The organism is Paenibacillus sp. Soil750 (assembly GCF_001428045.1).
Classification (GTDB): domain Bacteria; phylum Bacillota; class Bacilli; order Paenibacillales; family NBRC-103111; genus Paenibacillus_E; species Paenibacillus_E allorhizoplanae.
In genome coordinates this window covers 115343-173013 of record NZ_LMSD01000003.1, presented here as the reverse complement: position 1 = coordinate 173013, position 57671 = coordinate 115343, and the positions used below count along the sequence as shown (strand labels likewise).

Below are 57671 nucleotides of genomic sequence, written 5' to 3'. Positions count from 1 at the left end.
TTGGGAAGGCTCCAGATGTCCTTGAAAAATTCCGGATTGGACTTTAGAGACTCATAGAACACCCACACCAGCGGAAACAGGATTGATAAAGCCCACACATACAGTACCAAACGCCACACAACGTCCATAAACGTCATTTTTTCCTTCAATTTCATCTTCTCCCCTCTTTAAAAAATATGTTCCTAATACTCTACGCCCCGGTTCGGCAGAAACTTATCCATCAGCAGTTTGGCCGTGATCAAGATGACAAACAGAATCATACCGACAGCGGATGCGTAACCGTAGTTGATGTACTCTTTACCGAAAGCAAGGTTGAACATATAGAGACCGATTACATCCGTGGAGCCGGATGGGCCGCCATTAGTCATAATCAGAATAAGCTCGAAAGTCTTGAGCGTGCTGATCACGAGGAACAGCGCGCTGACCCGGACGACGGGCAGAATGAGCGGCAGCGTAATCTTGAATAACCTCGTCATATGTCCTGCGCCTTCGATAATAGCCGATTCATACAGCGACTTGGGAATGCCCGACATAGCATTTACAAAAATGATGACATAGAGCCCGACGCCTCCCCAAACCCATGGTGGGATCAGCGCCCACAGTGCCGTACTATCGTTGCCCAGCCAATAAAAATGGTTCATATCGATCCCGAGCAGCTTCAGGCCGCTGTTAAGCAGGCCGTATGTGCCGTCATATATGAACGCCCATAATAAAGCAACGACGACAATCGATAAAACGTTCGGAAAAAAGAACAGGATTTTCAGGAACTCATTTTCCACATAACTCTTGTATGTGACCAGATAAGCAAGCAGTAAGGAAATGAGCACGACCAGCGCCGGTACCGTCGCCATAAAAATAAGATTGTGCTTAAGCGCCCGCCATACATACTCGTCCTGAATCGCGGTAACAAAGTTGCTGAGCCCTACAAACTTGGAATCCGTAAGCCCGTCCCAATCCAATAACGCATAGTAAACGGATAAAACATTCGGAAACAGCGTGAACAGCAGATAGCCCCCGAACGGCGGCACGACAGCCAGGATGAGAAAAATCCACTTCTGAGTCCGCGCTTTATCCAGTCCCATGCGGCCGGAATAAGAGGGTTTAACTTTCACTACAGTAGGTTCGGACAAAGGAAGTCAACTCCTATCAAGGGAAATGGAAAAGCGGAGAGGATCCCCTCCCCGCATATAAACTTATTTTTTCTGAGCTTCTACGGCTTTCTTGAGCAAAGCGTCTGCTTCTTCGAGAATCGGCTTCGGATCCTGCTTGCCTAATACGATCTTCACCGTGGCTTCCTCCATCATCTTATTGGCTTTGGCCAGGTTCGGATCGGAGATGCTAACGGTTCTGTGCGGCTTATACGACCGGGCATCGTTATCCTTAATATACTTCAGAATCGCCTGCGCAGAGGTGGAAAGCTTAACGACTTTACTCGAATCGTCAATCAAGTCTTTTCTCATCGGGAGGGCGCCCGCTTTTTCTGCGGCAAACTGCTGGTTATCCAACGTCATCAGCCACAGAATGAACTCCTTGGACCACTTCTTGTTCAGATCAGGCTTGCCGGCCCACATGTATTGGAAGTTGGTGATTCCACTTCGGATCCAAAGCTTTTGTTCCACCTTATCCCTGAACGGCACCGCCATAAAGCCCCATTTGAAGTCTTCTGGAGTGGTCTTCTTCATTTCGTTCTCCACATGGCTTCCTGTGGAAACCATCGCGGCCTGTCCTTGAATCACCTGCATCTGGGACTGGGTATGGTTTAACGCCGGCAATCCTTCCGGGAAGTATCCCTTCTTGCCAAGCTCATACAGGCGGTTCCAGTGTTCCAAGCTTTCCTCGCTGGTAAATTGAGGGACATTGTACGTTTTATAGTTCTCGATTACCTTATCTGCGTTTCCTTTGATATCGGCCAGCTCAAACAGCTTTGCAGGTCCAAAGGCCCAGTCATAGTAATTAGGGTAAACTCCCGGGAAAGTAATCGGAGCAAGGCCGTCCGCCTTAATTTTGGCAAGCAGGTCGTTAAACTCGGCCCATGTCTTCGGATTCTGGTTCCAGCCCTTCTGCTCGAACAGCGTCTTATTGAAGAACAATCCTCCGTAAGAGCTCGAGGTGGCAAACTCGTATACCTTTCCGTTCACCTTGGTGAACGATTCGGCGAGGCCCGGCATCATGAGTTCCTTCATTGCTTTGCCCGGTACGTCCGGAAGCTTTTTGTCGAACATGTCATCGAAAGGCTCGAGCTTACCGGCTTCTGCCAGGGAAATGATGCCTTGTGCTCCGGACGGCGGCGTGGTGTTGAAAATGTCGAACATGTCGTTATCGTTGCCTGCGGAAACTTTCGTTTGAATCATGCTCTTCATGTCCGCAGATGCTGTAACGTCGAAGGAAACGTTCGGGTATTTGGCCTGGAAGGATTTTACGGCATAATCGAACCATTCCCTTCCATAGCCTCCCATGAAGAAGCCGATCTTCAGCGTCACTTTTTCCGTCTTCGACAGCCCGTTTTCGTAGACATCTTCTTTAGTCTGATTCTGAGGCTGACTCGCGGAAGGCTTTTCCGTTTTTCCTGTACACCCTGCAAGCAGAGAACCTGACATAGCAACTGCCAAGCTTAAAGCCGTAAGCTTTCCAAATTTGTTTCTCATACTTAAACCCCCCTCGAATTAATAAATAAAATTGATTTATTAAATCCAATAATACAGTGTAATTGTTTGGCGATGATTATCGTTTTGTAAGGGATCTGTTAAAAATCGCTGATTAATAAGGTTTGAACGCGCTTACAATTTACACTCTATTAATAAATCAATTTTATTTATTATTATCCTACCTCTTTTTTCTTGTTGATACAATAGAAATCTTTCGACAAAATCCCTGACTTTACCCAGTAATGTCCTGCGTGGTAAACTAATTTCTACTAAGAGAATAAACGTGTTCAGTTCAAGGAAGAGGTCGACTTATGTCCACATTGAAACATGCAAGCCACACGCTGCTTAAATCCATAAATCAGCAGAAGGTGCTGCATCTGATCTATTCGGAATGTCCGATCTCCCGTGTAGAGCTAGCTGGAAAAACCGGACTTAGTCAGCAAACCGTCACCAACATCGTCAACCGTCTTCTCGAGGATCAAGTGATCGTCGAAGGCGCACCGCAATCCCTTGAGAGCGGCAGCGGCCGTAAGCGCGTCCCCCTGCTGCTTAACGGTTCCCGATTCAGTGCGATCGGAATTGAATTGTCAGGCACATCGGCACGGGGGGCGGTATATAATTTTCAGCACGTCCGCTTGGCGGAAGCTGAAGTGAAGGCAGACCGTTACGAGACCGAAGAGGACTTGCTCCGGGTGATCCGCAGTGTAATTGACAAACTCATGGGCCAGATCCCTGACCCTACCTTCCTGAAAGGAATCGGCTTCAGCGTCCATGGACTCGTTGACTCCTCCGAAGGCATTCTGCTTCGCTCGCCGGGGCTCGGCTGGAAGCGGATACCGCTTGCGAAGCTGCTCGAGGAAGAGTATGGGCTGCCCGTCTTTCTGGAGAATGACACCAATCTGCTTGCGCTCAACGAAAATATGGGCGGAAGTCTGATTTCCTCCAAAAACAATGTGACACTTAAATTAGCCAGAGGCATCGGGGGCGCCATCGTCGTAGAAAAGCTACTGGTCACCGGCTCCTCCTTCGTAGCAGGCGAGGTTGGCCACTATAAGGCGTTTATGCCGCCCTACGATTATGAGTGCTACTGTGGTGGCAGAGGGTGCCTAACCACATTGGCTTCCTCCAGGGGCTTGCTGCGGACGCTCGGTCGGAGTTGGGAGCAGTTCAATGAAGCTGTCCGCGCCGTAGACCCCGAAACCGTTAAGCTGAGCGAGGTGGTGAGGACGGCGATCGTTTACGCCGTTGCCAATATCGTCACCCTGCTCAATCCGGACAGTATTCTGCTCACCGGGTTTATGCTCCCGGTATGGGGGGAGTCGTTCGTCGACGAACTCAAAGCGCGGGTGATGGCCCAAGTACCGGAAACGTGCCGGAACGTAGAGTTTCTACACCTTACCGACGTGGAGGACGAGACTGCACTGGCCGTCGGGCTTGTCGTGCAGAGCGTGTTCAAGATCCCGCTCGATAGCCTGTCGCTGTGACTGGTAGTCACCGCTCGGTTGTACATCAGTAAACTGGAAATACAGGGTTATAGACGATATTTTCACAACGAAAAACCCCTGGAAGAGATGAGCAATCTTCCAGGGGCTTTTGTTTATTTGCGTCTTCCAAGCAGGTTATCGGTTCCAGACTCGAAGCAGGGCCGCAGCTTTATCATTCATCCACTGCCTGGCGTCGGCTGACGCTAGTTCTTCAAGTGCTTTATTGTTGAGATGCTTAATAAAGTCCTCGATCTTCTTGGCTGCCTGATCCTGCTGTCCCTTCTGCACATGGCTCTCCGCCTGGCTCAGCGCATTCTCCAGCTGTTTGGCCAGCGGATGGGTAACCTTACCGGGGGCAATAAAGCGCTGCAGGCCGTTCTGCAGAGCAGGCAGGTCGATCGATGTCTTAAAACTTACCGGCTCGCTGAGCACAGATTCTGCTCCCGACGAGTGTACGGACTTGACCTGGAACGTATACACCGTATCTGGCTCCAGTCCCGTCAAATTGTACACCGTGCCGGTCACCGTGGAGACGGTCCCATGACTGCTGTACACCTGGTAGGTCACGCTGCTTCCGTCGGATGCCATTACCGGTGACCAGCTCAACTGCGCCGAACCCGCGATCACGTTTGCAACCTTCACGTCTTGTGGCGCTTCAACGGTAAGGCGGGTACGGAAGGACCAAATATCCGAGTACATCCGTCCTCCGAAGTTGTCCTCCGCCAGTGCGTACCATTCATAATTCGTGCTTCCTTTCAGGCCGTTCCAGTTGACCATGGCTGTGGAACCGCTGGCCGCCTGCGCCGATCCAATCGCATCGTTAGCGTATACTTTTACCGTCATCGCGTCGGTCGCCACTCTTTTCACCATCGGTTTCAGGTCCACCGAAAGTTTAAACTCGTCCTTGCTAGGATCGTAATAATTGTAATCGTCCAAATACGGGGAATACGTATTAACATAGACGGTATCCGTCTCCGTATCAAAATGCAGAAGCTTCAAATATCCATTTCCGCCGTTCGGAATGCCCTGATAATCATTAAGAATCTGGTACACTTTGCGATCCGGCTGTCCGTCCTTGTTATCATCAAGCTGGTCGGTACGCAGTGCACTTCCGGTGAAATGACCGCTCATGACCATCCATACGTTAGGATTCGGAACTACTACTTTCTGGTAAATCTCGTTGCCAGTTGCGGATCTCGTTGCGTTATTTTGCAAATAATTATGAACCACAATGGCCGCTTTACGATCCGGATACTGCTTCAGAACGCTGTTCATCCAGTCCATATCCTCATCATTCATACCCCAGCCCATGTAGACGAAAATAAAATCGTTACCGCCTGCTGATATCAGGTCATAGTGACCTTTGTTATCTTTGTACGACTCTCCGTAGTAAGGCTGTTCCTTAAAGCGGTTCTCTCCGAAATACTTCGAGAATTCCGAGTAATCCGGCACTGATGTCGCTCCTCCGTCGAACACGTCATGGTTGCCCGCGACTAAACCCCAAGGAATTTGGGCGTCTTCCACCACCTTCATAAACTTATCCGCACGTTCCCACTGTCCTTTGATGCCTGCGGAGTTTACAATGTCCCCCACTTGCATCACATATTGAATATTCATCGATTCTTTGGCATCGCGCAGGAAATTGACTTGGGACTCAAAATACTCCGGCTGAATTTCCGCGTAGATCTGTGTGTCCGGGATAGAGGCAATGGTAAAATCGTACTGCTCACGGCGCGGAATCTCGTCCTGAATCAGGACTTGGACTTTGCCGTTTCTTGCATAATTGCCGCCGTCCACCGCCGCTGAGAGGTTAAAGTCTTCCTCGGAAATGGCCACTGTGGACGCTAGGGAATCCCACTTTGCCGCAGGATAATTCCATGCGTACAAACCTACTTTACGACCCTTGAGCGAATGCCCTTCCCAACTTAGCTCGAGACGATCGCCGGCGCCGGTTTCCGCCCTCACTTCCACTTCAAAGCGCTGATAAGGAAACTGTTCAGTAGAGTCATTAGTGACGTAACGGTCATCGGAGGCTCCGGCGGCTGTTTGTTCTTCGGCGGTCAGCTGCATTTCTCCCGGACTCGTCAAGGTCAGAGGAGGCTCTACATCAGCCGCATGCTTGTAAGCGGTCACTCCCGCGTCCGCGGCGGTGATCTTTTGCCCTTTAAAGAACTTCACGTTCAGCGGGTCGCCGGTCGGATCGGAAACCGATACCTGCAGGCTCACATTCGTGTCCGTATCCTGTGCACCGTCCGCCGGCGCCGCTAGGAGCGGCATACCCGGAAGCTCTACAGGCGTTGTGAACTTGGTCGTTTTCTCCGTCGATTTGCCCCCGGCGTCTACAGCCTTAAGCACAAGATTATGCTCCCCCGGAGTGAGAGCCGCAGAGGAGGTGGAATACGGAACCTCAATGAGCTTGCCATCCAGTCTCACCTCGAAGGATTTGACGGAGGAAGCCGCATCCGATGCGGAAGCTTGTATCTCAAAAGCCCCTTTGTAAGTACTGCCTTCCGTAATATTCGCAGTTACAACCGGACCTTGATTGTCTACCATCACGCTCGCTGTGTCCTTGCTGCCGTCAGGCAGCGACACCTCGACCCGATGAGGTCCCTCAACGGCTGCTGCGGTGTTCCATCGGTAGGAGATCCCGTCCCAATAGCGCTCGGGAATCGTGAAGTTGAAGTACACAACCGGAAGGAAGCGTCCGTTATCTCCCATGTCCAATATGGTGGCCGGATTCGCATATTTCGGGTCGCGTATGACCGTACCGTCCGCCAAAACAAGCCGGACATTGCGGATATTGAAATCATCCAGGCCGGGCTCCGGCTGGTTCTCATAATAAGGTCGGGTTGATGAACCCGCTCGCAGTGCAATCGGATTCGCCTGACCGTACTTGAACAAATCGGGCCGTACCGGCACCACCATGGTTTTGTAATCATTGGTTTGGAACGGAATCAAGTACAGCGTCTCGCTGCCCATGGTGGTCACGTTCTGCCCTACATTTATGTCGTCCGCTTCAAATACAAAATAAGCCGTTTTCTCCATGGCTCGTTCCGTTGGACTGACCGGCTGGCCGTCGATCGACAGCGACATGGACCCTGCGGTGGTAGACGAACCGATCAGAACCCGCTCACCAGACAGAACATCGCCATCAAGAACGTTCAGCGCAGGGCTTTTCTCATTCCCAGCCAAGCTGATCGTTTTCGGAGCCGTTGACGTTGTGTTGAAGGTATCGGATGCTTGGAAATAGTAGTCGAGTGTCGGGCTCCCGAACCATTCCATCATCTCCAACGAGTAGCGGAAGCGTCCGTCGGCGCCGCGAGGCGAGGTTACCATTTTATAATTCGTCGTCTTGTTGGATTTATAGTATAGATTAACGGACGCAAGAAGACGATCATCTGCCGCTTCGGCCATCAGCTCAATTGGCTTGATCAGGTCAATGCCGGAGTGATCTGAAAGATCCTTTACCGACGGCGGGACAGGGTCGTTCACAGTGAGGACAGGCTCCGCGGGTACGTTAGCCGGGTTGAAGGTTCCCGGGGAGGCCGGCAACGTCTTGGAGCTGAGCTTCTTCATATCGAGACTGCCGGCGTCTGGAACGCCGTACTCGATACTCAGATCCGCAGCTGTATCGATCACGCCTGGATTAAAGCTCGCACGTACAATGTCGGTTCCTGTATTAGTAGCTACTACGAGGGTTCTTTCCCTCAGGTTGTTAAGACCGCCGGGAATCCGGACAATGTCTTTATTTTCAACGAGCGAGGTTTGAAAATGCTGATTAAAGTCAGCCACCGTCTTGGGCTCCCCTGACGCCGTAACCGCCCAGAAAACCATGGCCTGCTTAGGCTGGATGATAATCTGTTTATCGGTGTAAGGCCGCCAGAATAAATCCTGGCCGGGCTCCCCAGGGTACCTGTATAAAATAGAATAGTCCTTGAAGTCGATCGGCTGGTCGCTGTTGTTATAAACCTCTAGGTACTCGTAGGGATCCTCTCCCAGTGCATCGTCTCCACCGGAGTCAGGGACCATTTCAGTAATGAGCATGCGGGGGATTCCAGTGCCCGCTTCGATGGCGGCTGCACTTTCTGCAGCTGCAGAGCTGCTAAGCGTCAGCAGAGAGCTGGCGGCAAGGTGCGCGGCCATCAGGCAGGTGAAGCAGCGGGTTAACAGTTTCTTGTTCACTTGTTAGTCATCTCCTTGTTTTCAATTTTCACAATGATTTCGAAGTACAGGAAATAGCTTCATTCGTTTATTCGTTTATTCAATTAATAAATCATTTAGATTTATTAATTATCGATAAATATCATTCGCCATCAATGCTACGTTTCCTCTTTTGTTTTTGTAAACATTTTTTTGAGATATGGAAATGAGATTGGGTTATTAGTGAGGGTATAAGCAGAGCCGCGGCATATTTTGATAGCGGAGATTCCAGTTATAGCTGCAAAAAAAGAAGCAGACAACAACTGAGACTCATCAGATGTCTGCTTCTTTTTGTATCTTTATTCATTAAATTATATAAAAATGTTTTTTAAGTATTTCCGAAACAAAACGTCTAATAAGCTATTCTAAAAAAAATAATAAAAAAAATATAATAATAAGAAGGAAGGATGATAAAGACAAGCATCTGAAATAGTCATTTACCTCGTTTAATTTTATCAGAAAATCACCGTTGACAATGATTCTCAATAGAAGTATACTAGTTTTATTGATAATGATTTTCATTATCGAACTTACAATAACAGCTTGTTTAATACTCACTTATTCCGTAGTCCATTTCATGGTTTACGTATGGGCCACAACCTTTTCTAACTCCTCAACCCTCGTGCAAAACCCTTTGGACCATGATCCCGCAAGTCATGGCTCAAGGGGTTTTGTGCGTCTTTTGCTTGTTTCCAGATCAATTTGTCTAGGTTGTTTGTTTATGAACGAAGTGGATGAACACATGCTGGATGATGACTTTCATTACGGCGAAGAAGGGTACCGCCAAGATCAATCCCACAACGCCAGCTACTTCTCCACCAACAAGCAAGGCGAAGATGATAAATAGCGGATGCATGTGCAGCGTTTTACCTACGATTTGTGGCGAAATCACATTCCCCTCGAGAATTTGCACCGTCAAATTGACAAGTGCGACGAACAGCACCATTTTCAACGAGACGGTTGAAGCCATAATAATAGCCGGTGCCGCACCCAAAAAAGGCCCCATATACGGGATAATATTGAAGATCGCGACAACGCTGGCGAGCAATAACGGGTACGGCATTCCTATTAGCCAGTAGCCCACATACGCTAGCACACCAATAATCAAGCACACGAGGAGCTGCCCGCGTATATAGTTGCCAAGCGCCGTATCAATGTCCATGAGCAGGGAGACGGTTTTTTTGCGATGCTTCGTCGGTACAATGGCTAGCGCGGTTTTCTCGATAATCTGAAAATCCTTCAAGATGTAGAAAGACAGGAACGGCACAATGAAAGCTATAAACAGCATATTGATCGTCGTCCCAATTTGATTCATGTAATTCGCAACCGCCATGGAAATCTTCGTCTCCAGTTTCCCTATGGAATGATTAAAGCCATTTCGAACACTGTCAGGCAGCAGTTGATTTTGATTAAAGCCATCAACAAGGGACTGTGCTTTCATCGCCATTTGTGGCATATGTTCATTTAATTCAGCCGCTTGCTCCACAAACATTGGTGTCATATTCATAATAATGACCGTCACTGATGTGATAAACACACTATAAATCAACAATACGGCAATTGTTCTCGGCATTTTGCGTTTGTTCAGAATCGTGACAACAGGATTTAAAATATACGAGATGATTATCGCTATAAAAAACGGCATCACGATGGCTTTAATGAATGTGAAAAAGTGAAACAAGATAGGTTTAATCAGCAAAAGCAAATATAACCCGACTAAGATTAATAAGGCATATATCAACCCCACAAACCATTTATTACTCCAAAATCGTTCCATGCTGCCTCCACCTCTGTCATTTGAATTCAATGTAACGTTCATACAGTATGTGTACTAGCTGTCCAATTTAATCCTGACTTGGCACCTTATGACAAAAAAAGCGTTATTGTTCAAGCGATTCCTCGCCTGACCAATAACGCTTCAACTGTTAACTTTAGTTCACGTGCTCGTGGATATGAGAAACTTCTTCCTCAAAAAACAAATCATCCAGAGAACTTAACGTTCCATCTTCCTCAACTTGATAAACGGACATCTTATCTCCGTTTACGCTGAGTTCAATGAAACAACCCCAACAGTAAAATTGATGGGAACCGATCTTTCCAATATCTTTGGAATTACAGTTTGGACAACGCATCATGCTCACCCTATTCTTCTTTGGATACGAAGAGTTCTTCTACTTCCTGAGCGCAATGTCCAGGCACGATGATTGCATCTTCCCCCATGGTTGCCGATTCTGGCATGGGAAGCCACTTTCGCCCTTCTTTTAAATCAGAAATAAACCCTTCGGACAATTCATAACCTACTATTTGTTTACCCCAATTCTGGTTTAAATAAACATCTTCTACCACGCCTAATTCGTGCCCTCCCACTGTGATGACCGGGAGTCCCTTAATCTTGTCGCTTCCCTCAAGAAAAGCATGGCACTCATTCTTCTGTCCAAATTCACAAATGACACTATCGTTCGGTATGGTTATAGCATCCTCTCCGGCAGCAACGATTCCCTCCCATGAAATGTATCGTAAGGACGAGAACCACGTCTTCGCTTCGAGTATAATGCCGCTTATGTTCCACGTTGGGTCAATCAATAAATCCTTTACTTCACCAACTTGCTTACCCGACTCAACGGTTAACACGGGAAGTCCTATTAATTCATGCGCTCTGCGCAAAGCGTAACGCCTCCTAGAACCACCCAGTACTACTTATTACGCAACCGCTCTATAATGGTTGCAACTTTCTGGGCAGCCGTTTCGATTTGTTCTTTAGAATTCCCCATTCCAAAGCTAAATCGCACAGCGGAGTGTGTCACATTTTCTGGAAGTTTCATGGCTTGTAAGACATGCGAAACTTCAAGTGAGCCAGACGTGCATGCGGAGCCGCTTGCAGCAGCTACCTGTTCTAAATCAAGATTCATTAAAAGTGTTTCTGTAGAAACACCTGGAAAAGAAATGTTTAGAATGTGCGGGACATGCCAAGCCTTATGCCCGTTAATCACAAACCCCTCACAGCCCAATTGCTGTTCTAAGATGGAAATCATGTGTTCGCGTAGCCTACTTGCTTGTGTGTAGTTGCGTTCTTGGAGCGGAAGAATGGTTTCAACTGCTTTGGCGAAGCCGGCAATGGCGGGGATATTTTCAGTTCCAGCCCTTCGCTTGCGTTCTTGTGAACCACCGAATACGTGAGGAAGCAGCTTCGTATGCTTGGAAACGTAGAGGGCACCTGCGCCTTTGGGGCCATAAATTTTGTGGGCAGACAGGCTCACGAGATCGACCGGCAGTTCGGCAAGATTCAGGGAAATCTTCCCTAAAGCTTGCACCGCATCGACATGAAAGGTAATGCCAAGTTTTTGTGCTAGCCGACCAATTTGCTCAATGGGTTGGATAGTCCCTACTTCATTGTTCACATACATCATAGAAATTAAAGCTGTATCGGGACGAATAGCTGCTTCCACATCTTCTATTTGAATAAGTCCATCTGAACCTACCGGGACGTATGTAACTTCAAATCCAAGGCTTTCCAACCGTTCACAGGGATGAAGCACGGCGTGATGCTCGATCGCACTCGTTACGATATGCTTTCTGCCAGCTTGATCCCCATGCATGATCCCAAAGATCGCCATATTATTGCTTTCTGTTCCGCCGCTTGTAAAGATAAGCTCACCAGGCAAACAGCCTAAGGATTTCGCCATACCATCACGGAAGCGATTCAACGCAGTTCTTGCCGCACGGCCGAAGCTATGCGTACTGGAAGGATTACCGTAATTTGTTGTATAGAAAGGCAACATAGCCTCCCATACTTCAGCATGTACGGGCGTTGTTGCAGCATGATCAAGATAAATAGGTTCCATATGTCACCTTAAATGTAAAACATGTAATTATCGTTTTTACCTTTATCCTCAAAAGAAATCAGATTCGCCAATGTTGTGGAGTCCAGCACATCTGCAATGCTATCACGAATACGAATCCACAAGTCCCTTTTGGCGGGATCATCTTCTTCCGTAAAATCTACGGGGCTGATCGGTCCTTCAAGTACGCGAATTACTTCACCTGCAGTTACCTGTTCGGCAGATTTAGAAAGAATATAACCGCCGTAAGCTCCGCGGATACTTTTGACTAAACCCGCATTCCGTAAAGGAGCTACAAGCTGCTCAAGATAATGTTCAGAAAGCTGATGTCTCTCAGCAATGCTCTTCAGTGAAGTCGGTCCTTCACCCACTCGGTTGGCCAATTCCATCATGATCGTTAGTCCATAACGACCTTTTGTGGAAATCTTCAAAATTAACACCTCATTCAACATGATATGCCATCAAGGAGTCTGTATATATCGCTAAAACTTGAGATGCTTACCAAATCTGCTACCCACGCTTTAACACCAGGGTCGTCCCTATCTAGGTAAACAGCGTTTCCATTTTTCGCAAAAACATTCCAAAACATCCGTATATCGTATCTATGTTATCACAAAACCCTTGTAATGTGGGGGAAAAACAATGACATTCTCATGAAATATTTTAAATTTGAGCAATTGGCATGTATAATAGTAGTGTTCAAAATGAACAGCTCTACCAAAGTCAAGCAAGATGGAAAAGAGGTTTACGCTATGGAAACAAAAAAACGTGTCATCTTAGGAATGTCTGGAGGTGTCGATTCTTCGGTCGCCGCGCTGCTGCTCAAAGAGCAAGGTTATGAAGTCATTGGCATTTTCATGAAAAACTGGGATGATACTGACGAATTTGGTCATTGTACGGCAGAAGAAGATGCAGAGGATGTCAGACGGGTCTGTGACCAGCTCGACATTCCTTTCTATACAGTAAATTTTGAGAAGCAGTATTACGACAAAGTTTTCGCCTACTTTTTGGACGAGTACACCAAGGGCCGCACGCCAAACCCAGATGTCATGTGTAACCGTGAAATTAAATTCGGGGAATTGCTGCAAAAGGTACTCGATTTAGGCGGCGACTACATCGCGACTGGACATTACGCACAAGTGAAGGAACAAGACGGCGAATTCGTGTTGATGCGTGGAAATGATTCGAATAAGGATCAGACTTATTTCCTTAACGTCCTTAATCAAAGTCAGCTCGCCAAAGCGATGTTCCCAATCGGTCACTTGCCCAAGTCCAAGGTACGTGAAATTGCTGAAGCAGCTGGCCTTGCAACGGCGAAGAAGAAAGATAGTACTGGGATTTGTTTCATTGGCGAGCGCGACTTCAAGACGTTCCTCAGCCAATACCTCCCTGCTCGCCCAGGCAATATGGTCGATATTCGGGGTGGTGAAATCAAAGGGCGTCATGACGGGTTAATGTATTACACATTAGGCCAAAGACAAGGCCTTGGGATTGGTGGATCCGGCTCTGGTGAGCCATGGTTCGTTGTGGACAAAAATTTGGAGACAAACGAATTGCTCGTCGTGCAAGGGGAACAACATCCTGGACTTTACTCTAAGGGTCTGACGGCAACTGATGTAAACTGGATCTCTTCGAAAAAGCCAGAAGGTACCTACACCTGCACAGCCAAATTCCGCTATCGCCAAGCGGATCAAGGTGTCGTAATTACCTTGCAACCCGACGGCAGCTGCGAAGTTGTTTTCGATAAGCCGCAAAAAGCAGTTACGCCAGGCCAATCTGTTGTCTTTTATGATGGTGAGATATGTCTTGGCGGCGCTGTGATTGATAAGGTTCATAAGTAAGAGCACGGCAAGCATAAGGGCAAGAAATTCATGCAAAGATTAGTGTGGAGGAGAATGTGTATGGCTATGAATGAGGTAACGATTAAAGCTGATACGTATGAAGATGTGAAAAGGCTCGTTAAGGAAATTGGAATTCTGCCCCTCTCTTCGTTTATCCCTGAGCATCCTTCTCTTGAATCCTTAACGGTCCATGAGCAATGGCATACTGGACTCGAAACAGATCCTTGGTTATGGCGCGATCGCCTTCCTGGTGATGGTCTTGCGGCTTATGGACGTTTTTTCGCCAAGAAACCCTTATTAATTTCTTCTGAGTTATTTCCGTTGATCAAAAACTTACTGGAAGATCCCTACACGGTGGACGAGCGTTATTCGGATGGTGAGCTCTCCAAAGCCGCAGTAGATGTGTATCACGCCATTGCTGGGAATGAAGGCATCGATGTGAAAGCTCTACGCGCTGCGACCGATTTGAAATCGAAAGAATCCAAAAATGAATTCGATCGTGCCTTGATTGACTTGCAGAGCAAAACTGATATTGTGATTGCGGGGATTAGTGAGCGTCTGAACGCCAATGGTACGAAAAACGGCTGGAACAGCACCTGTTATATGACCGCTTCGCATTGGATGGAGCTGCATGGCCTTACGAAGAATATTCTGCCAACACCTGAAGCGAAAGCTCAGCTGCGAACGTTTCTACAAGAACAGTACAGTGAGGCTGCTGGCAAGTATTTAACGAAAATCTTTAAGCTGTAATGGAGGAGGAGCACTTAGGAGCACTTAGGAGCACTTAGGAGCACTTAGGTGCTCCTTTTTTGTTGATTGCACATGGTTAATTCAGCTTCTTTTCTCCCCCAAAGGGACGTATAAGGGAACGGAGATGCACTATTTACTTGAAAAGAAGGGAATACATTATTGGAACTCTTGAGTGGATATCAACCCTACTATTGCTGTTATTTACCGTGCTCGAAGACGCATGCAAGCTCCCACTGTCGCACACGCTAAGCTCGAAAGGTGTGAGCGATACTGAGCAAAATCATAGCTATTTTACTCATGTTTGGCTTGAGCTGGATTGAATCATCTTCACCTGCACTTGCAGCAGGCACCATCCAACATGGCAGCGGCAGCCATACCATAAGAGCACCCATACATGACCCCTCCTATGCCAAGTGGAGCCGTCTTGCTTTTCAAGAAGCCGGTAAGGTGTATACGTTGCTGGATTACAAATACATTGGAAAGTCCAACGTAGCACCAGGTGTCGTACAACAGCAGTTCCGCTTCTGGGTCAAAAAGGATGGCGCTGAATTCCCACTCATCGTCTCCATTCGGTATGATCCCGTTACAGAAAAGGTATTTACCATACTTATGGAGCAAGAAAATAGAGGGACACTACGGATTCTATGAATCTGTAGGTGTCCCTCTTCTTTTATGCTGATTAAGCTTCATCTTCTCTTCTGTGCCTTGATTGGTTGCCGCGAAAATCACTTCATGCTGAATCTCATCCGGCAAGTATTGTTGTCGTACGAAATGCCCTGGATAATTATGCGGATACATATAGCCTTTATGACCAAGTTTCTCCGCACCTTTGTAGTGTGTATCACGTAGATGCAGCGGAACTTCCGCTGATTTCACCCGCTCCATCAACTCCTGTGCACGCATGATGGCAAGTGGAATCGAGTTGGACTTCGGACTTTCCACCGCGAATAAAATTGCCTGGGAAATGATGTACTTCGATTCTGGCCAGCCGATCTTATGGTACGCGTCCATCGCCGTAACCGACTGGACCATCGCCTGCGGATTGGCGAGTCCGATATCTTCGCTGCAAGCAACGATCAGACGCCGCAGGAAGGTCATAGGATCCATGCCGAGCTTCTCGACGGCATAGAGGAACCAGAACAGCGCGGCGTCGCTAGAGCCGCGCACGCTCTTGTGAAAGGCGGACAAGACGTCATACTGCGTCGACTCGTCCGCTTTCACGATCGGGCGGCGAATCGACTCCTCCGCCACCTCACGCGTGATATGAACCGTGCCGTCCGGTTCAGGTGAAGTCGTCAGCGCTGCGAGCTCCAGCGCGTTCAGGGATCGGCGGATGTCGCCATTGGCCATCTGCCCGATGTGCTGCAGCGCCTCCTCGTCCACTTGGAGGCGCATGAAGCCGAGCCCCTTCACGGGATCGGCGATGGCTCTTCGCATGGCGATGAGCGCATGCTCCGCCGTGAGCGGCTCGAGCTGAAACAGCGTCGAGCGCGACAAGAGGGCCCCGTTCACATGGTGAAAGGGGTTCTCTGTAGTCGCCCCGATGAAGATGAGGATGCCCTGCTCTACCGCAGGAAGCAGCGCGTCCTGCCGCGAGGTGTTGAAGCGATGGACTTCGTCCAGAAACAGGGTCGTTTTACGACCGTACATCGCTTTGGTGCTTTTGGCCAGTTCAATGATTTCACGGACGTCCTTCACGGAAGCATCCACAGCATTGAGCTTCATAAATTCGCCTTGGGTTCGGTTCGCAATAATATTCGCTAACGTCGTCTTCCCTGTCCCTGGAGGTCCGTAGAGAAGGATCGACGTCACTTGATCAGCCTCAATCGCCCGTCGGAGGAGCTTGCCTTTGCCAACAATTTGTTCTTGGCCGATATATTCATCCAATGTCGTTGGTCGCATCCGGTCGGCAAGCAGCTTGCCCACTGGATCTTGGGATGACGCATATGTAAACAAATCCATGATTAGTTTCCTTTACTTGGTGCTAAAAGTTGGTCTGTCCATTATACCTTGCCTCGATTGGCCTTGTCATGTCTACTCAAACAAAAGCTCCTCCAATGCGCTTGGATTACGCATGGAGGAGCTATATTTAATGTGAAACAACAGGCTCGCTTTTTGCATCCTGACGAGGTGCTGGGGCTGCGAAACGCAGTGGGCCTGCAATAAAGGCAGCACCTAACCCCACAACACCAAAGGCAATACTTAGAATAAAGCCATGATTGATCGCTGTTCCTAGCGAGTCGCGCAGGAAGTTCAATGTCGCTGGAGACAGCTCCGAACCTGCACGTATCAATTGCTCGGGGTTCCCCAACGTAGCAAGTTTATCAAGCGGCATTTGATGCGCAGCAGCACCATCCTGGATAAGGCTACTGTAGTTATTGTTCACGATAGTCGCCATAATCGACGCACCTAGAACCCCGCCAATATTCCGCCAAAACCCAACGATCGAGGAGCTGACACCGATATATTTGCGGTCTACACTTTGGGCAACGGCATTTTGAGCCACACTCATTAAGGGTCCGATCGCACCAACGCCAAGAAGGACCATAAGCACGATCATGTAGAACTTACTTGCATCATGACTGACTACGCTAAGCAGGTAACTGACAACAATACCCGCTGTCATACTGAATGCGAACACAGCACGGAAGCTGAAGTAACGCTGTAGGAACCCGAAGCCAACAGCACCAACCATTAAGGAAAACATCATAGGAGTCAGCAAACTATTCGAATTCGCATTTCCCAGAACCGCTGTTGAGAAAATAGGCAAGTACGCAATAGCCGAAAACATAATCGCACCTTGACATAGACAAGCTAAGACGGTAGCCAGAACCATCCGATTTTTGAATAAAGGTAACGGAAGAATGGGTTCATGCGCTCGGCGCTCAACTTGAATAAACAAGAAGCCAATGACAACTGCGACAGCTAACAAACTAATGATTTGCCATGAACCCCAGGCGTAATCCTTACCACCGAACTCAAGGGCCAGCATAAGTGAAACGGTTGTTACGATGAGAAACAGCGTGCCCAGATAATCGATTTTCGGACGACGATCGGAGCGAGATTCTTTTAGAGCAAAGAACAAGACAAGGAACGATAATACACCAAGCGGCAAATTCACGTAGAAACACCAGCGCCAGCCCCATGACTCTGCCAAGAGCGTTCCAATTTGTGGTCCAGCAACGGAAGATAGTCCAAAGATCCCTGCAAAAACGCCTGACAGCTTCGCCGCCTGCTTAGGGTCGGCAAATATCGTGTAAATGATCGTAAACGATATCGGGAAAATCGCTCCAGATCCGATACCTTGAATGGCCCGAAACACAATAAGTTGAGTCATATCCTGTGCCATTCCACATAATGCTGATCCAATCAGGAAGATTGAAATCCCAATCATGTAAAACAATTTTCTACCGAACATATCCGACAACTTACCAAATACGAGCATCGTGCTTGTTGAAGCTAGCATATATGCCGTGAATACCCAGCTAATCTTGTCAAAGCCATTAATGTCGCTAATGATGTGTGAAATCGCCGCAGATGTCACTGTGTTGTCCAGTGCGGACATGAGAAGTCCGAGTGCCATCGCCAATATAATCAAACCTGTTTTCTTATTCGCCATTTTGTACATAACCTCACTTCTGTTCGATAATTTTCAATCGTGCAATGCCCTTCGTCAACGTGTGTAACTGGCTTTCTGTATTGCTAATGCCAATTTGAATGCATATCTCTTGTGTAGGCGACATCTCCGGCTGACAGTCTGCATACAACTTACGCAAACTTTCAAGGCTGTTCTTCGTCCGTTCGAGGTACGTTTCTAACACACCGACCACTACTTCTGTGTCTACAAATTCGCCAAAAAACAGCCTTGTCATCGCATCGGACTTGAACTCATTGTCTTCCACAGGACTATACATATACGTTTTAAAATGGTGCTGCCCCTCCTCCGTGATGGTAAACACATTCTTATTGGGTTTGCCTTCTTGGATCACGCTTTGTTTGGTGATCAGACCTTCTTTCTCCATTTTGCTTAACGTTGGATAAATCGTGCCATAGCTCGCGTTGTAAAAGTAGGAAAATATCGTCTCGAGTTTATGCTTAATGTCGTATCCAGATAAGCTATGGTGCATAAGTAAGCCTAAAATGACATCTTGACTGTTCATGTTGTCTGTCCTCCAATGGTTTGATGTTGCTCAATTACAAGTATTAATTTAACAGAACATATATATCGAGTCAACATATACTTATTCGATATATATTAAAATTGTGTAAAAAAAAGATACCCAGTAAACCGGGTATCTGCTATGCCTTATTTTTGCTTCGCACCAATCTCCAGCAAATCCTTCACAGCCGCACTCACCATGATAAGTCCCGCTACAGGAGGTACAAAAGAATTACTCGCAGGCGGTTGTTGCGCCTTACGTCTATCTGGTGCATCCGCAGGCACGATTTGCTCTGTAACGTCTTCCCGTGGCTTCATGGGTTCTTCCATCGAGAAAACGACCTTCACGCCCTTCTTAATGCCCTCTTTACGTAATCTTTGGCGAATAACGCGTGCGATTGGATCCATACTTGTCTTCGAAATATCAGCAATTCTAAATTGCGTAGGATCCATTTTATTGGCTGCACCCATACAAGAAATCATCGGAATTTTGCGTTCAAGACATTGCTTGATCAGATGAATCTTGTAGGAAATCGTATCACTTGCGTCGAGCACATAGTCAATTGGATAAGCGAATACTTGCTCATATGTTTCTTCTGTATAGAACATCCGGAGAGAAATAACTTCACACTCGGGGTTTATCAAAAGGATACGGTCCCGCATCAGATCAGCCTTAGGCTGACCTACTGTTGTCGTAAGCGCATGGATCTGACGGTTGATATTCGTGATATCGACAACATCCTTGTCGATCAGAATTAAACGTCCAACGCCAGATCGTGCTAAAGCTTCAGCCGCGATGGAGCCGACACCACCAATACCGAGTACAACAACGGTACTATTTTTCATAATTTCTAGACCCTCAGGGCCTATCGCGAGTTCAGTTCTCGAAAATTGGTGAAGCATGGGAACACTTCCTCTTCAAAGTTCTTAGGCTTTCGCAGCAGGCTGCTTAAGCGCTAAGCGAATCGATAGTTGTTCTAGTTGTTTATCATCAACAGTTCCCGGAGCGTCCATCAACAAGTCTGTTGCGCTAGCTGTTTTCGGGAATGCGATCGTTTCTCTTAGGTTCGTACGGCCTGTGATTAACATCACCAAACGGTCAAATCCGAAGGCAAAGCCACCGTGTGGAGGCGTACCGTATTCAAATGCTTCCAGCAAGAAGCCGAATTGTTCATACGCTTCTTCTTTGGAGAAGCCTAGCGCTGCGAACATTTTCTCTTGCACATCACGTTGGTAAATCCGCATGGATCCGCCGCCTACTTCATAGCCGTTCAAGACTAGATCGTATGCTTGCGCGCGAATTTGACCTGGATCTGTATCAAAGAAATGAATGTCTTCTTCGTTCGGACGAGTGAACGGGTGATGTTCTGCTACATAACGTTTCGCTTCTTCGTCATATCCAAGAAGTGGGAAGTCTACAACCCATGCATATTTGAATACCGAGTCATCGATAAGACCAAGTTGACGACCTATTTTCAAACGAAGATTACCTAGCACATCAGCAACGACTTTCTTTTTATCCGCAGAGAATAGAAGTAGATCTCCATCTTCCGCGCCTAAACGCTCTGTCAATGCAGCGATTTCAGCTTCGTTGAAGAATTTCACGATAGGCCCTTTGAACTCGCCGTCTTTCACTTGAATCCAAGCAAGACCCTTCGCGCCGTAACGTGCTGCAAATGGAAGAAGATCGTCAATTTCTTTACGACTCCAAGTGCCGCAGCCTTTGGCATTAAGTGCTTTAACTTGGCCACCGCCGTTTACTACACTTGCGAATACTTGAACGCCAGAAGTAGAAACGATGTCGGATACATCCTTCAGTTCAAGGTCAAAACGAAGATCAGGCTTATCTGAGCCATATTTCGCCATCGCGTCCGCATGTGTAATCCGTTGGAACGGACGAGGAATGTCAACATTCGCTGTTTCTTTCATCAGTTTCACAACAAGCTCTTCAAGAATCTCAAGAAGCTGATCCTGGGATAAGAAGGACGTCTCGATGTCGACTTGTGTGAACTCAGGCTGACGATCTGCACGAAGATCTTCGTCGCGGAAACAACGAGCAATTTGGTAGTAACGCTCAAGACCACTAACCATCAACAACTGTTTAAAGATTTGTGGGGATTGTGGAAGTGCAAAGAACTCACCAGGATGGACGCGGCTTGGTACTAAGTAATCACGTGCGCCTTCTGGTGTACTTTTCGTCAAGATCGGTGTTTCTACATCAATGAAGCCTTGGGAATCCAAGAAATTACGGAATACGTTGGATGCTTTGGAGCGCAGCATCAAGGTACGTTGCATTTCTGGACGACGCAGGTCTAGGTAACGATATTTCAAACGAACCGCTTCATCCACTTCTACGCCATCTTCAATGAAGAACGGAGGTGTTTTCGCTGCGTTCATGATTTCGATTTCTGTAACTTGAATTTCGATTTCACCTGTCGGGATGTTTTTGTTCACTGTTTCAGCATCACGTTCTACGACTTTCCCTTTAACTGCAAGCACGTATTCATTACGTGCACGGTCTGCAATCGCCAATGCGTCGCCAGAGAAATTCGGGCTAAACACCGTTTGTATTAAGCCACTGCGATCACGTAGATCGATGAAAAGAAGGCCGCCAAAGTCGCGTCTTACTTGCACCCACCCATTAAGTATTACTGTTTCGCCTACATGGGCTTTTGTTAGCTGCCCACAATGATGTGTTTTGAGCATCATGATTGTTATTTCCTCCTCGTAGTGTCCATATTGGTGTAGTTGTCTATTCGAATAGTGTCTTTGCAGCGTTTGAAGCAAGATCCACTAAACTTAGCGTGATTTGATTTCCTGTTTCCATCTTCTTCAGCGTAATCTCGCCGCGTGCCAACTCATCGTCACCAAGAATCGCCACATAGGTTGCTTGGAAACGATCAGCGGACTTCATTTGAGCCTTCATCTTGCGGCCCTGATAGTCCTTCTCTGCTTTTAAGCCTTGAACTCTAAGCTGGTGCAGAAGTTTTGTAACTTCTTTCTCCGCGGCTTCGCCTAGACCAATCAAGTACACATCAAGCGGCTCAGGCTTAGGAATTTCAACCCCTTGCGCTTGCAGTACAAGCAGAATACGCTCTAGACCAAGACCTAAGCCTACACCTGGTTGATCTGTACCATGGCCACCGATTTGTTCGACTAGACCATTGTAGCGTCCGCCCCCACCAATCGTGTCTATTGCACCGATACCTGCTGCTTTATATTCAAACGCAGTGTGCGTGTAGTAATCCAGACCGCGCACAAGACGAGGATTAATATGGTACGGAATCTCCATCGCTGTTAAGTGCTCTTGCACTTGTGCAAAGTGAGTGCTGCACTCTTCATCCAAGAACTCAAGGATATCAGGTGCGCCTACACCATATTTTTGATCGATTTTGCAATCGAGAATACGCATTGGATTACGGTCGTAGCGCGACTGACAATCCTTACATAGCTGATCCTTCACTGGGGCAAAGAAAGCCTGCAGTTGCTCACGATAAGCCGTTCTAACCGCAGGTGTACCTACGGAGTTAACCTCCACGGTTACCTCTTTTAGTCCAATCTCTTTATAGAACGTGTAGCCAAGCGCGATCACTTCGGCGTCAATACTTGGATCCACGGATCCGAATGCTTCAATTCCGAACTGATGAAACTGGCGGTATCTCCCCGCTTGCGGCTGTTCATAGCGGAACATAGGTCCCACATAAAACAACTTTGTCAGATCAGGGATACCATAGAGTTTATTTTCTACATACGCTCTAACGACCCCCGCCGTACCTTCAGGGCGAAGCGTCATGCTCCGGTCACCTTTATCAAGAAAGGTATACATTTCTTTTTCAACGATATCTGTCGTTTCTCCAACCCCGCGCGAAAAAAGCTCAGTACTCTCGAAAATTGGTGAACGGATTTCTTTGTAATTAAAACGTTGACACAAGTCTCTCGCTTTGGATTCTAGGTACTGCCATTTCTCGACCTCGCCTGGAAGCAGATCTTGTGTACCTTTCGGCTTCTGAATACTCATTGAAGTAACCTCCCTTTTTCTCTACTTACGCGCCTTTCTAAAAGCAAAAAATCCCCCATCCCCGACTTACGTCAGGGACGAGAGATTTGATTAACAAATTCACCCGTGGTACCACCCACATTCAGCATGCTATGTTTCCTGCTTACGCAATCAAACACATCTTGCTCTTTGCGGTTAACGCCCGCTATTCGCACAACTACTACTTAGCACATGAGCTCATGGCTGTTCCCAGTTGGTCCTCGGGGAGGTCTGTTCATTCGCTCATCATGGGAAGCTTGCAGCCTAGGCTTCCTTCTCTGTACATGTGGGGGCAAATTACTGTGTCCCTTCAATGGATCACATTCTTATGGAATTACATTATGGTTATTGTAAACATTGGTAAGGGCAAAGTCAAGAGACAACCATACTTACTATGCATCCTCAACCTATATTTAGTTAAAAGTGTCCGCCCATTTCTGTACTTCATCCATAACAGGCTGAAGTCCTTTCCCTTTAGGCGTTAATTCATACTCAATCCGTACCGGTGTCTCTGGATAAACATGCCGAATAATAATCTCCGCAGCTTCGAGCTCCTTGAATCTTTCTGAGAGCATGCGATCACTCATACTTGGGATTAATACGGAGATATCTTTAAACCGCTTAGGCCCAGATAACAATACATTCACGATAAGTCCTGTCCAACGTTTTCCCAGAAGTTCGAATGCATGCTCGAATTTGGGACATAGTTGATCATTTTCCATCTTAATCATCTCCTTCGAGTTCTTGCCGATTACGGCACCAAACACTTCTGTAATAACTATTTTAACATAGTCGCTTGACAAAAGTAAGTGCTTCGTAATAATATACTAACATAAAGTAAGTTGTTAAACAAAATATATTAAAAGAGGAGATGTTAGTATGGCATTAGGACTATTGATTATTCGTTTGGTGATTGGGTTAACAATGGCGGCACACGGTACACAGAAATTGTTTGGTTGGTTTGGAGGTTACGGACCTAAAGGTACAGGCGGATTCTTCGAATCCATCGGTATCAAACCAGGTGTCATGATGGCGGTCGTAGCTGGTTTAATCGAATTAGGTGGCGGCCTGCTCTTCGCCGCTGGTTTGTGGACAGAAGTTGGCGCTGCTCTTATTATTATTACAATGATTATGGCTATTATTAAAGTTCATGGCAAAAACGGCTATTGGGTAACTTCCAATGGATTTGAATATAATCTAGCCTTACTAGTCATAGCACTTGGCGTTGCTTTAATCGGTGCTGGTGATTATTCCATAGATGCACTTATGTAAAAATTAAATTCGCAAACCGTCCAGCTTAGGCTGTGGCGGTTTTTCTTTGTATACAAAGAAAATAGCCTGCAGCACGAGGCAGCAGGCTTTCAAAAGTTTATATTTTAAAGGGGGTCGACTATTAGTATATCCCTCCTAGATTAAAGGAACATGAAGCTCTTATTACAATTTGATTACACCAAAATCCCGTTAACTTTCAAGCATTTTCATTTCGTTTCATCCGTATATTCATCCTATTTTCACATATACATGTACAACAAGGCGGATGGCCTTGAATATAACATCTGGAGGCTGTAACAATGACACTACAAAACGAGTTTCAAGAGGAACGTCAAGATCTCGTGGTGCTTTTCTCTGAGGAATCCGAAACCGAAGCCGAAACTGTAGAAGATCAAACTGCTGACGAAGAAGCAGCCGAAGAAGAGGCCATTGAAGAGTCAGATACGGATGCTGAAGAAGCGGAAGAAGAAGCGGCTGATGAGGAAGAAGCAGAAGCTGAGGAATCAGAGGAAGCTGAAAGTGAAGAATCCGCAGACGAGGAGGCAGAAGCTGCCGACGACGAAGAAGCAGAGGAATCCGCTGAAGCAGAAGCGGACGAAGAAGCTGCCGACGAAGACTGAGAAATGTAACCGCAACCATCCTTTCTGTCATAGCCAACTACAAACTAAGAGCCTTACAGCCACATCTACTGCGGCAATAAGGCTCTTTATTGATGTATCTAAGGCTTACCTGTCAAACCAATCTTAACGTCACGAATCATCATGTACGTATCTGCATTGGTGAGTTTTTGCTTATCTGCAATGCCATTAATCGTAGCTTCTGTTAGCAGTTTTCCCTCTACGAGCTTCGCTTGCGCTTCAGCAGCCGTGCCCTTAATACCAAGTGCTTGCGTGAAGGTATAGCTTGCTTGCTCAAGAGTCAACGGAATTTTGTCCGCATTGTCCACCTTAGCGATGGCTTGGTTAACGTCTCCTGCAAATGCATCCGGCTTCATCTTCCTCGCGCCACCAACCACATTGACCATTCGTTTCGGATTAGCCGCGTCGTCAAGGCGGAAGTTATTATCATAAGCACCAGATGCTAGTCCGAGCATCATCGCCGTTTTCAAACCCTCGAATGACTTATGTTCCATAAATGGCTGCGGCTTAATGGTCATCGGCTGAACTTCCATGCCTTGCTTATTCAGCTGAGCCTGCAGCTTTGCTATCATGTCCTTGGATGCTGAAATCTGACGGAACGTCATATTCTCCGCTTTTGCCAAACTCACCGCAGCTCCAGCCGCCTCACCCTCTGCCATGCCCGTCGGCATAACGCGAGCACTTCCATGTGGCAGTGTATCGTAACTTGCCGCTCTACCTACCACAAGTAACCCATCAATCTTCTGTGGAACGATGCTGCGGAATGGAATCGCATATTGTTTCGGCTTACACACGACATTACCTGAGTCTGTAGGCGCTATACGCTGGATATCCACGGGGTAAGATCCGAAGCCGATGCGATCCCACTGATCCGCATTTGTACAAACATCGACGATACTCAATCGGTATTCACCCTGCATATGTCGAGTCTCCCTCACATAAAGCTCTGGTGCTGAACCATCGAGCTCAACGGATGAGAATTCCGGGAACGTTTTCTGCATATAAGCAACAATATTCGGCAGTTCCTTCTTCCCAATATCGAATGCTTCTTGAACCGATTTCGGATCAAAGGTATCTACGCCAAAAATCTGCAAGGCATTAATAAGCACCGTATTGTTATTTTGCCTCCCCATATTGAGGCCTCTCATTTTGGCTCTTTCCTTGTTAAGTGCAGGATAATTGCTCATTTCACTGTATCCAAATACACTCACATCGGTAACACCCGTACCCGAATTGTCATCCCCATTCAATCGATTGGCCATCAATTTCCATACTTCAGGTGTGACATTCTTCAAACGAAACGCCAGCGTGACGGCCATTTTCGATTTTGGATCTCCGATATCCTCATGTCCCATTGTAAAAGGAACCCCTGCTGCTGCTGCGAAGTCACCATCTTGTGTCGCATCAATGACTGAAGCGGCTTTGACAACTTGCGTGCTGCCATTTTCAAGTGTTATCGTCGCACCCTGCACCGCATTTTTATTTTGCGAAAGCAGTGGGTCTATCTTCTTGGTTTTCATCAAGACATCAATATTCTTTTCATTCTTTACGGCATCGTAGAAGGCATTGGCCGCTGTATTCACATCGAAGGAATCGCCTTCCGTTTTGGCATACCATTCCGAGAAATACCCTTTATTCCAGACATCATCCTTGCCGAGCAAGGTTTTGCTTGTGGAATAATTCATATCCAAGGAATTAATCCAGCCGAGTGTCATTAATCCGCCAAAAATCTCACGATCCCGGCCATCGACTAAAAGTGTGCTCAATCCATTCCGAGCTGATGAAACCGCAGCGGCTACGCCCTCCGGGTCTGTTCCAATTACAATGACATCATAGGCTTCTTTCGCCTTTTTTACCGATTTCACTTCTTCAAGGGCTTGTTGCTGATCACTATGTCCTTTGGCGTTCTTATGGTGATTATATTGATAGTACATGGCGGCCGTTGCAGCAACCAGCGTAAGTACAATCAAAACTACCATTAACCATAGCCAACCTCTGGATGTGGATTTGTTGCGATTCGAATTTGCCATTACGACTTTAAGCACCCACCTTATCTCCTGCATGTCTTACAATAATTCCATAGGCTAGTTTACCACAATTTGATGGAGGAGAGAAATTCTGCCTTCGGCACAAATAAAACCACGCAAGGCTGACGAACAGCGCACACGTGGTTTTATGAATTACCGGAACGATTTCTTTGGGATACTTTTCATTTTTTCCTGATCAGAAGTGAATTCTGCACTAATTTCAACATCCGCAAAGGCATTTCCTTGACTCATCCGCTCAGCCATAGAGGAATGGAAAAGTTGCTGTATCGGGGCAGTCATCATCTTTTCTTTTATGGATTGACGCATCTGTAGGCTCCTAACCGCTAGTTTATACATGTATAGTATAACCAGTGACTAGACTGCCTATCCTGAATCCTTCTCCCAAATAGCTTATTTACTATCGATCATCAAGGTAACAGGTCCCCAATTCGTTAGGGAAACATCCATCATTTCACCAAATGCACCCGTTTCAACTTGTAAACCCTGCTCTCTGAGCAATCTGTTGAATTCCTGATACAAAGGTTCTGCTTGTTCGGGCCTTGCCGCTGACATGAAATTTGGCCGTTTGCCTTTACGACAATCTCCATATAGCGTAAATTGTGACACAGACAAGATAGCTCCGCCTGTCTCAAGGACAGACAAATTCATTTTACCTGTTTCATCTTCAAAAATTCGAAGCCCGGCCACTTTATCTGCAAGATACTTCGCATCGTGTTCGGTATCTTCATGGGTTATGCCTACCAATAGCATGAGCCCCTGCTCAATGCGACCGATAGTTTGATTATTGACGGTGACTTCCGCATTCTTACAACGTTGAACAACAACTCTCATCGTTCCTAAATCCCCTTAGTAACTAGGTCTGCATAATCCGTTGAACCGAATAAATATCTTTAACGCGTTTTATTTTTTCTACAACGGACTGTAGGTGGTCGATATTTTTAATCAAAATCGTCATATGAATCGTCGCCATTTTGTTCTTATCGGAACGCCCAGAAACAGCTGAAATCATTGTCTTGCTCTCCGAAACAGCTTGCAGCACTTCGTTTAAGAAGCCGCGGCGGTCATGGCCTGTTATCTCAATTTCCACATTGAAATTAGACTCAACAGCCTCTGCCCAATCCACTTCAATAACCCGTTCCTCCTCGCCCATACTCGTTGGAATGTTCGTGCAATCCGACCGATGGACAGAAACGCCGCGCCCGCGAGTAATATAGCCAATAATGAAATCCCCAGGAACTGGATTGCAGCAACGAGCAAATCGGACAAGCAAGTTATCTACACCTTTGACGCGTACACCGTTTGTAGGACGGCTTTTGCGCTCCGAGGATACAGGTGCTTTGACCTCTTTCACTTCACTGCTTAGCTTAATAATCTGGGCTTCTTCCGCTTCCTTACGCAGCTTCTCTGTTAGCTTGGTACATATTTGTGCTGCCGTTATGCCACCAAAGCCAACCGCTGAGAGCATGTCTTCAATATCGCTAAAATTAAACTTCTTCGCCGCTTCCAACATTTTATCATCGCTCATTAAGGTTGGAGGATCGATGGCTAAGCGTTTAAGCTCACGTTCAATCATATCCTTACCTTTTTCAACGTTCTCTTCACGCTTTTCTTTCTTAAACCACTGCTTAATTTTACTGCGTGCGTGGGAGGATTGCGCGATTTTGATCCAATCTTGACTTGGCCCATAGGAATGCTTAGAAGTTAGGATTTCAATAATATCACCGGTTTTGAGCTTATGATCGAGCGGAACGATCCGCGAATTGACTTTGGCACCAATGGTACGGTTGCCGATTTCTGTATGAATCCGATATGCAAAATCCAACGGAACTGCGCCAGCTGGAAGCTCGATGACTTCCCCTTTTGGCGTAAATACGAAAACAAGATCCGAGAAGAAATCCATCTTCATGGATTCCATGAATTCAGACGCATCGTTCGTTTCATGCTGAAGCTCCAGAATTTCGCGGAACCAGCTCATTTTATCCTCGAAGGTACCCGATGGAACAACAGTGCCGCCTTCTTTGTAAGCCCAATGTGCGGCGATCCCGAACTCGGAGGTACGATGCATTTCCCACGTCCGAATCTGAACCTCTAACGGCTCACCCTTCGGCCCAATAACGGTCGTGTGCAAGGATTGATACATATTCGGCTTCGGCATCGCAATATAATCCTTGAAACGGCCAGGCATCGGTTTCCATAACGTATGAATGATACCCAAAGAAGCATAGCAATCTTTAATGCCGTCAACAATGACGCGTAAAGCCATGAGATCGTAGATCTCGTTAAATTGCTTGCCGCGGGAGCTCATTTTTTTGTAAATGCTGTAGAGATGCTTCGGTCTTCCCGAAATATCCCCCTGAATCCCCATCTCATCTAACTTCTCTTTGATGCTGTGAATGACATCTTCAATGTATTGCTCACGCTCAGTCCGTTTCTTCTGCATGAGATTCACAATCCGATAGTATTGCTGCGGATTCAAATAACGGAGGGCAATGTCCTCCATCTCCCATTTGATTGTGGAAATACCGAGTCGATGGGCAATCGGGCAGAAAATCTCCAGCGTTTCTTCCGCAATGCGGCGCTGGCTTTCTTCCGATTGATACTTAAGTGTCCGCATGTTATGCAAACGATCCGCAAGCTTAATCAGAATAACCCGAATATCCTGCGCCATCGCAACGAACATTTTGCGGTAATTCTCATTCTGTTGCTCTTCTTTGGATTTGAACTTAATGCGCTCCAGCTTCGTCAAACCATCAACGAGCATCGCACAGGTTTTCCCGAATTTATCTAAAACAGTTTCGAGTGAAACTGTCGTGTCTTCAACCACATCATGCAGAAGTGCGGCGATCACCGAAGTGACATCCATCTGCATATTCACCAATATATCTGCAACAGCGAGTGGATGCAGAATATAGGGCTCACCCGATTTGCGTACTTGGCCATGATGGGCTTCATCCGCGAATTCATAGGCCTCCCGAATCCTCTGCAAATCATTCTCTTTCAGATAGGTGGCGGCCTTTTCCAGCAGCTGCTCTATACCCATGCATTACCCATTCCCTTTAGTCGATTTTTATTCATTATGCCTGCTAGTCAGGCCCCTCGTCAACTATTCACGTACAGGCTTCGACAAAAAGCATCATAGCTGCCGCAAACTCATCACATTTACTCCTTAGAATGCTATGAAAAAGAGAATCGAATAACGAACATTCGATTCTCCAACCCTGTCTTAATATTGAACAAGTGATACGACATCAAAACCTTCGAATTTGCTGCGGCCATCCAAGTACGTAAGCTCGATTAAGAAAGCAGCTCCGACGATTTCTCCACCAAGCTGTTTGATCAAATCAATGGACGTTTGAATCGTTCCGCCTGTTGCAAGCAAGTCATCCGCAATAAGCACTTTCTGTCCAGGCTTAATGGCATCCTTGTGCATAGCCAACTTATCTTTGCCGTACTCTAGCGCATAATCCGCTTCGATCGTTTCGCCGGGCAATTTGCCACTTTTGCGAATTGGAATAAAGCCCACGCCGAGTGCTGTAGCCAGAGGGGCACCAATGACAAATCCACGCGCTTCCGGACCTGCAATTACGTCAATTTCCTTGTCTTGAATGAGTTGTTTTAATTGCTCGATGGCTTCTTTATACACAGGGCCATTCTGCAACAGCGTCGTAATATCTTTAAAACGAATACCTGGCTGTGGAAAATCCGGGATAACGCGGATATAATCTTTGAAATTCATATGATTTCCTCCAATGTAAACTCTGTTTATTTTATGTGATCAGCGATCCATTGCTCCAGCTCTTTCGCTGAAGAATACATAACAATGGCTTCAACTTCTTGACGATGCAATCGATGCTGGTACAATCGTGATGTTGTTAAATCTCTTTTGGCAGGTGTGGCACTTAATGTAACCATATTATCATGTTTTACGACAAATTCTAATTCCTCAAAAACAGATAAAATAAAATGAATCATTCCGAGTGATAATCCTGACCGTTTACTGAAAGATGTCATCATCCTGGTATCTTGCAGTTGAAGTGATTTCTCCTTTTGCAAGGTACCATACAGCATCTTGAACATATCCCTTGAAGGCAATGTATTGCCGCTGTCCTGCCCTAGCTCGGCAAATACAGGGTAGCACCGCATCATCCCTGTCGCCTGCTGAAGTACTGATTTCAAGCTGTCAATACGACGAGGCAACGTGTACAGAATGACATCTTGCAGCTCATCGAACGCCACCCCGTTCGCTGCCTCATTGGCTGGCCTTACTTGGCCAGTATCCTGCACGATCCAATACGGCACTTGATGCCCGACTTGTGCAGCTACTGTTTGATACAACGGTGCATCCGCTTCATCAAACAGCACGATTCCAGGTGAGCGCAGTGGCGCCGCTGGTCCTGCTGAGAGATTGCTCGCAAGCGCTGCAAGCTTCAGGTGTAATTGTCCCGTGCCACGCCAATCAAATACCTGCGTGTGCGGGATTCGCAGATCCTGCATGATGATCTGTGGCTTTCTAACACCATTCCACTCATTAATCGAAAGTTCTCCTAAGATATCTATCTTGGCCGAGGGGGCAATTAATGCTGCTAAGCTACCTTTGCCAAAGCCCACGGCTTCTACCGAACAGCTAACTTCATCCTTAGCTTGAGATAGTCCCAGCTTCAAATGCTGTTTTTCTTTGCCCATGGTCCGAATATCTTCAAGACCTAAATCCGTGAACATGAACTTAGGCGATGGATTCCCCATTCCGAATGGTGCCAGTAATTCTAGCCCCTCAATGCTTGCAATCGGGACATCAGCTAGGTTGCACGCATTATCTACCCGTAATACAGGTACGAAGTCCTGATCCGTTAACGTTGCCGCTGCAAGCTCATTTAGTCGAATTGCGAAAGCTTCCAGATGGCTGCTATCCAAGCTCATCCCTGCGGCTGCTTGATGACCACCGTAGTGGTCCAGTAGGTCCTTACAAGCTGTCAACGCTTTGTGCAAATCAAAGCCTGCAATCGAACGTGCAGAGCCTTTGGCCATACCCTTATGGGGATCAATGCTCAGCACAAGCGTAGGTCGATAGAATTTCTCCACAATCTTGGAGGCTACAATCCCAACGACACCAACATTCCAGTTCTCTTTAGCTACGACAATGACTTTATCCAAGCCCTTCGCTCGCTGCTCCTCAGCCATCGCAAATGCTTCTTGGACCATATCCTCAACAATTTGTTGACGCTCTTTATTCAGCATATCCAATTCGAAGGCAATTTGCTCCGCTTCTTTTTCATCTGTTGTGGTCAACAGCTTGACGGCAATATCAGCCGCTTCTAAGCGACCACTCGCATTAATTTTCGGAGCGAGCGAGAAACCGATGTGTCCAGCAGTAATCTCTTTCCGTTCAATGCCCGACACACCGATCAACGAACGAAATCCAACATAGCTGGAATCCTGCATACGTGCGAGGCCCATCTTCACTAGCAACCGATTCTCACCTGTGAGCGGCATAAGGTCGGCAACGGTTCCAAGCGCAGCGAACTCAAGAAGTTCCTCTGGAAACCGCTCTAGCAGCGCATGTGCAAGTTTAAATGCCACACCTACACCTGCTAATAGCTTGTAGGGATACGGACAGCCAGGCTTCTTAGGATTAATCACAGCTAACGCGTCAGGCAGCACTTCTGGTGGTTCATGATGATCAGTCACAATCACATCTAAACCAATTTCATGGCAATACGCTATTTCATCAACAGCACTTATTCCCGTATCCACAGTGATAAGCAACTGGACACCTTGTTCCTTGGCCAAGTCCATTGCAGCACGATTCAATCCATAGCCTTCTCGAATCCGATGTGGAATGTAAGTATCGAAATGTGCTCCTAACCCTTTTAACAAATGCGCCATTAAGGATGTACTGCTTACTCCATCTGCATCATAATCGCCGTAAATACGAATGAATTCCTTATTGTGTAAGGCTTTGCGAATACGCTCCACAGCTGGAAGCATCCCATCTAACAAATAGGGATCATGGTAATCACCGACGCCACCTTGCATAAATTGTTTGGCCTCAGACACGCTGCGAATATCTCGAAGAACTAGAATACGGGCTACCAAGGGATCCAACTGCAGCTCACGAACAAATTCTTCAACAAGCGCCTCATCCGCATTTCCAATGTTCCATCTTGCCTTCGGTGCTAGCACTTGGTGGCTCCTCCTTGGTGTTTTCCTATGAAAATTTCACGGTACGTAATCTTCGAAAACAATGATTTAGTGTAAAACAGACGGCAGCTCACTTGCTTCCACATCTGCCTGCTTATAAGGGTAACCTGCATCGTAAGGATTTACATGTATGTATACATGCGATACATGATGGTATTGCTTCATCAGCTGTTGTTTAATCTTCTTTGACACCTCATGCCCTTCCCAAACTGAAAGCCTAGGATTCACACTGATGGTCATGTCGATGACAACATAATGCCCATGTTCTCTCGCGTTCAAATCATCAACCATAATCACACCATGAATCTTTTGAACAGCTTTAACAAAATCAGCTGCCTCTTCTTGGTGAAGAACTTTTGCTGTTGGTGTAGATATGGTTTTGCTGACTAACGAGAAACCCATTTTACCTATAAAAAGTGCAACGATGAGTCCTGCAAAGGTGTCTACATAAGAAAATGCTGTAAATCCAATTGCTTGAGTCAGCATCGTGTAGAGAACACTTACAGTGACCACAAAAGAAGAGTATATATCGGAACGGCGTCTTCGTGCATTGGCAATAAATTCCTCAGTCCCTAACTGTTTACCAAGCTTACTTAAGAATTGGAACATCGCTTCCTTCGCAAGCAGCGAAAAAACGAGAACAGCGAAGGTCATTATGGTGGCATCATATTCGACCTGGTTGATCAAGGATTTAACCGTAATAACGCCTAATTCAGCACCAATTAATAAGATCAAGACAATGAATAGAATAGAACTTACTGAAATTTGTGGATCCAATCCACGTAAAGAAGCTCCAGCAAGTTGCACTCTCATCATCCTTACTCTGTTGATGGCAGCAGCAACTACACAAATTCCTGCTCCCGACTGCGCGGCAGCTGCGACCAGAGAATTACTATGTACTTGAAAGCCAACAATCCCCATCAGACAAGCTAACACGGTAAGTACAAGTATTGCTGACCAAAGCGCGTATTCTGTCTTACGAAATCCCTCATCATTCACGTGGACATTCCCCCTGAACGGATACAAAGGCCGCGCAACAATCACGCGGCCGGTTATTATGGTTATTACGCTGCAGCTTTCTTTTTAGAACGTGATAAGGAATTTCTTTTGAACAAGTACCATAAGGAACATGCAATGAAGATGGAAGAGTAAGCACCGCTCGTTAAACCAATTAACTTAGCCAAAGCGAACAACTTAATGGACTCGCTTCCGAACAGATACAAACAACCTGCAGCGATTAACACGACGAGTACTGTATTAATGTTACGTGCCATCGTTTGCCAGATACTGTCGTTAACGAGTGCAACTAAATCTGCATCTGTCTTCAGTTTAGCAAAACGCAGGTTCTCACGAATCCGGTCAAAAATAACGATCTTATCATTAATGGAATAACCGATTGTGGTCAATACAGCCGCAAGGAACGGAAGATTCACTTCGAAGCGGAAAATGGCAAACATCGCGATAACGATGAACGCATCGTGTAGAATAGCGATAATCGCAGCCAAAGCAAAACGCCATTCAAAACGGATACTTACGTACAAACAAATTAGTACGCTTGAAATTGCAACTGCATAGACAGCTTTCATCAATAATTCTTTCGCTAGCTGTGGATCCACGGTATTAATTTCCTTGGAAACTTCTGCGCTATAAGCTGTTGCAAAAGCGGTTTGGATTTTGTTCACTGTCGCATCGTCAAGCACGTCATCGAAACGAATAGACACGCGATCACTATTGTTACCACCAATTGTAGGATCCGCATATTTCGACTTCACATCACCGTTGGTGTTCAAGCCATGCAAGATTTCCTCAACCTTCGCACTGTCCAGTTGTTTACCCACAACGAGGTCGATATTCGTTCCTGCTTTGAAATCGACACCGAAATTCATACCTGAGATTAACATAACAACTAACCCAATGATAAGAATTGCAGCCGATAAGATGAAAAATTTATTACGATTTTTTACAAAATCATACTTTTGCTTAGAGTCCACGGATGTCTGCCTCCTTCACACCGAAATAACTTGGCTTTTTCAGCAAATTACCCCGGATAATAAGATGTAGCAGCCATCTGGAGAACAAAACGTTCGTTAAGATACTGATAATAATACTCATCATCGTAATAACTGCGAATCCGCGAATAGCACCGTTACCTACATAATACAGCACGATACCCGCGATTAAATTCGTAACGTTCGCATCCATAATCGTACGGAAGGAATGCTTCGTCCCTGCTTTCAAAGAAGAAAGGATACTCTTGCCTGCACGGATTTCTTCGCGAATTCTTTCGTATGTGATAATGTTCGCATCAACGGCCATCCCTGCACCTAATACAAGGGCGGCAATACCAGGCAACGTCAACGTGGCATTCATAAAGTCAAAGATCGCTAATAAAACCCATACATACGTAATCAAAGTGAAAGCAGCAACTAAACCTGGAACACGGTAGTAAATCACCATGAACAAGAAGATTAAGATCGAAGCGATTAACCCTGCTCTGGCTGTTTCATGCAAGGAGGCTTTTCCTAATGTCGCATCGACACGTTGTATGTATTTTTCCGTTAATTTAAGAGGCATTGCACCCAAGTTAATCATCTTCGCTACTTTGGTTGCTTCTGCAACGTTTGTTTGTGTAATGATTGCTGAGTCGCTGTCAATTGGGAAATTAACCGATGCCGTGGACTGTACAACATCATCCAAGTAAATAGACAAGGTACTGCCAACCAACTTCGTTGTTACTTCTTTGAATTTCTCTCTGCTCTTCATTTTGATCTCAACGATCGGTTGCTTCGTATTCGGATCATAGCTTAATTTCGCTGCATTCTCGACGAAGTCTGTTCCATTCATGTATACCGTTCCATCAGGACCTCTGAAAGTAAGTACAGACGGTTTGGACATCAAAGTACGAACTTCTTCTTCGTTCTCAACACCTGCAAGACGAACACGGATGCGATCTGATCCTTCTGGGTACACCTCAGGCTCAGCAACGCCAAGTGAATCCGCACGTTTAGCAAGGCTTTGTGCAGCTTCCGTAAGCGTTTCCTTCGTGAGGGGTTGTCCAGCCGTTAATGGCTCTGCGGTGTACAATATTTCAAAACCGCCTTTTAAATCCAATCCAAGCTTAATACGATCTACAAGCCCAGGGCTCGTTATTCCAACTGCGCCAAGAACAATGACAACCGTTAGAAAAAAGAACGAAATTCTTTTCCAATCCAGCATCTGTTGCTAGTCTCCCTTCAATACTCAATATGCCTATTATACTCAGGTCTGAAAAACGAGTCAATTTAAGTCGTTTCACGCAAAAAATAAGCCCATTCTTAGAATTGGGCTCCTCTATACATACTAATCGTCATCCAGTTCATAAACGCTGTAGATTTGAGGGACAAAATGTCATTTACGATTTGATGGAGAGAGGGCAACCCTGTTTTGCGGTATTTATCACTTACACAATCCCATATATCCTTGCCAGTAACGTGCTCGTATCCAAGCAGAATAAACTCTTCAACCTTGCTCAAACACAAACTTTCGATAATTTCATTCAGTTCTTGATCCGACATACCTGGATGCTCTTCTTCACTTCCGTTATCCTGTGCGTCATTCATGGGGGATCCTCCTAAAAGTTTTGCTTAAGCAAAACTATCTACGTAAGCATAAGCTAAGGCATTCGTTTTACCTGTAAGTTATATAGTTCGATAGCCACCTCGGAATTTCCTGCCAAATGCGCACTTGTCCATAAAATCTTAGCATGAGCTTGGACAGCTCGCGCATAGTCATAGGTATGACAATATCGGAAGAGGGTATGGCAGTGACCAAGCAGTCGTTTATTAGAGGTACAATGATCCTGCTCGCCGCAGGCATTTTGAATCGCATACTTGGCTTCATACCCCGAATGACTTTACCGCGCGTGATCGGGGCTGAAGGCATTGGTATTTATCAAATGGGTTGGCCATTCCTGTCCGTTATTTTAACTATCATTACCGGAGGTATTCCCATTGCCATTGCCAAGCTGATCGCAGAAGCGGAAGCTGAGAAGAATGAGACCCGGATTCGCAGCATTTTGCGCATATCTCTAGCGATCACGATATCACTTAGCTTCATTTTTACAGTTGTCTGCCTGCTAGGAGCATCATGGATCACGTCTCATTTATTGACGGATTCCCGTGTTTACTATACTTTCCTATGTATGAGCCCCATGATACCCATTATTGGCGTCTCTGCTGTTTATCGCGGCTACTTTCAAGGCAGACAAAATATGATTCCTACCGCGACCTCACAAATTATGGAAACGTTGATTCGTATTATCATGGTTCTCGTCTGTTCCTATATGATGGTCCCTTATGGCATCGAATATGCGGCAGCAGGTGCGATGATTGGCGTTTTGGCAGGCGAAATTGGCGGACTAGCCGTATTGGCTATTCATTTTAGATGGGATAAAAAAGCTTTAGCTAAGCCTCCAATTGCTCAAATAGGAACGAAGAAAACAACAGGTCGACTCTCCAATCTGCGTAGAATCTTACGTATCTCAATCCCGATCACAGGAAGCAAACTTATCGGTGCTGGCTCCTACTTATTGGAGTCGATCTTAATTGCTCAAAGCTTAGCGATCGCCGGCATTACCACATCACTTGCAACCGCGCAGTACGGAGCCTTACAAGGTATGATCATTCCTATCATCCTTTTACCGAGTGCACTGACCATGTCATTATCCGTTTCTCTGATTCCCTCATTAAGTGAAGCTGCCGCCCGCAAAGACCTCAAGACTATCCACATGCGATTGCATCAATCGTTAAAACTCGCTTTAGTGACAGGTGCCCCTTTCTCTGTATTGATGTTCGTACTCGCTGAACCGATTTGCAAGTATCTGTACAATCAGCCTGATGTCAGTGTCATGCTTAAGATGATGGCACCGATCGCGATATTCATTTATTTTCAAGCTCCGCTGCAATCTGCCTTACAAGCATTAAACAAGCCTGGAGCTGCTCTAATCAACACGTTAATTGGATCGACAGTCAAGTTATTCTTAATCTATTGGTTGGCCAGCAAGCCCGAAATGGGCATACACGGCGCTGTATTCGCCATTAATGTGAATATCGTTTTGGTTACACTGCTACACTGGAATAGTGTCGTTCGTCTGCTCAAATTCCGTATGGAAGGCAGCAGTTTCGGGAAAATTGGCGCGGCCATGCTTCTCTCAGGTCTTGTTTGTTATTTTATCATGTACACGCCTTGGGTGTCCGCGACCTGGATACGATTTGTGTCCTCCTTATTGTTAGGGCTCTTTTCCTATATCTTTTTCATCACGGTATTTCGACTCATCAGTCTTAAAGATATCGGTCGACTGCTGAATATGGGCAAAAAATTAATACGTTGAATTCCAGCGACTCACCTCTTTCGATCAAGAAACATTCTGCCGCGATGATCAATTGAACAATAGAAGATTTCTTTAAAATCCCTAGCTCCTTGTTCTTGCAGCTGATTTTTCAACCAAAATCTCGTTTGACCAATTTTCTCTAAGTTTTCGTCTTGTACTTTACCATCCATAATAAGAGGCAGCGGCAAGCCTTCGTAACGAATCTTGTTATTTAATTTCGTTACCTCCAGCCCTGTCTCTTTTTCATTTTTATCTTTCTCAACTACACTTAACTTCCCCGAAGGTTCCAAGATCGCAAATTCCACATCGGCCACGTTCATAATTTTATTTTGTCTCAATTGCAGCATCAGATCATCTAAATTATAACGATGCTTCTTCATTTCGTTTCGATTAATCATTCCTTTATTGATGAGCACACTCGGTTTCCCGTCGAAAAGCACACGAATGGTGCGACTTTTCAACGTAATATAGGCAATGACAACTTGAATAAGCACCAGAGTCCCCATCGGTAAAATACCAGACACAAGAGGCTTCTTCACGTCCTCAAGCACGAACACAGCAATTTCCGCAATCATGATCGAAATGACTAGATCGAAAAGCGAAAGCTTACCAATTTCACGTTTCCCCATAATACGAAGCATGAGAAAAACAACAAAATAGATAAGCACCGTACGCAAAAAAATGGTCAGAATCTCCATCGCAACCTCCCTGATCTAAGCTCTAGCTCGTTCTCGGAGTTCACTGGTATTCTGACCGCGTACGCACCTCATCATGCAGATATTACGTATTCAATTGTTGGCAATTACAACAAGAATAATTTGAAATATAACGTAGAAATCAAGAGCAGCACGAAACAAATCGGGGCAGCAACCATCACATACTCACTTTGTTTTAACTTTACACCATCATGATAGGTAAAAGATGCCGCGTATAAGCTGGCGATTGAGCTCACTAGTGTCACACCGCTTCCTATCCCGCTTCCGACGATCAATGCCCACCACATCGGCTGAGTTGACGTCTCTACAAGCTGCTCCATTTGATCAACAATCGGAATCATCGCAGCAATGAATGGGATATTATCCATCATCGCTGTACCAAAACTATTCAACCATAACAATAGAATGGATAGGAACGGGATGCTCCCTTGGCTTAGCTCTAGCCCTCGATTTGCAATAAAACCTGAAAAACCTGCATACGTCAAGCCCCCAACCATGATAAAAAGTCCCAAGAAAAAGAGCCATTGTGTTTCTCTCAAGTGATGCCATACCGCACCAAAATCCTTATTTCTAATTACCTCAAAAATATCTTTGTAATTCATAGCTAGTAAAGCAATAGCCCCGGAGGCTGTAATGTAGGCTGGACTCCATGCTAATAAACCATGAAGACATAGCACAACTAAGGTCACCCCTGTAATTATACTGCTTCCCAAGACGAATTCTTTATGGGGAGATAAATAGGAGCTTGGCTTAATGCTTAACAGCTCACGCATGTGTGCTTCAGCCGCTACTAAGCGCTTTCGATAGATCAACCACATAATGAGATAAACGACGGCTAACAGCAAGCAAATCAGAGGAAATAATTGAATGAACATTTCCCCCGCCGAAATATGCCCTGACGCCCCTAGCATACGGCTAGGTATATTCCCCATAATCGTTGCTGCACCGCCAATATGTACGGATAATAACATCGATATTAGAAATGGGGCCGGCAGTAACCTCATTTTTCTGGACGCAATTATGATGAAAGGAACGATGACAACAACAGCCATTAAACTATCCAAGAGCGCAGAGATCAGCGCCGCTAGCAGCGAGAGACTAATGATAACGGTAAGTGCCCGCATGCGATATTTTCGAACAATTGAACTTACGATATACGAAATAATGCCAGTTTTCTGGAAAAGGCTCGATATGATGAAAAGACTCACGAGATAGATTAAAATCGGCCAACTCGCGTAGGTTGTTAGTGCTTTTTGGAGCGGTACAATGCCTAAAATCAGCATCAAACAAGCCCCACCAAGCGCGGTATACATACGATCCCATTTTTCAATCAATATACAAATGTAAGCAGCTGCAAAAATAAGCAGCGCCGCTACAGCTTGCCACATCACCGGTCCATGAGAGAATTCAGTCATAAATAATCACACTCCTTTGATCTATAGTTTGTACTAATTCTATGTGCTTGGCCATACAATGATGATAATGAAGCGCTCGAATATAGGAAAGGAATGATGCCTGTGAACCCTATGAAAACGGTCAGTCAGGTTCGAATAACATCGCCATTATTTTCAGGACTTGTCTACTCATTTAGTATGATGACCATTGGAACCATTGTGACCTCCTTGTTTTTGCTTTTAACAAGCACACAAGAAAGCTCCTTACACACATTAACAACCATCATCCACGCGGTCTCCTTATTTATTGGAGGATGGGTTTCAGGTAAACGGGCCGGTAACCGCGGCTGGTATCACGGGGGCATGGTCGGCGTCTTCTATTTCATTCTCATTTTCTTAGTCGGTTTTCTGGCATTCGATGCAGGGTTGAATCTTCAGTCCCTCCAATTACTTGGCATTTTATTCGCATCTGGGGCGCTCGGTGGCATACTTGGTGTAAATACTCAAAAATAAGTCTTTTCCGTGAAGATTGCACTTCCCCCCCGTTGAATGTGGTATAATGTCATAGTTATTGCCGCACAAAACTTCCAATATATAGGGGGATACAACTTGAGCCCTTTTCAATCTATGACGCATGCGACAGTTTATATTGTACTAACAATTTTCGCTTTTGTAATTATCGCAACGCGAAAGAGCCCATACACGATTGCCAGTAGTTTAGTTCATGAAATATTTACTTCACGCAAGTTCCTTTTTCATTTCATCGCGTTGCTGATGATCCTCATGTTTAACAAGATGGAGATGGCAATTGAGAAAGGCATGCAATACAAAGCCGATTTCACGAAGTCAATCTATGGCATTGAGGGTGACTTTGTAGCAACGATCCAGAACCTTTTTCATAATGATATCCTTACGATCGTATGTAGTTATTTCTATGTCATTATATTCCCATCGATTATGATTACTTCCATTGCTATTTACACGTATCAGAAGAATCATAAACTTTTTTATGCGGTCTGTTATGCACTCATGTTCAATTATATGATTGCCATCCCTTTTTATCTTTTTTTCCCGGTTAACGAAGTATGGTTTTTCCACCCTAAAGTAGATCTTCTAATCTTAGATGTGTTCCCAACTTTCGAGCAAGATTACAGACCATTATCAGGACTCGATAATTGCTTCCCAAGTTTGCATACTTCCATATCCATTTCAATGGCCGTCATCGCGGTAAAAAGCCGAAACACATTTTGGAAAATTTTCGTACCCTGTTCAGCAGCCTTTATTATTTTCACAATCTTCTATTTAGGCATTCACTGGTTGTCCGATATGTGTGCTGGTGTCGTACTCGGTGTCGTTGCTGCTCGAATGGGTCTGCGCATTGCCGAAGGTCGTCTTATCCTTGGTGAGCGTGCACTCCTTAAACGCCCTGTAAAGAATAACGAATATTAAATATATGTAAATAAAAAGCGAGAGCCTATTATAGGACCTCGCTTTTTGTTAACTTATTCCTTAGTAGCAGGCGTTTGTGCAACTGCATTAACGGCAGAGCGATCAAAAGTCATTTTCGTTGCATCGTTGACACGAAGTACGCAAATGTCATCTGTGATTTCTACAATCGTGCCATGAAGACCGCCAATCGTAACAACCTTATCCCCTTTTTTCAATCCTCCGAGCATTTGACTACGTGTTTTCTGTCTTTTTTGCTGTGGACGAATAAGTAAGAAGTACAGAACTACGAACATAAGCACTAAAGGTCCGTATGTATACAAATATCCTACTGCACCAGTGGTACCTTCTTCAGCTAGAAACATAGGTATCCTCCTCTCTTAGAATCCTCTTTCATTATCATTCAGCCCGTAAGCGGCAAAGAAGGTATCGCGGAAATCAAGTAATCGATCTTCCTTAATGGCTTCTCTTACTTCACGCATAAGCTGTAGTAGAAAGTGAAGGTTATGAATCGTCGTCAAGCGAATCCCGAATGTTTCATCTGCTTTGATGAGATGTCGAATATAGGCGCGACTGTAATTCGTACATGTATAACAAGAACATTTGGCATCCAGCGGGCCGAAGTCCGTTGCATATTTCGCATTACGAATAACTAGACGACCTGAGCTTGTCATACAAGTCCCGTTTCTAGCAATCCGCGTCGGTAATACACAATCAAACATATCAATGCCTCGGATAGCGCCTTCAATCAATGCGTCCGGCGAGCCAACCCCCATCAAATAACGGGGCTTATTCGCAGGCATAAGTGGTGTTGTGTAATCTAGCACTTCATACATCAAGTGCTTAGGCTCACCTACACTCAGTCCACCAATAGCATACCCCGGGAAATCCATGGAAGTCAACTGCTCTGCGCTCAGCTTGCGTAGATCCTCATGCATACCACCTTGGATGATTGCAAACAAGCCTTGATCCTGAGGTCTTGCATGACTTTGCAGACAGCGCTCCGCCCACCGCGTCGTACGCTCCAGTGATTTCTTCACGTAATCGTATTCCGCTGGAAACGGCGGACACTCGTCGAAGGCCATCATAATGTCAGAACCAAGAGCATTCTGAATTTCCATCGCCTTCTCTGGAGATAGGAATAACTTATCACCATTCAAATGCGATTTGAATGTGACGCCTTCCTCCGTAATTTTACGCATATTGCTCAAGCTAAAAACTTGAAATCCACCACTGTCCGTCAGGATCGGTCGATCCCAATTCATGAACTTGTGCAACCCACCAGCTTCTTTCACTATCTCGTGTCCAGGGCGAATGAATAAGTGGTACGTGTTGCTTAAAATAATTTGAGCGTCCATCGTTTTCAATTCTTCCGGACTCATTGTTTTCACAGTTGCCTGTGTACCTACCGGCATGAACGCTGGCGTTTCGATAACACCATGCGGGGTGTGAACGCGGCCTAAACGAGCGCCAGATTGTTTACAGGTTTTAATCGATTCATACGTTACTGCTGCTGTCATGATATCCACTTCCTATTCTAAGCTTGCTTTTCTTGTTCAATCGGATGAATTAATAAATCAACATGGCATCGCCGAAGCTGAAAAATCGGTACTCTTCCTTCACAGCTTCTTCGTAGGCTCGCATAACATTGGCCTTACCAGCCAATGCACTAATGAGCATAAGCAATGTTGACTTTGGCAGATGAAAGTTCGTTAACAACACATCTACGACACCAAACGTGTAGCCAGGATAAATGAAAATGGACGTCCAACCTTGGGAGGCCTGAATGAGTAAAGGTTGACCTTCTTGGTAGCCTGACTGCTCACGGCTTAATCCAGCTGCTGTCTCTAACGTTCGTGCAGATGTTGTCCCAACCGCAATAACTCGTTTCCCCGCTGATTTCGTCTCATTAATTAATGCAGCTGTTTCTTCGGATAAAATGTAATATTCAGCATGCATCTGGTGATCTTCGATCTTATCCACGGACACAGGGCGGAATGTACCTAGACCTACGTGCAGTGTCACGAAGGCTAGTCGGACACCTTTGTCCTTCAGTCTCTCCAAATAATCTGCTGTAAAGTGCAAGCCTGCCGTTGGCGCGGCAGATGACCCTTCATGCTTCGCATAAACGGTTTGATATCGTTCCCGCTCTGATAGCTGCTCTTTGATATAAGGCGGAAGCGGCATCTCGCCTAATCGATCCAAGATTTCATTGAAAATCCCGGTGTACCGGAATTGCAGAACACGAGCTCCCATGTCGCCAACTTCAACGACTTCCGCAGTTAGTAGTGGCTCGCCATCATCGTCAGCCGCAGTGCCGAATACCGCAACAGAGCCAAGCTGCATGCGTTTCCCTGGCTTCACCAGTGCCTCCCAAAGATCCTCGCCTAGCGGCTTAAGCAGCAATAACTCCACTTTAGCGCCCGTGTCTTTCTTCATACCAAAAAGCCGTGCTGGAATGACTCGTGTATCATTCATCACGAGTAAATCCCCGGCTTCTAAATAGGATATCAAATCTTCAAAAGTGCGATGAGCGGTTTCGCCAGTTTCTTTATTCAGTGTAAGCAGTCTAGACGCCGTGCGTTCTAGCAGCGGCGTCTGGGCAATCAAAGATTCAGGTAATTCAAAATCGAACGCTTGTACTTCCATGTTAGTTATTCATTCCTTCGTTATGTTGACTCCAGTAAAGTACGTCTGAAGTATTTTTTTATAATCGTAGCCCTTCTCTGCAAAGCCTTTTGCACCCCATTGCGACATGCCCACGCCATGCCCAAAACCTTTTCCACGGAAAATAATTTGATTTCCTTGAAGGGCAATTGATCCCTTAGATGGGATGCTGGATGAAGATGTAGGTGACACTGTACCTGTCAACGCGGGCTTACTTATGCCCGTACTGCTTAGTGTCATTAAATCCGTTTTCTTCACAGCTGTTGGCTGCGTTTGTTTCCCGGATAACACATAGACGCTGTCTGATGGCGAACTGCTCGAAACCACACCTGAGCCGCTTAAGATCGCAATGCTCGCACCGCTTGAAACAGATGAGCTAGTACCAGTATAACTGCCCGCTCCTTCTATTTCAAACAGCGTACTCGGTAAACCACCCAACACACCCCGAATAGCATCCGGATTGTCCACCTTCACGACAACACCGTTAGCCTTCAACTCGATTGCTCGGCCTGACGGGCCTCTCTTGGAAACTTCCAGTGAAGTCAACTCACCGTTGATGGGAATCTTAGCAGCTTCAAGTTTACTCTTGATTTCACTTAAGCTATAAGGACCTCTTATCCAAGAGTAAGCATTCGATTCTCTTTCTTGACCAAGTATGACAACTTTTTCTTTGGTTGCCAGTTTAGCTATGGCAGGATTCGCAACATTATCCACATAAGGTGCTGACCGTACGTTAACATCTGCCTCTGTAGCTTCGTAAATAGCTTTTCCTGCCTTGTCCTTCTGTCCACTATCCTTCACATACATGCTATGTACAAAACCGATTCTGCCGTCTGTCAGTTGAATTTGATACCAAATGGCTTTGCCCTGCTCAGCGCCTTCATCCGGGCTAGCAACGCTTCGCAAATAATCAACCGAATTGCCCCAAGCCTCCGTAGAATCTGCTGTTATTCCCCCCGCATTAGAAGCAAAAACAGGTGAAATCAAGCCTCGCTTATTCGAAATCACTTCATCCTTCGTTGCATCAACCGCTAGATTGCCAGCAGTAAATTCTTTATCCAAGCCATAGTAAGCCTGTTCAAGCGTTGTATCCGTAACTTGCGCAATCTCATACTTGTTTCCTTGAACGATCGCATAAGTACGCGCAGCTACAGCTTGAGCCTTCAGCGCTTCTGCTGGCCATTGTGAGTTCAGCTCTGCGCCAATAACCCCATATAAATATTGATCCATAGGAAGCTCATTGACCAACGCCAATCGATCGTGATAGGTGCTAATCTCCATATCGCCACGGAAACTGCGGTCCATACGTTCTTTCACAGCTATGCCCTGTTTCTTAGGATGTATCACTGTTTTCTGCTCACCAACTGCAGTCACATAATGAGCCACAGCAGCTGCGGGATTGCTTGAGGTGGTTACATCCGACCTGCGGATCAAGTAGGCTGCCTTCGTATTCGCTGGTTGGAGAGGCGTATTGGGTGCAGCTTTCAGTGCAGCTTGCTTCACTAACTCAAGCTTGGCATCCGTTGCCTCGCTCCCTAACCAAACACTATAGGCCACATTGCCAGCCACATCCGCCTGTAAAACCAACTCAGCTTGGACACCAGCCCCCGAGTACACGGCGATTTGCTGCTGTGCTGCGGCCTCTGATGCATACGTCCCCGCACTCCAATGGAGCGGACCACTGACCACAGGTGCAACCGATTTCGTTAAAGCAGCAACCGTAGGGTCCTTCAATGCCCCAGTTGCTGCATTTTCGGCTTCAGCCTGCGTAGGCAAATTCCCGTAATACACTTGATACACCATTTTACCAAGCTTTGTACGACTTAACACGAAGCTTTCCTCTGCCATGGCAGCCAGCTTGGTGTTCAACGATTTGGCCGTAGCAAAATCTGCCGTTTCCAACATCATCATACTATACTGATCTAATGACATTCGAATCATTGTATCCGAAATGGAAGCCCATGGCTTCGCCTCCGTATTCGCTGAGCTCCGCACGCCAATATCAAATCCACCTGGGGATGAAAGTGAAACTAGCGGTTCAATCTTTTTATATTTGGCAGCATTAATGACAAGGGCAACACGAATCTGATCCAAATGCTTAATCCCATCGGCATTCGCTTCGGATCCTCCGTATAAAGTGGCTGTAAACGTTAGTGCTGCTGCCGTTATGATGGCAATTCGCTTTGGGTTAACTAGCTGATGTCTTCCAAACATAAAGGTATCGTATCCTTTCTTACGCTATCATCTAGTAATGTAGACTCTAGCAAGAGACAGAAGTTTTGTTAATTCGCTGAAAAAAGACAAAAAAAGCTCTTGCCCGCCCTTCTAGCAGCGGCAAAAGCTTACAATTGTCATTTCATGATGGCTAATCTTTAACTAATTTAACGTTGCTCCGGTACAGGTAACCCGAGGTGGTGGTAAGCTTGCGGCGTCACAGTCCGCCCTCTAGGCGTACGCTGCATAAAACCAATTTGAAGCAAATACGGCTCATAGACGTCTTCAATGGTTTGGCTTTCTTCACCGATGGTTGCAGCGATCGTTTCAAGCCCGACAGGGCCCCCTTGGAAGCTCTGAATAATCGCCCGCAGCATCTTATGGTCAATTTCATCCAATCCCAGATCATCCACTTGCAGGAGTCTAAGCGACTCCTTAGCAAGCTCCATGGTGATGATGCCGTCGCCCCTCACCTGTGCAAAATCGCGCACCCGCTTCAGCAATCGGTTCGCGATACGCGGAGTCCCGCGCGAACGCATACCGATCTCGCGCGCAGCATCACCAACGATGCCGACCTGCAAGATGTCGGCTGTCCGACTGACGATGTAGCTGAGCTCATCGACCGTGTAGAACTCTAACCGACTGACGACCCCAAATCGGTCGCGTAGAGGCGCAGAGAGCAGCCCAACGCGTGTCGTGGCGCCGATCAAGGTAAATGGCGGCAGGTCGAGACGCACAGAGCGTGCGCTTGGCCCCTTGCCGATGATAATGTCAAGGGCAAAATCCTCCATCGCTGGGTACAACACCTCTTCCACCGTCCGGTGGAGTCGGTGGATCTCATCGATGAAAAGCACATCCCCCTCCTGCAAATTCGTCAGGATGGCAGCAAGATCTCCAGGCCGCTCAATAGCAGGCCCGGAGGTTGTACGAATATTCACGCCAAGTTCATTGGCGATAATGTTGGAGAGCGTTGTTTTACCGAGTCCAGGCGGCCCGTACAGAAGTACATGATCTAGGGCTTCTTTCCTCATTTTCGCTGCTTCGATATAGATCTTGAGGTTCTCCTTCGCCTGTTTCTGCCCGATATATTCAGCCAAAAAACGTGGACGCAGACTATACTCGACCACATTGTCTTCCATCATAAAATTAGCCGATATGATCCGCTCATTGTCCATGGTGCCCCTCCTTTCTTTGCACGTTCAGTTGCTTACATGGTGAATAAAGCTTGCAAAGCAAGCTTCACCAGCACATCAACAGAATCCGATGGCCCAGCTTTAGGCTTCACTTGCAGCCATGCACGATCAACTTCTGCTTCCGTATAGCCAAGTGTCATCAAGGCTTCCTTCGCTTCACTCCAAGGCAGTCCGCCTTCCGTTAATTGTGCCGATCCGACAACACTTAATGCGACTGCAGCCTCCGGACTAGAGAAGCTCACAGAACCTAGCTTATCTTTCAAGTCTAGAATAATCCGTTGGGCCGTTTTCTTCCCGATCCCAGGAAGCTTGGTTAGAAACGCCAAATTTTCTTGACTTATCGCTAGTATGACTGCTTCAGGTCTTCCACCTGCTGCTAGAATGCCGAGCGCTACTTTGGGACCAATTCCACTAACATCCAGCAATAAGCGGAATAAAGACTGTTCATCGCGCGTAATAAAGCCAAACAGGAGATGAGCATCTTCCCTTACATGATAATGGATGAACATCGTGACATCTTCATTCTCTTTATGCGAAAGCGCATAAGGGTTCGGGCAAAAAACACGATAGCCCACACCATTCACATCGAGAACCGCATAGTCACTTTCACGTAGAGCTACTTTACCTCGTAAGAAATCTATCATCGTTTGACCTCGTTTATTCTAGATTGAAGTGCGGAGGAATGTGCATGACAAATAGCGATAGCGAGCGCATCAGCGACGTCATCTGGCTTCGGTATTTGGGACAACTTCAACAAAATCTTAACCATCTCCTGCACTTGCTTCTTCTCTGCATTCCCATAACCTACAACGGCTTGTTTGACTTGAAGTGGCGTATATTCAGCAATCGGCAACCCTGCCTGCACGCCCGCAAGAATCATTACACCTCGCGCCTGGCCTACGGTGAATGCCGTTGTTACATTTCGATTAAAAAATAGTTTCTCAATGGACATCACATCTGGTTTATATTTCTCTATCAATTGTACTGTAGCGTCATAGACATCCTTCAACCGGATACCTGGATCCGTGTGTGCTTCCGTTTGAATCGAACCATATTGTACCGGAACTAATTTACTGCCGATTTTATCAATAAAGCCAAAGCCTACGATCGCGATCCCTGGATCAATCCCTAGAATACGCAAAAAATTTCTCTCCCATCTATTAAAAAAGCGAACATATGTAGTCATTTCCATTATAGCAGATAACAAAAAAAAGAGATAGACTCGGGAATTCCCGAAACTATCTCTTAGGCTTTTTCTATGGTATTGTGTGAACTAAGGACGTGACATTGCACCTTCCGTAACTTCTATGGCATAATCGCTGAACGTTGATAATACGCTATTATACTCCTCTATATCCGTTACTCGAATTCCTTCGTGGAGTTGTGCCACTGTATCTCTTGGTAAACTGCTTTCTAACTGCTGAATATTGAGTTGGAAAAAGGTTCGAATAATGTGATTGTTTGCTGGAGTCCCATTGAATAACGACAAATTGCTGCTGCCGTCTATTCCGAATACTGCTTTTTCTTTGCAGTCTGGAGATAAATCTTCAATGTTTTCCGTAAAAACAACCGCGCCTGTCTCTTGAATGCTTAACTGCCAACTAGGGTGTTGTTTCTGCAGTGAGAGTAGTTCTTGTGACGTATGCGAACCCAATTGACTGCGTTCTTCTCCACAAACATAGGACTTGAGCAAATAGCTTTCTCTGCGATCGGAAATGGCTTGCAACAATTTCGTTGCTTCCTGAAGACGTACATCTTCTTCTGGAGTTAAACCAGCAATGGTCGCGCGACTGGCAACTTTCGTGCTGTAGGGGGCATCATCACCAAATACGGACCAGGTAACCATAGCAACCAGAACGAATATCCCTAAGGTCAACCAACTTCGCTTCCAGCGTAATCTCTTTTTCAATTGCTTCAAGAACCGATGTACAATCACGTTATCCCCTTCTTCTTGTTTTTTCGTATTGTTTCCATTTGCAAGAAGCACTATACATCATTTACCATAGAAGAGAATGAAACCAATCAAGACGGATGGTGAATTTACCATGAACGGAAGAAAGCCAATTAAACGCACAACTCTCCTCATTATCGGCGTCGTTATATTGTGGGGAAGTGTAGCTTTATGGAACGAAATCCATAAAATTGGAACAGGCAACTCGAATACGAACACAACCTCTGTCTCCCATTCCAATCCAAGTCCTCGTAGCTAATGTCACGAAACTTACAAGATTTCGGTAACAATTGGTTATAATCGTGCTCTCGCACTCATTTGAATTTGACTGTAGCCACAGAAATGATATAGTCAAAGATAGATAAAAACTCTCATAGGCATACAGGAATGACGATATAAATGTTATAAGCAAATGAGACTGGTCTAAACCTTTTTCTAAACGACAACTCTAAGGAGGGAAACATCATGAATGTGGCAGAACTTCAATTAATTCAATTATCCAGACGAGGCGATCGCAACGCTTTCGTGGAGTTAGTCGAGCTCTATCGTAGCAAAATACAAAAGCTTGCGTTTAAGATGCTGCATAACCGTCCTGATTCTGAGGATATTGTGCAAGAAACCTTTATCCGCGTCTATTTGAATTTAAACCACTTTGATGAAAGCCAGAATTTCTCAACCTGGATTTATCGGATCGGAAAAAACGTTGCCATCGATTTGCTGCGTAAAAAAAGGCCTGTTCAATCCCTCGACGCGGAGCTAAATGATTTTGATGATGATTACAGCTATTACAGTAAGCTTGCCAGTCAAGATCAATCGCCAGAACATGCGGTACTTCAAACAGAAATTCAAGAGCATATGCACGCATCCATCAACAAATTAGCAGACAAATATAAAGGTATTATTACGCTGTACTATCTAGAGGAGCTTTCTCTACAAGAAATTAGCGAGCGTCTGAACCTGCCGATTACGACTGTGAAAACTCGTTTGCACCGGGGGCGTGAGCTTCTTCGCAAAAAATGGGGAATGAATTTCGTTATTGGTTTAATGACCTTCTTCACATTAGGCATGATCGCTTGATTCCCTGCAGAATAGGAATAAGCCACAAACCACGATATCCATCGTGATTTGTGGCTTATTTTTTTGAATCTTAAAAATTAATCCACGGACCGTTCGATTTGCTCGGTTCCCGCTTCTCTATGCCCCGTTCTTGTTGCTGTAAGAACGAACTCAAGGCTGAGGCTCCTGATAATTTCACTTTTCGTGTTGTGCGGCTTCCGCTTGTTTTGGGTTTAACTGATTTTTGCTTGTCACGAATGTCAATGTCAATTTCCGCTTGCGTATCTGTAACCTGCTTTAGTTCATGGGTATGAACTTGCGGCAACAAAGATGTTTCTTCATAAGGAGCGTGCTGGCCTGCACCCGCATAAGGAATACCATAAGGATCATGTTGGAACGCATATTGTTGCGCCATAAGATGATCATACGGCATCGGAGGCGGATAAAAGGCAGGCATCGCAGTCATCTCCTGTGACGCATTATCCCAAGGGTTCCCCATCGGAACATTCCCGTAATGGGCTGGATAGTTCATCCAAGGGTGCTCATTCATAGAAGGTCCGCCACACCCGCATCCCTCATCGACTGCAGTGACTGGAGCTGCCATCGTCGGAAGCTGCTCACACGGCTCCTCCTGATACGGAGGATACGATGGATACGCTGGAAGCGTCATTGCCTCATGGTGCTGCTCGGGGTAAGCAAAGACTTCTGTGGCTGTAATATGAAATTGCTGGAACGGATGTACCGCTTGCCCATAGGGTTGATGGAGTCCATGATCTTCCATGACGGGAGCTGGAATAACTGGCGCTGGCGGCATTACTTGTGGCATGGCTGGAACCGTTTCCCCCGTAGATAACGGAGGTGCTTCAACGACAGGTTGTTGTGGGCTTGCGATAATTGGCTGTTGATAAGCATCTGTTGGCGGCATTGGCTCAGTCATTGGCACGGGAGCAAACGGCTCTGTGCTAAGCTTTGATGGATTGTGGTGCGTGTGGTGCATGCCATGCTGATTACTATGCGTATGTCCATGCTGCATTTTGGGGACAAAAACCACATCCCCCGTCATAAGTACATTTGGATTCTTAAGGTGTGCATTCGCTTTAATCATTGCTTGCAGTGGTACATCCCACGCCTTTCCTAGCTTCCATAAACTGTCACCTTGCTGTACAACATGCTTATAAACATAATCAGATGCAGGTGGTTCAACAGGTTTAACTGTAGATGGAATTTTCACTTTCATCCCAATCTCAATCTGATTTGGATCAGCTATTTGCGGATTAAGTGCAATAATCTGGTCTAGGGTGGTGTTGTATTTTTTTGCGAGCTCGTACAGGGTATCGCCTTTTTTGACAATATGGATTTTCAAAACCCTACCTCCTTAAAGTTTTCTACAGAAAACTGGCTTGTAAGCATCTCCTTCGCGTTTCTCTTCCAATCGCCATAAACTTGGCCGCGTCAGCATCGCTTATTCACAATAATGATATTACAGTTTATGCACGTTCCTAGGCTTTTGCCCCTGTCGCACAAAAAAAATCCCTCGCGTCATAAACGCAAGGGATTTTCCTTAGGATCCTATATACGGATAGCTTGGATAACAGCCCAAAATTCGAACCTGACACCCAATAGCTTCGATCTCTTGTATAGCTGAAGGCAGAAGAACAGAGTCCATCGTACCCGCAATATCGATATAGAAATAATAATTGCCAAGCTTCTTCTTCGTCGGTTTCGATTCAATCTTGGAAAGATTAATTCTCCGCCAAGCAAAAGCCGATAGAACTTGGTGCAGTGCACCTGGATAATCCTCTGGAAGAGTAACCAGAATCGTCGTCTTCATATCCTCCGACGGCATCAACTCCGACGCTTCTTTACCTACAAGCAAGAAGCGAGTCATATTATCCTTGTGATCTTGAATCTCACGTTGCAGCATCGGCACACCATAGTTCGTCGAAGCAATGGCCGTTCCAATCGCAGCAACTGTCGGGTCCTGAAGAGTAGACACGATGCGTACTCCTTCAGCCGTAGAGCTTACTTGTTCAAACTCGGCCTCACGTAAATATTGCTTCATAAATTGATTGCATTGTGCAGGTACAACTTGATGAGAGAGTACCTTGCGAATATGACGATAGGGATTCAATCCGTCAACTTCTACATCGGGATTCGGGTAACCAATCAGATTCATATCAATCGGAAATACCCATTCTGCTCGAATCGGAAGATCAACTTCATGAACGAGCCAATCCACGTGGAGATGTACAGAGCCTTCTAGCGTATTCTCAATGGGGATCACACTTAAATCGGTTTCACCCGATGCCGTTGCATTGAAAACCTCAGAGATCAGCTTGTACGAGACATACGTAAACTTCTCACCTAGAAAGTGACGTGTAGCTTCTTCCGAGAATGTACTGGGTCCAAGAATCGCAACTTTCTTCATGCCAGCACCTCATTTTCCACCAAGGATAGAAGACTCTCATCTCCGCTTTGAAGGACAGTCGTCGTGACACCTTCTCGGCTCGGTTTCAGCCATAGAAGCTTGGCTTCAATGCCTTCCTTCGCCAACGTATCTTGAAGAAACATCTCTAGCTCCGTCTTCTTCTTACTGCGTGCATCGACCAGTGCTAACATGGTTGGTCCCGCCCCGCTCAAAGCAACACCAAGCGCACCATGGTCTTCACATTCATTCAATAGTGTCTTCATGCCAGGGATAAGTGCCGCGCGATAAGGCTGATGCAATCTGTCCTTCATTGCAAGACGAATCATCTCAAGGTTCCCCGTGCTCAAGGCAGCAACAAGTAACGAGGAGTGACTAAGATTGAACACCGCATCCTTCATTGTTACATGCTGCGGCATAACGCCTCTCGCCTTTTCGGTCGATAGCTGGAAGGCTGGTATCGCCACCAACACCTCCAAATTGTGATGGGGCTCAATCCGAATGGACTCTGCTCTCACTTCGTCCCAGAACGCAACGACAATGCCGCCATATAGACTTGCACCCACATTATCAGGGTGCTTCTCTAGCCGCGAAGCGATTTGAAACAGCTCATAGGTTGAGAATCGATTCCCAATAAGCGCGTTCGCACCTGCAAGCGCCCCTACGATTGCCGAAGCACTGCTTCCTAAACCACGCGTAAGTGGAATTTCACTATACATAGAAATCTCAAGTTCTGGATGCGAAACATCAGCTTTATCAAACACCATTTGAGCTACTTTATAAATTAAATTCGATTTATCCGTAGGAATTCCACTCATCTGATCGCCGATCAATTGAATTCTTGTCTGATCAGAGATCGCCATATCAATCCAAGCATATAAGTTCAAGGCCATCCCCAAGGAGTCAAAGCCGGGACCTAGATTCGCTGTGCTTGCCGGAACTTTCACCCTTACCTTTTGTTCTGTCTTGTAGCTCATTTCGAAATTGCGCCTCTCTTCACTCAAAATAAACGGCTACGCCGTCCTTTGGGGACGGGAGCGTTTTATGGAGAAATATAGCCCGAATAATTATGTGAAACATATGAATCCCTATATTTTAAAATAAACATCTAACGCACTCCTCCTAGGACGAGTGCGTTACCGATTGCTAGCCTTCTACACGATACACGCTCTTAATCGCATGGATAACATCCATGGATTCGAATTGATTCAATACATTTTTCATGCTCGCTTGATTAGCGTCATGTGTAATAATGATGATTTCAGCTTTCGGGTTCGATTTATTCGGATGTTGGAAGACTGATTCCAAGCTAACCTCATGTTCTGCGAAAATTTGTGTAATTTGGGCAAGCACGCCTGCTTTGTCTTCAACATGAAGTAAGATGAAGTTTTTGGAAGCAATTTGTTCGTCCGTTTTAAGCTTCTTCTCTTTGTAAGGAGCTTGTACCGTACGTCCATTAATACCTAATTTCAAGTTGCGTACAACAGCCACTAGATCAGCTACAACAGATGTTGCTGTAGGAAGCTCACCTGCACCCGCACCGTAGAACATCGTTTCACCAACCGCTTCACCAGTCACATAAACGGCATTGAATACACCATTTACGGAAGCTAGTGGATGTGAGTTTTTGACCATAGTCGGTTGAACGCTGACGGAGATATGGCCATCATGATTCTCGGCAATACCAAGCAATTTTACTTCATAGCCTAACTTTTTACCGTACTGAATATCTTCCTTCGTTACTTTGGAAATACCTTTCGCTTCCACATCGCTCAAAGCGACATTGGCATGAAAACCAAGCGTCGATAAGATCGTCATTTTGCGAGCAGCATCTAAGCCCTCAACATCCGAAGTAGGGTCCGCTTCTGCATAGCCTAATTCTTGTGCTTCTTTCAACACATCGGCATAAGCAGCGCCTTCTTGACTCATTTTAGTTAAAATGTAGTTCGTCGTGCCGTTCACAATCCCCATAATTTTCGTGATGCGATCGGAGGAGAAACCTTCAACAAGTGCACGAATAATCGGAATTCCGCCTGCAACACTCGCTTCATAAAAGACATCGCAATTATTTTCAGCGGCTTTGGCCAAAATTTCAGCACCATGCATCGCCATTAGATCCTTATTCGCTGTAATGATGTGTTTGCCGTTCCCAAGTGCTGTTAGAATGTGGGCTTTCGTTGCTTCAACGCCACCCATCACTTCAACAACGATATCGATGTCGCTATCGCCAATGACGTCCCAGACGTTCTCTGTAAGTTTATCTGCATCTACAGAAATGTTGCGATGTTTGGACTTATCTTGTACAAGAATTTTTGCGATTTCAATAGCTGAACCTGTTTGACGTTGCAAATCTTCTTGATGGCCTTCAACAATACGTACGACACCTGTTCCTACAGTTCCTAATCCTAGTAAACCAACCTTGATGGGTTTCATTTCATTACCTCCTGAATTGTATGCTAATCTTAACTGCCTTGACCGATGACCATGGCACGCTTGACTCCGTCTTGCGCTCCTAAGCGATCCACAATTTCCCGGATCTCCTCGCCCATGGATGAAATTTCTAAGGATATAACGACATTCGCCATACCCTGTAATGGAATCGTTTGGTGGATGGTCAACACATTGCCATCCAAATTGGCGATGAGTGCGAGTACACGGGACAATATCCCGGATCTATGCTCCAAATCCATTGAAATTGTAATTATGCGTTCGCGCTCTAGCTTGCTAAGTGGATGAATGCCATCTTTATACTTATAAAAGGCGCTTCTGCTCAGCCCAACTTGTTCGACAGCGTCGTGAATCGTCTTCACTTCACCCCGTGCAAGTAACTCCTTGGCCTGTGCTGTCTTCAGAACACCTTCTGGAAGAATGTCCTCGCGGACTAAGTAGTACCTCTCAGGTCCGATGTGCTTCATGGTTGGAAGAAACTCTTTGCTCTCCGGCACCTAACTACCGTCCTCTCCAAAAAGACTAATGTTTCCCTATAGAGGACATTATATCGAAACATGCCTTGTGAAGCAATAGGCAAAATGCATCCAAGCATTCGCCTTTGCAGCCCCTTCCTTTTCTATGATAAGCTGAAACGGAACTAACGAAGGGAGGGGATCTCTCCATGATTACATTACGAATGATGTCTACCGCACTTTTATGGAACAAGCATGACGAGCTCCTCATGATGAAACGCGCATTAAACCGCACGCTCTCTCCCGGCTTATGGGCGGCAATTGGCGGTCATCTCGAACCGCATGAAATTAGCCAACCAAGAACGGCTTGCTTTCGTGAGGTTTGGGAAGAAACCGGCATCGAGCAAGACGAGATTCAAGATTTACATCTACAATATGTCTTACTTCGGCTCAATGGCCAAGAAATACGCCAACAGTTTTTCTATGTCGGTAAAACGGATGTGAATCCACGAATCGTTACATCGGAAGGTGATTTGCATTGGATTCACAAAGTAGACGTCCTAGATCGCCCGATGCCCTATATTTTCCGCTGCTTACTCGAACATTATTTCAGCGTAGGCCCGACTTCTCATCCGTGGATAGGCTCTGCAGGGATTCAATCAGGGACAGACACACCTACAATACATTGGAACCCCTTATTGGACCCGATGCAAATTTAATCCGACCCCTGACTTGGAAAAGAGCAGACAACGATTTCTCGTTGCCTGCTCTTTTTGTAGCATTCTTATAACGCACTGCCTCCGAATAGAAAGCGATATTCCCAATGCCGATTTGCAATGGAATCAATTCGCACACCGCCACTTTCTTTGGAATACGTCGAAAGTATTTGACCATTACCTAAATAAATAGCCACATGGGTAATCGTTTGTGCAGACTTATTAATACCTGCATAGTTGGATTGCGCCGTCCCTTTATAAGACATAAAGAACATCAGATCGCCAACCTTGAGGTTATGCCAGTCCGTTACATTGTGTCCGAGCGACTTCACATACGCACCTTGACCTCTTGAATCCGATGGTAATTTCAGTCCAATTCCGTCCAAGAATGATTGACGCACAAAATCAGAACAATCAAACGTTGAGGTGTTATCACGACTGGACCCATATTCATATGGCGTTCCCATGTATTTCTTGCCTGCTGCTATCACCTTTTGAATCTTTTCGCTTGT

Annotated in this window: 55 protein-coding genes (2 of these 55 running past the window's edge); 13 read left to right on the top strand and 42 right to left on the bottom strand. The window is 45.9% G+C overall.

Features of this window, described 5'->3' with window-relative positions:
- From ASL11_RS05070 to ASL11_RS05060, 3 genes are all read right to left on the bottom strand, one after another.
- Positions 1–155 carry the beginning of a carbohydrate ABC transporter permease gene (locus ASL11_RS05070; RefSeq protein WP_235550382.1) on the bottom strand. The gene continues 688 nt to the left of window position 1, outside the view, so the window shows 155 of its 843 coding nt (coding positions 1–155); it begins with the start codon at positions 153–155; its stop codon lies off the left edge, out of view.
- 27 nt (positions 156–182) lie between these two features.
- Positions 183–1130 carry a carbohydrate ABC transporter permease gene (locus ASL11_RS05065; RefSeq protein ID WP_056610470.1) on the bottom strand — a complete coding sequence of 316 codons (948 nt, stop codon included), beginning with the start codon at positions 1128–1130 and terminating at the stop codon, positions 183–185.
- A 63-nt stretch (positions 1131–1193) separates the two neighbouring features.
- The gene (locus ASL11_RS05060; RefSeq protein WP_056610469.1) at positions 1194–2645 is read right to left on the bottom strand and encodes an ABC transporter substrate-binding protein; all 1452 of its coding nucleotides are present in this window, start codon (positions 2643–2645) and stop codon (positions 1194–1196) included.
- A gap of 311 nt (positions 2646–2956) precedes the next feature.
- Between ASL11_RS05060 and ASL11_RS05055 the strand changes: the two genes are divergently transcribed.
- Positions 2957–4129: an ROK family transcriptional regulator gene (locus tag ASL11_RS05055; RefSeq protein ID WP_056610466.1), complete on the top strand. Its 1173-nt coding sequence runs from the start codon at positions 2957–2959 to the stop codon at positions 4127–4129.
- 135 nt (positions 4130–4264) lie between these two features.
- On the opposite strand, the gene ASL11_RS05050 is transcribed toward ASL11_RS05055, so the two are convergent.
- Entirely contained in the window at positions 4265–7048 is a 2784-nt protein-coding gene (locus ASL11_RS05050; protein WP_235550381.1) for an FIMAH domain-containing protein, read from the bottom strand.
- Between the two features lie 124 nt (positions 7049–7172).
- On the opposite strand from ASL11_RS05050, the gene ASL11_RS37360 reads away from it, so the two are divergent.
- A complete protein-coding gene (locus ASL11_RS37360) occupies positions 7173–7379 on the top strand; it encodes a hypothetical protein (protein ID WP_235550380.1) in 207 nt (68 codons plus the stop codon).
- 786 nt (positions 7380–8165) lie between these two features.
- Positions 8166–8318, top strand: a complete 153-nt coding sequence (locus ASL11_RS37355) for a hypothetical protein (RefSeq protein WP_235550379.1) — start codon at positions 8166–8168, stop codon at positions 8316–8318.
- A 717-nt stretch (positions 8319–9035) separates the two neighbouring features.
- Here ASL11_RS37355 and ASL11_RS05045 read toward each other — a convergent pair.
- From ASL11_RS05045 to cymR, 5 genes are all read right to left on the bottom strand, one after another.
- Positions 9036–10106 (bottom strand): AI-2E family transporter, encoded by a 1071-nt coding sequence (locus ASL11_RS05045; protein WP_056610462.1) that lies wholly within the window; start codon positions 10104–10106, stop codon positions 9036–9038.
- Between the two features lie 154 nt (positions 10107–10260).
- A complete protein-coding gene (locus ASL11_RS37350) occupies positions 10261–10464 on the bottom strand; it encodes a hypothetical protein (RefSeq protein WP_028555750.1) in 204 nt (67 codons plus the stop codon).
- 7 nt (positions 10465–10471) lie between these two features.
- On the bottom strand, positions 10472–10993 hold the full coding sequence (locus tag ASL11_RS05035) for a PRC-barrel domain-containing protein (protein ID WP_056610460.1): 522 nt from the start codon (positions 10991–10993) through the stop codon (positions 10472–10474).
- A 29-nt stretch (positions 10994–11022) separates the two neighbouring features.
- Positions 11023–12171 carry a cysteine desulfurase family protein gene (locus tag ASL11_RS05030; protein ID WP_056610458.1) on the bottom strand — a complete coding sequence of 383 codons (1149 nt, stop codon included), beginning with the start codon at positions 12169–12171 and terminating at the stop codon, positions 11023–11025.
- Between the two features lie 8 nt (positions 12172–12179).
- Positions 12180–12599 carry a cysteine metabolism transcriptional regulator CymR gene (gene cymR, locus ASL11_RS05025; protein ID WP_056610615.1) on the bottom strand — a complete coding sequence of 140 codons (420 nt, stop codon included), beginning with the start codon at positions 12597–12599 and terminating at the stop codon, positions 12180–12182.
- 321 nt (positions 12600–12920) lie between these two features.
- Here cymR and mnmA point away from each other — a divergent pair, with 321 nt between their 5' ends.
- The 3 genes from mnmA to ASL11_RS35635 all read left to right on the top strand — a co-directional run bounded on the left by mnmA (position 12921) and on the right by ASL11_RS35635 (position 15407).
- Positions 12921–14009, top strand: a complete 1089-nt coding sequence (gene mnmA / locus ASL11_RS05020; RefSeq protein WP_056610457.1) for a tRNA 2-thiouridine(34) synthase MnmA — start codon at positions 12921–12923, stop codon at positions 14007–14009.
- A 60-nt stretch (positions 14010–14069) separates the two neighbouring features.
- Positions 14070–14759: an AlkZ-related protein gene (locus ASL11_RS05015; protein ID WP_056610455.1), complete on the top strand. Its 690-nt coding sequence runs from the start codon at positions 14070–14072 to the stop codon at positions 14757–14759.
- Positions 14760–15056: 297 nt separating this feature from the next.
- Positions 15057–15407 (top strand): DUF3889 domain-containing protein, encoded by a 351-nt coding sequence (locus tag ASL11_RS35635; RefSeq protein ID WP_082595257.1) that lies wholly within the window; start codon positions 15057–15059, stop codon positions 15405–15407.
- Here ASL11_RS35635 and ASL11_RS05005 read toward each other — a convergent pair.
- From ASL11_RS05005 to ASL11_RS04975, 7 genes are all read right to left on the bottom strand, one after another.
- Complete coding sequence (locus tag ASL11_RS05005) at positions 15402–16721, bottom strand: replication-associated recombination protein A (protein ID WP_056610452.1); 1320 nt, start codon at positions 16719–16721, stop codon at positions 15402–15404. The genes ASL11_RS35635 and ASL11_RS05005 overlap by 6 nt on opposite strands.
- A gap of 127 nt (positions 16722–16848) precedes the next feature.
- Positions 16849–18378, bottom strand: coding sequence for an MFS transporter (locus ASL11_RS05000; RefSeq protein WP_056610450.1), 1530 nt, complete (start codon positions 18376–18378; stop codon positions 16849–16851).
- Between the two features lie 13 nt (positions 18379–18391).
- Positions 18392–18919, bottom strand: coding sequence for a PadR family transcriptional regulator (locus ASL11_RS04995; protein ID WP_056610448.1), 528 nt, complete (start codon positions 18917–18919; stop codon positions 18392–18394).
- A 146-nt stretch (positions 18920–19065) separates the two neighbouring features.
- The gene (locus tag ASL11_RS04990; protein WP_056610446.1) at positions 19066–19821 is read right to left on the bottom strand and encodes a tRNA threonylcarbamoyladenosine dehydratase; all 756 of its coding nucleotides are present in this window, start codon (positions 19819–19821) and stop codon (positions 19066–19068) included.
- 24 nt (positions 19822–19845) lie between these two features.
- Complete coding sequence (aspS, locus tag ASL11_RS04985; RefSeq protein WP_056610444.1) at positions 19846–21627, bottom strand: aspartate--tRNA ligase; 1782 nt, start codon at positions 21625–21627, stop codon at positions 19846–19848.
- A gap of 43 nt (positions 21628–21670) precedes the next feature.
- The gene (gene hisS / locus ASL11_RS04980) at positions 21671–22936 is read right to left on the bottom strand and encodes a histidine--tRNA ligase (RefSeq protein WP_056610442.1); all 1266 of its coding nucleotides are present in this window, start codon (positions 22934–22936) and stop codon (positions 21671–21673) included.
- A gap of 431 nt (positions 22937–23367) precedes the next feature.
- The gene (locus tag ASL11_RS04975; RefSeq protein ID WP_056610440.1) at positions 23368–23676 is read right to left on the bottom strand and encodes a winged helix-turn-helix transcriptional regulator; all 309 of its coding nucleotides are present in this window, start codon (positions 23674–23676) and stop codon (positions 23368–23370) included.
- 157 nt (positions 23677–23833) lie between these two features.
- On the opposite strand from ASL11_RS04975, the gene ASL11_RS04970 reads away from it, so the two are divergent.
- Both ASL11_RS04970 and ASL11_RS04965 read left to right on the top strand, forming a co-directional pair.
- A complete protein-coding gene (locus ASL11_RS04970; protein ID WP_056610438.1) occupies positions 23834–24226 on the top strand; it encodes a DoxX family protein in 393 nt (130 codons plus the stop codon).
- Positions 24227–24525: 299 nt separating this feature from the next.
- A complete protein-coding gene (locus tag ASL11_RS04965; RefSeq protein ID WP_056610436.1) occupies positions 24526–24846 on the top strand; it encodes a hypothetical protein in 321 nt (106 codons plus the stop codon).
- A 98-nt stretch (positions 24847–24944) separates the two neighbouring features.
- Here ASL11_RS04965 and ASL11_RS04960 read toward each other — a convergent pair whose 3' ends face one another.
- From ASL11_RS04960 to ASL11_RS04920, 10 genes are all read right to left on the bottom strand, one after another.
- Entirely contained in the window at positions 24945–26909 is a 1965-nt protein-coding gene (locus tag ASL11_RS04960; RefSeq protein WP_235550378.1) for an FAD-dependent oxidoreductase, read from the bottom strand.
- Between the two features lie 135 nt (positions 26910–27044).
- On the bottom strand, positions 27045–27218 hold the full coding sequence (locus tag ASL11_RS36290; RefSeq protein ID WP_157256822.1) for a hypothetical protein: 174 nt from the start codon (positions 27216–27218) through the stop codon (positions 27045–27047).
- 84 nt (positions 27219–27302) lie between these two features.
- Positions 27303–27743: a D-aminoacyl-tRNA deacylase gene (dtd, locus tag ASL11_RS04955; RefSeq protein ID WP_056610434.1), complete on the bottom strand. Its 441-nt coding sequence runs from the start codon at positions 27741–27743 to the stop codon at positions 27303–27305.
- A gap of 22 nt (positions 27744–27765) precedes the next feature.
- Entirely contained in the window at positions 27766–29952 is a 2187-nt protein-coding gene (locus tag ASL11_RS04950; RefSeq protein ID WP_056610433.1) for a RelA/SpoT family protein, read from the bottom strand.
- Between the two features lie 183 nt (positions 29953–30135).
- On the bottom strand, positions 30136–30648 hold the full coding sequence (locus ASL11_RS04945; protein ID WP_056610431.1) for an adenine phosphoribosyltransferase: 513 nt from the start codon (positions 30646–30648) through the stop codon (positions 30136–30138).
- A 26-nt stretch (positions 30649–30674) separates the two neighbouring features.
- Positions 30675–33092, bottom strand: coding sequence for a single-stranded-DNA-specific exonuclease RecJ (recJ, locus tag ASL11_RS04940; protein WP_056610429.1), 2418 nt, complete (start codon positions 33090–33092; stop codon positions 30675–30677).
- A 66-nt stretch (positions 33093–33158) separates the two neighbouring features.
- Entirely contained in the window at positions 33159–34109 is a 951-nt protein-coding gene (locus ASL11_RS04935) for a cation diffusion facilitator family transporter (protein WP_056610426.1), read from the bottom strand.
- A gap of 65 nt (positions 34110–34174) precedes the next feature.
- Positions 34175–35101 (bottom strand): protein translocase subunit SecF, encoded by a 927-nt coding sequence (gene secF / locus ASL11_RS35630; RefSeq protein WP_056610424.1) that lies wholly within the window; start codon positions 35099–35101, stop codon positions 34175–34177.
- Positions 35091–36323 (bottom strand): protein translocase subunit SecD, encoded by a 1233-nt coding sequence (secD, locus tag ASL11_RS35625; protein ID WP_082595266.1) that lies wholly within the window; start codon positions 36321–36323, stop codon positions 35091–35093. The genes secF and secD overlap by 11 nt, the downstream gene beginning before the upstream one ends.
- 101 nt (positions 36324–36424) lie before the next feature.
- Entirely contained in the window at positions 36425–36709 is a 285-nt protein-coding gene (locus ASL11_RS04920) for a post-transcriptional regulator (protein ID WP_235550377.1), read from the bottom strand.
- A gap of 203 nt (positions 36710–36912) precedes the next feature.
- Here ASL11_RS04920 and spoVB point away from each other — a divergent pair, with 203 nt between their 5' ends.
- Positions 36913–38478, top strand: a complete 1566-nt coding sequence (gene spoVB, locus ASL11_RS04915; protein ID WP_056610420.1) for a stage V sporulation protein B — start codon at positions 36913–36915, stop codon at positions 38476–38478.
- A gap of 11 nt (positions 38479–38489) precedes the next feature.
- Here spoVB and ASL11_RS04910 read toward each other — a convergent pair whose 3' ends face one another.
- Positions 38490–39176, bottom strand: a complete 687-nt coding sequence (locus tag ASL11_RS04910) for a DUF421 domain-containing protein (RefSeq protein ID WP_056610417.1) — start codon at positions 39174–39176, stop codon at positions 38490–38492.
- A gap of 104 nt (positions 39177–39280) precedes the next feature.
- Positions 39281–40609 (bottom strand): SLC13 family permease, encoded by a 1329-nt coding sequence (locus tag ASL11_RS04905; protein WP_056610414.1) that lies wholly within the window; start codon positions 40607–40609, stop codon positions 39281–39283.
- Between the two features lie 111 nt (positions 40610–40720).
- Between ASL11_RS04905 and ASL11_RS04900 the strand changes: the two genes are divergently transcribed.
- Both ASL11_RS04900 and ASL11_RS04895 read left to right on the top strand, forming a co-directional pair.
- The gene (locus tag ASL11_RS04900; RefSeq protein ID WP_235549783.1) at positions 40721–41101 is read left to right on the top strand and encodes a TIGR04086 family membrane protein; all 381 of its coding nucleotides are present in this window, start codon (positions 40721–40723) and stop codon (positions 41099–41101) included.
- Positions 41102–41197: 96 nt separating this feature from the next.
- A complete protein-coding gene (locus ASL11_RS04895) occupies positions 41198–42037 on the top strand; it encodes a phosphatase PAP2 family protein (protein WP_056610410.1) in 840 nt (279 codons plus the stop codon).
- 53 nt (positions 42038–42090) lie between these two features.
- Here the strand turns inward: ASL11_RS04895 and yajC are convergent, their stop codons facing one another.
- The 8 genes from yajC to ASL11_RS04855 all read right to left on the bottom strand — a co-directional run bounded on the left by yajC (position 42091) and on the right by ASL11_RS04855 (position 50044).
- Positions 42091–42399: a preprotein translocase subunit YajC gene (gene yajC, locus ASL11_RS04890; RefSeq protein WP_056610408.1), complete on the bottom strand. Its 309-nt coding sequence runs from the start codon at positions 42397–42399 to the stop codon at positions 42091–42093.
- Positions 42400–42414: 15 nt separating this feature from the next.
- A complete protein-coding gene (gene tgt, locus ASL11_RS04885; protein WP_056610406.1) occupies positions 42415–43554 on the bottom strand; it encodes a tRNA guanosine(34) transglycosylase Tgt in 1140 nt (379 codons plus the stop codon).
- Between the two features lie 49 nt (positions 43555–43603).
- On the bottom strand, positions 43604–44683 hold the full coding sequence (gene queA / locus ASL11_RS04880; protein WP_056610404.1) for a tRNA preQ1(34) S-adenosylmethionine ribosyltransferase-isomerase QueA: 1080 nt from the start codon (positions 44681–44683) through the stop codon (positions 43604–43606).
- A gap of 9 nt (positions 44684–44692) precedes the next feature.
- Entirely contained in the window at positions 44693–46915 is a 2223-nt protein-coding gene (locus ASL11_RS04875) for a SpoIID/LytB domain-containing protein (RefSeq protein WP_056610402.1), read from the bottom strand.
- 167 nt (positions 46916–47082) lie between these two features.
- Positions 47083–48090, bottom strand: coding sequence for a Holliday junction branch migration DNA helicase RuvB (gene ruvB, locus ASL11_RS04870; protein WP_056610400.1), 1008 nt, complete (start codon positions 48088–48090; stop codon positions 47083–47085).
- Positions 48091–48122: 32 nt separating this feature from the next.
- A complete protein-coding gene (gene ruvA / locus ASL11_RS04865) occupies positions 48123–48752 on the bottom strand; it encodes a Holliday junction branch migration protein RuvA (RefSeq protein ID WP_056610398.1) in 630 nt (209 codons plus the stop codon).
- Positions 48749–49249, bottom strand: a complete 501-nt coding sequence (ruvC, locus tag ASL11_RS04860) for a crossover junction endodeoxyribonuclease RuvC (RefSeq protein ID WP_056610396.1) — start codon at positions 49247–49249, stop codon at positions 48749–48751. The genes ruvA and ruvC overlap by 4 nt, the downstream gene beginning before the upstream one ends.
- Positions 49250–49381: 132 nt before the next feature.
- Positions 49382–50044 (bottom strand): BofC C-terminal domain-containing protein, encoded by a 663-nt coding sequence (locus tag ASL11_RS04855; RefSeq protein WP_063795478.1) that lies wholly within the window; start codon positions 50042–50044, stop codon positions 49382–49384.
- A 480-nt stretch (positions 50045–50524) separates the two neighbouring features.
- Between ASL11_RS04855 and sigW the strand changes: the two genes are divergently transcribed.
- Entirely contained in the window at positions 50525–51136 is a 612-nt protein-coding gene (gene sigW / locus ASL11_RS04845; protein WP_056610392.1) for an RNA polymerase sigma factor SigW, read from the top strand.
- 70 nt (positions 51137–51206) lie between these two features.
- Here sigW and ASL11_RS04840 read toward each other — a convergent pair whose 3' ends face one another.
- From ASL11_RS04840 to ASL11_RS04820, 5 genes are all read right to left on the bottom strand, one after another.
- The gene (locus ASL11_RS04840) at positions 51207–52478 is read right to left on the bottom strand and encodes a LysM peptidoglycan-binding domain-containing protein (protein ID WP_056610390.1); all 1272 of its coding nucleotides are present in this window, start codon (positions 52476–52478) and stop codon (positions 51207–51209) included.
- Between the two features lie 198 nt (positions 52479–52676).
- A complete protein-coding gene (gene pheA, locus ASL11_RS04835; RefSeq protein WP_056610388.1) occupies positions 52677–53543 on the bottom strand; it encodes a prephenate dehydratase in 867 nt (288 codons plus the stop codon).
- Positions 53540–54517 carry a homoserine kinase gene (gene thrB, locus ASL11_RS04830; protein WP_056610387.1) on the bottom strand — a complete coding sequence of 326 codons (978 nt, stop codon included), beginning with the start codon at positions 54515–54517 and terminating at the stop codon, positions 53540–53542. The genes pheA and thrB overlap by 4 nt, the downstream gene beginning before the upstream one ends.
- A gap of 169 nt (positions 54518–54686) precedes the next feature.
- Positions 54687–55973 (bottom strand): homoserine dehydrogenase, encoded by a 1287-nt coding sequence (locus ASL11_RS04825; protein ID WP_056610385.1) that lies wholly within the window; start codon positions 55971–55973, stop codon positions 54687–54689.
- Between the two features lie 29 nt (positions 55974–56002).
- Positions 56003–56455, bottom strand: a complete 453-nt coding sequence (locus ASL11_RS04820) for an ACT domain-containing protein (RefSeq protein ID WP_056610603.1) — start codon at positions 56453–56455, stop codon at positions 56003–56005.
- Positions 56456–56652: 197 nt separating this feature from the next.
- Here ASL11_RS04820 and ASL11_RS04815 point away from each other — a divergent pair, with 197 nt between their 5' ends.
- A complete protein-coding gene (locus ASL11_RS04815) occupies positions 56653–57162 on the top strand; it encodes an NUDIX domain-containing protein (RefSeq protein ID WP_056610383.1) in 510 nt (169 codons plus the stop codon).
- 65 nt (positions 57163–57227) lie between these two features.
- On the opposite strand, the gene ASL11_RS04810 is transcribed toward ASL11_RS04815, so the two are convergent.
- Positions 57228–57671, bottom strand: the 3' portion of a protein-coding gene (locus ASL11_RS04810; protein WP_056610381.1) for a C40 family peptidase. The gene runs 537 nt beyond the window's last position; only the last 444 of its 981 coding nucleotides appear in the window; its start codon lies beyond the right edge, outside the window; its stop codon occupies positions 57228–57230.

Excerpts from the sequence above, each read along its gene's own strand:
- ASL11_RS04995 (WP_056610448.1), bottom strand. The coding sequence starts at position 18,919 with ATGAACAGTCAAGATGTCATTTTAGGCTTACTTATGCACCATAGCTTA.
- mnmA (WP_056610457.1), top strand. The coding sequence starts at position 12,921 with ATGGAAACAAAAAAACGTGTCATCTTAGGAATGTCTGGAGGTGTCGAT.
- ASL11_RS04905 (WP_056610414.1), bottom strand. The coding sequence starts at position 40,609 with ATGACTGAATTCTCTCATGGACCGGTGATGTGGCAAGCTGTAGCGGCG.
- ASL11_RS05030 (WP_056610458.1), bottom strand. The coding sequence starts at position 12,171 with ATGGAACCTATTTATCTTGATCATGCTGCAACAACGCCCGTACATGCT.
- ASL11_RS05055 (WP_056610466.1), top strand. The coding sequence starts at position 2,957 with ATGTCCACATTGAAACATGCAAGCCACACGCTGCTTAAATCCATAAAT.
- ASL11_RS04910 (WP_056610417.1), bottom strand. The coding sequence starts at position 39,176 with ATGGAGATTCTGACCATTTTTTTGCGTACGGTGCTTATCTATTTTGTT.
- ASL11_RS04900 (WP_235549783.1), top strand. The coding sequence starts at position 40,721 with ATGAAAACGGTCAGTCAGGTTCGAATAACATCGCCATTATTTTCAGGA.
- ASL11_RS05005 (WP_056610452.1), bottom strand. The coding sequence starts at position 16,721 with ATGGATTTGTTTACATATGCGTCATCCCAAGATCCAGTGGGCAAGCTG.
- queA (WP_056610404.1), bottom strand. The coding sequence starts at position 44,683 with ATGGAAGTACAAGCGTTCGATTTTGAATTACCTGAATCTTTGATTGCC.
- yajC (WP_056610408.1), bottom strand. The coding sequence starts at position 42,399 with ATGTTTCTAGCTGAAGAAGGTACCACTGGTGCAGTAGGATATTTGTAT.
- ASL11_RS04945 (WP_056610431.1), bottom strand. The coding sequence starts at position 30,648 with ATGAATTTCAAAGATTATATCCGCGTTATCCCGGATTTTCCACAGCCA.
- ASL11_RS04990 (WP_056610446.1), bottom strand. The coding sequence starts at position 19,821 with ATGCTTCACCAATTTTCGAGAACTGAACTCGCGATAGGCCCTGAGGGT.
- ASL11_RS37360 (WP_235550380.1), top strand. The coding sequence starts at position 7,173 with ATGGCTCGTTCCGTTGGACTGACCGGCTGGCCGTCGATCGACAGCGAC.
- ASL11_RS05045 (WP_056610462.1), bottom strand. The coding sequence starts at position 10,106 with ATGGAACGATTTTGGAGTAATAAATGGTTTGTGGGGTTGATATATGCC.
- ASL11_RS37355 (WP_235550379.1), top strand. The coding sequence starts at position 8,166 with ATGAGCATGCGGGGGATTCCAGTGCCCGCTTCGATGGCGGCTGCACTT.
- pheA (WP_056610388.1), bottom strand. The coding sequence starts at position 53,543 with ATGAAGAAAGTTGCGATTCTTGGACCCAGTACATTCTCGGAAGAAGCT.
- ASL11_RS04950 (WP_056610433.1), bottom strand. The coding sequence starts at position 29,952 with ATGGGTATAGAGCAGCTGCTGGAAAAGGCCGCCACCTATCTGAAAGAG.
- ruvB (WP_056610400.1), bottom strand. The coding sequence starts at position 48,090 with ATGGACAATGAGCGGATCATATCGGCTAATTTTATGATGGAAGACAAT.
- ASL11_RS05015 (WP_056610455.1), top strand. The coding sequence starts at position 14,070 with ATGGCTATGAATGAGGTAACGATTAAAGCTGATACGTATGAAGATGTG.
- ruvA (WP_056610398.1), bottom strand. The coding sequence starts at position 48,752 with ATGATAGATTTCTTACGAGGTAAAGTAGCTCTACGTGAAAGTGACTAT.
- ASL11_RS37350 (WP_028555750.1), bottom strand. The coding sequence starts at position 10,464 with ATGATGCGTTGTCCAAACTGTAATTCCAAAGATATTGGAAAGATCGGT.
- ASL11_RS35635 (WP_082595257.1), top strand. The coding sequence starts at position 15,057 with ATGTTTGGCTTGAGCTGGATTGAATCATCTTCACCTGCACTTGCAGCA.
- ASL11_RS04920 (WP_235550377.1), bottom strand. The coding sequence starts at position 36,709 with ATGAATGACGCACAGGATAACGGAAGTGAAGAAGAGCATCCAGGTATG.
- ASL11_RS04970 (WP_056610438.1), top strand. The coding sequence starts at position 23,834 with ATGGCATTAGGACTATTGATTATTCGTTTGGTGATTGGGTTAACAATG.
- dtd (WP_056610434.1), bottom strand. The coding sequence starts at position 27,743 with ATGAGAGTTGTTGTTCAACGTTGTAAGAATGCGGAAGTCACCGTCAAT.
- ASL11_RS04875 (WP_056610402.1), bottom strand. The coding sequence starts at position 46,915 with ATGTTTGGAAGACATCAGCTAGTTAACCCAAAGCGAATTGCCATCATA.
- ASL11_RS05000 (WP_056610450.1), bottom strand. The coding sequence starts at position 18,378 with ATGGCGAATAAGAAAACAGGTTTGATTATATTGGCGATGGCACTCGGA.
- ASL11_RS04820 (WP_056610603.1), bottom strand. The coding sequence starts at position 56,455 with ATGAAGCACATCGGACCTGAGAGGTACTACTTAGTCCGCGAGGACATT.
- hisS (WP_056610442.1), bottom strand. The coding sequence starts at position 22,936 with ATGAGTATTCAGAAGCCGAAAGGTACACAAGATCTGCTTCCAGGCGAG.
- ASL11_RS04825 (WP_056610385.1), bottom strand. The coding sequence starts at position 55,973 with ATGAAACCCATCAAGGTTGGTTTACTAGGATTAGGAACTGTAGGAACA.
- thrB (WP_056610387.1), bottom strand. The coding sequence starts at position 54,517 with ATGAGCTACAAGACAGAACAAAAGGTAAGGGTGAAAGTTCCGGCAAGC.
- ASL11_RS05060 (WP_056610469.1), bottom strand. The coding sequence starts at position 2,645 with ATGAGAAACAAATTTGGAAAGCTTACGGCTTTAAGCTTGGCAGTTGCT.
- aspS (WP_056610444.1), bottom strand. The coding sequence starts at position 21,627 with ATGATGCTCAAAACACATCATTGTGGGCAGCTAACAAAAGCCCATGTA.
- sigW (WP_056610392.1), top strand. The coding sequence starts at position 50,525 with ATGAATGTGGCAGAACTTCAATTAATTCAATTATCCAGACGAGGCGAT.
- ASL11_RS36290 (WP_157256822.1), bottom strand. The coding sequence starts at position 27,218 with ATGCGTCAATCCATAAAAGAAAAGATGATGACTGCCCCGATACAGCAA.
- ASL11_RS04965 (WP_056610436.1), top strand. The coding sequence starts at position 24,526 with ATGACACTACAAAACGAGTTTCAAGAGGAACGTCAAGATCTCGTGGTG.
- ASL11_RS04975 (WP_056610440.1), bottom strand. The coding sequence starts at position 23,676 with ATGGAAAATGATCAACTATGTCCCAAATTCGAGCATGCATTCGAACTT.
- ASL11_RS04815 (WP_056610383.1), top strand. The coding sequence starts at position 56,653 with ATGATTACATTACGAATGATGTCTACCGCACTTTTATGGAACAAGCAT.
- tgt (WP_056610406.1), bottom strand. The coding sequence starts at position 43,554 with ATGACAGCAGCAGTAACGTATGAATCGATTAAAACCTGTAAACAATCT.